Source organism: Rhizobium sp. TBD182 (genome assembly GCF_001950375.1).
GTDB classification, from domain to species: Bacteria; Pseudomonadota; Alphaproteobacteria; order Rhizobiales; family Rhizobiaceae; genus Agrobacterium; species Agrobacterium tumefaciens.
Genome location: NZ_BDLN01000001.1, coordinates 1 through 40,922, shown reverse-complemented (window position 1 = coordinate 40,922; position 40,922 = coordinate 1). Strand labels below are relative to the sequence as shown.

Here is a 40,922-nt window from a genome sequence, read left to right as displayed (position 1 = left end):
GCCTGAATCAATCTCTTAGCAACAACAGCCAGACGATTGAAGAGACTCAGCTTTCGCCCGGTTCAACTCGCTTTCGGACGCCAGACGATATCGGTAACCTTGAGTTTCTTCGGCACGATTTTCAGATCGTAGAACTCGTCGGCCAGCGCCTGCTGATAGCTGATGGCCTCATCTGAAACCAGCGAGACACGCCCCAGATCAGCCCCCGGACGCGTCAGCGACACCTTGGTTACATCCTGCGGGACGCCGGTTATCGCCGCCAGCAATTTTGCAGTCTCATCGATATTGGCCTGAGCCTTTGCGCCGACGCTTGCGAGTTCCTTGAGGATCAGCGGCACGAGGTCGGGATTGCTTTCCACGAAGTCGCCATTGGCAAGGAAATAGCTCCAGGGATCGACAATACCTTCGGCAGTCGTGAGAACCCGTGTCGTCGGCTCCTTTTCCGCCACGGCAAAATAAGGATCCCAGATCGACCAGGCATCGATGCTGCCGCTGCGGAAAGCGGCCGCCGCATCCGGCGGGGCAAGGTCGATGGATGTTATGTCGTTCAGCGTCAGACCGGCCTTTCGCAATGCTTTGACAGTAACGTTATGGGCGCTGGAGCCGCGCTTGAAAGCCACCTTCTTGCCCTTGAGGTCGGCCAGCGTCTTGAGCGGCGAATCCTTCTGCACAAGGATTGCCGATCCGCCGGCGGCGCCCTTGTAAGTTCCCACATAGCGCAGATTGCCACCGGCAGCCTGCGCGAAAAGCGGTGGCACATCGCCCGTCGGTCCGATATCCAGCGCACCTGCGCCCAGCGCTTCAAGAAGCGGCGGCCCGGAGGAAAACTCCGACCATTTGACCTCGATGCCGCGATCCTTCAACAGCGCTTCAAGCGCGCCCTGGCTCTTTGCCAACGCGATCACGCCATTCTTCTGCCAGCCTATCCGTAATGTGGTTGTCGCGGCTCCAGCCCGTCGGATATGCGGCAGGAACGCCGCCCCCGTTGCACCCGCAATCAGTCCCAATGTTCCGCGTCGTGTGAGCATGTGGATATCCTTCGCTGTTGCCATCATCAGATATACAAAGCGTAGATATTCGAGTGATTTTATCAAAATCCCACTTTGCGCGGCACGAGTGCAAAGAGAATTGAATGTGCGAATTTGCCGTCGCAGGTGGAATAAGATTGCCTGGCCGCCTCGGCACGCCAGTAGTGTGCATTCCCCGGACAACCGCCGGATAGCCGACTTGAGTACTTGCGGAAAAGCAAACTGCGCAACGAAAAATGCCCTCCCCGGCAGCCGGAAAGGGCATTGTTCAAAAAGCCTGATCAGCTGGAATCATTCCTCGCCGGATTTGGGATTATCCAGCAGCATGTAATCGAGCGGCAGTTCCGTCGTATATTTGATCTGTTCCATCGCAAAGGCAGACGACACGTCACGAATTTCGATCTTGGCGATCATGCGCTTGTAGAAAGCGTCATAAGCCGCGATGTCAGGCACTACAACGCGCAGCAGATAATCGACATCGCCGCTCATGCGGTAAAACTCGACGACTTCGGGGAACTCGGACACCACCTCGGAAAACCGCTTCAGCCATTCGATGGAATGGGAGGCAGTGCGGATGGAGACGAAAACGGTGACCTTGGTGTTGACCTTGACCGGATCCAGCAGCGCCACGCGCCGGCGGATGACACCGTCCTCTTCCATCTTCTGGATACGCCGCCAACAGGGCGTCGTGGAAAGGCCGACCTTTTTCGCCAGATCAGCGACAGCCAGCGTGGAATCCTCTTGCAGAATGCGCAAAATCTTACGGTCTAGGCGATCCAATGCGTCTACCCTCCTGAATTAATTTCCTTTCAATACACTAATTTTTAGAGAAAAACAGAAAATTGTTTCACTAAAGTCGCATTTCCACATGTTGTCGCAGAACAGGAAGCAGCTCCTCGGTAAACCACGGATTCTTCTTCAGCCAGCCGGTGTTGCGCCAGCTAGGATGCGGCAGCGGCAAAATGGCCGGTCCCGAATTTGAATGAAAATAGCTGCGCCAGTCGTGCACGGTCTCGGTCATGGTTTTCCGCCGTCTTTCCCCGAGATGAAAGGCCTGGGCATATTGACCGATGGCAAGGACCAGCTCCACCTGCGGCATCGCCGCCAGCACCTTCTCCCGCCACTGCGGCGCACATTCGCGTCGAGGCGGCAGGTCACTGCCCTTGTCGTCATAGCCGGGGAAACAGAACCCCATGGGCACAATAGCGAAGCGGTCCGGATCGTAGAATGTCTCACGATCAACATTCAGCCATTGGCGCAGCCTGTCGCCGGAGGCATCGTTGAAAGGCACACCCGTTTCATGCACGCGAAGCCCGGGCGCCTGCCCTGCAATCAGGATACGCGCCCTGGTCGACATCACCACGACCGGTCGCGGTTCGTGCGGCAGGCGTCCGTAGGTTGGGGTGTCGCGACAGATGCGACAGAGGGCAATCGCGCCCCGCAGCCCGTCCAACCCATCGTCATTCATCGGCAGGGCTCGATCCGCCTCAGCCATGATTCCATCCCAGAAGATGACGGATGATGGTGAGGAAACCCGCGGCGGGCGTTTGCAAATCCGCTGCGCGATGTTCGCGCCGCCACTCCGCCGGTTTTTCGAATTCTCCGGCCCATATGCCGCGAGCTTCTTTGCGCGCCAGTGCCTGTTCGCCGGAGAACTGGAAATAACCTGAAGCGATGGCAAAACCCGACGCCACCATTTCCGAGGACACATCCCGGTCTCCCGCCGAGCAATAGACTAGCAGACGTCCGTAACGGTCCCTGGAACTGCCGGAACAGGAAAATGTCGGGCCTTCGATCATCTGTTGCAGAACGCGGCGCGCCTCCGCGCCGCATGGCCAGGTTTCGCTGCCGCGTCGGCACGTCTGCGAAAGCTCCGGCGCATCGATGCCGAGCAGCCTGAACCGGTCCTCGCCCTTTGAAAGCGTATCGCCATCGATCACAAAGAAACGGCCGGTATGGGTCTCGCTATTGATCTGATCGAGCTTGGCGGCAATCAGAATGCCGAGAAAAACGGTGGCAAGGAAAAGCCCGCCGTCGCGAAAAATCGAGAAAAAGCCGCGCCTGCCTCCATTTCGTCTCATGTCACAACAAACCCTTGTCAGAAATGGCAAACAAATCCTTTCACGGCAGCATCTTCTTAAGATTTTGTGCGTAGCCTGCAAAGGGTTCATGTCACCTGCGTTGTAACAATGAGTAAAAGCGTCAGCACGTCCACCGATAAGATCATCGTCGACCGTTCACGAAAGCACCGTAACAAGGCTGTTTTCGACACGGTGAAGACGACGCGTGAACGCTTGCAGCAAGGCGCTGGCGGCAGCGAAGCCTATGAACGTGAAATGCTGACGATGCACATCGCAGAAGCCCTTCAGGGCGCGATGATCATGCCGCTTTTCATCGTACTCGCCTCTATCATCGGTTTGTATATCACGGGTGACATAGGGCTGATCATCTGGTCGCTCATTGCGCTGAGTTTCCATGCCATGTCTCTGGTGCTGGCCAAAAGAGCCGCCAAACAGGGGATCACGGCCGAAAATCTGCCGAAGTGGCGCAATCTCTTCCTTGCCATGCAGATCCTCATCGGTTGCGCCTGGGCAATGTTCGCCTTGGCCGAACCGGTGCGCAACAACCCGGCACTCGTTCTTTTCTTCAAGGGCGCGACGCTGCTGATCGCGCTTTCGCTTACCGCCATGGCCAATTTCATGCTGCGGCGGGCCACCTTCATGACCTTCCTGCCGGTGCTGGCGGCGCTGTGCGTCACCTCCGTCGTCTCCCGCGATCCCTTCGATGTTGGCCTCGCCCTGATGTTCGGCATGGCGATTCTTTTCTGTCATCGCATCACCAGCAGGCTTTACCAGACCAGCATCAAGCTGCTGTCGTCGCAGACTGAAAAAGATGATCTGATCGCCGAACTCGAAGTCGCCAACTCGATGTCGGATGAGGCGCGGCGGCGTGCGGAAGAGGCCAATCTGGCGAAATCGCGCTTTCTCGCCTCCATGTCGCACGAGCTGCGAACCCCGCTCAACGCCATTCTCGGCTTCTCCGAAGTCATGTCCGCAGAGGTGCTCGGTCCGCTCAACAATCCGCTCTACAAGGAATATTCCGGCGACATCCACCGTTCCGGCCAGCATCTGCTCGACCTCATCAACGAAATCCTCGACCTGTCGCGTATCGAGGCCGGCCGCTACGACCTCAATGAGGAAGCGGTCTCGATGCTTGAGATCGCCGAAGATTGCATCGGCATGATCCAGCTTCGCGCCCGCGCCAAGACCATCAGGATTTCGCAGCAGTTTGAAAGCAGCCTGCCGCAGGTCTGGGCGGATGAAAAATCGATCCGCCAGGTCATCCTCAACCTGCTCTCCAATGCCGTCAAATTCACCCCGCAGGGCGGTGAAATCCTCGTGAAGGCAGGCTGGACGGCGGGTGGCGGGCAATATGTGTCGATCAAGGACAACGGTCCCGGCATTCCAGAGGAAGAAATCCCCGTGGTGTTGTCGGCCTTCGGTCAGGGATCGATCGCGATCAAGAGCGCCGAACAGGGAACCGGGCTCGGCCTGCCCATCGTTCAGGCCATCCTTGCCAAGCATGACGGCCAGTTCATCCTGAAATCGAAATTGCGTGAAGGCACCGAAGGCATCGCCATCCTGCCGGCAAAACGCGTGCTGCAAAGCCTGCCAGCCGTGGAGGAAACCCACGCCATCCAGCCACGCCGCCGGTCCTTCGCCTAAGCGTCAAATCTGCCGTTCAGAAGAACAGCGTCGTCACCAGCGAATAAAGCACGAAAAATCCGTTTGCCGTCAAAAGGCAGAAGACGGCGAAGGAACCGAGATCCTTGGCGTGCCGCCCGACGGAAGAGATTTCCGGCGAGATGCGATCCACCAACTCCTCAATCGCGGTATTGAGCGCCTCGACCGCGAACAAAAGCAGCATCAGCACCGTAAAGACGAGAAGATGCGCAAACGGCGCGCCAGCGACCAGAAGCAGGGCAAGGCCGACGCCGAAGGCGAGAATCTCGTGCCGGAACGCCGCTTCCTGCCACAGCCGTCCAAGCCCCTGCAAGGAATAGCGGGCAGCAGCAAAAAGATGCCGCCATCCCTTTTCCTTGCGAAAGGCAGGTTCCGGTTGCTTCTTCTGCGGCGTTGCGTCCATCTTCGGCCTCAATGCTCAGTGTGGGAATGGGTACCAGTATCGACACCGGCAGCTTCGAAAGTCGCCATGCCGGAATGGCAGGCGGCGGCAGCCTTGACGATGCCAGCGGCCAAAGCGGCACCCGTGCCCTCGCCAAGCCGCATGCCCAGCGCCAGAAGCGGCGTCTTGCCAAGTTTCTCGACGGCAGCCAGATGGCCCGGTTCACCGGAGACATGGCCGATCAGGCAATGGTCAAGCGCCGAAGGATTGGCAGCCTTCAGAAGTGCTGCAGCGGCAGTCGCCACATAACCGTCGATCAGCACGGGAATGCGCTGCACGCGGGCGGCAAGGATCGCGCCGGCAATCGCCGCAATCTCACGGCCACCAAGTCGGCGCATGATTTCGAGCGGATCGGACAGATGGTCCTTGTGGAACTCGACGGCAGCCTTCACCGCCGCGATCTTGCGGGCCATGACCTCGCCTTCGGAGCCGGTACCGGGACCGGTCCATTCTTCCGCCGTACCGCCATAGAGCGCCAGATTGATCGCCGCTGCAATGGTGGTGTTGCCAATGCCCATTTCGCCAACGCAGAGAAGGTCGGTACCGCCAGCAATCGCCTCCATGCCGAAGGCCATGGTGGCGGCGCAATCGCGCTCGGAAAGGGCAGGCTCGCAGGTGATGTCGCCGGTCGGGTAATCAAGTGCCAGATCGAAAATCTTCAGACCGAGATCATTGGTGACGCAAATCTGGTTGATCGCCGCACCGCCTGCCGCAAAATTCTCCACCATCTGCTGCGTCACGGATGTCGGATAGGGCGTGATGCCGTGCCGGGTGACGCCATGATTACCGGCAAAAATCGCCACCAGCGGACGGGTGACGGCGGGCGAGCGGCCCGACCATGCGGCAAGCCACATGGCGATTTCTTCCAGCCGACCGAGCGAACCGGCCGGTTTCGTCAGTTGCGCATTGCGCTCCTTGGCCGCGACCAGCGCATGCGTATCCGGGCCGGGAAGCTCGCGCAGCAGCGCGCGGAAATCGTCGAAGGGCAATCCGCTCATGCTCATGGTATCTGTCTTTCTCGTCGTCGGGTTGGCGGAAACTTGTGTTTTGCGGCAAATCGGTCTTTGTTGCGCCTCTCATAATCGCGGACGCGCCGCGGAACAACCGGAAATGCAAGCACAGCAGCGGAGAGAGCATGAAGGCCGGGGATTTTATAACAGATGTCATGCATTCCGTTGCCTTTCTCAGCCGCCTGCCGGTCCCATCGCGCTTCTTCGGTGAAGGTGACGGTCCATCGATGCGCCGGACAGCTCGCGCTTTTCCCGCCGCAGGCCTCCTGATCGCCCTGCCCGCTGCTGTGCTCGTGGTGGCATTAGCGAAGTTCGACGCCTCACCGCAGCTCACCGGCTGGCTTGCCATCGCCGTCACCGCGCTCATAACCGGTGCGTTGCACGAAGACGGCTTGGCGGATATGGCCGATGGCTTCGGCAGCGGCAAGGACAAGCCGAAAACGCTTGAGATCATGAAGGACAGTCGCATCGGCAGCTATGGCACGATCGCCATGGTCCTGTCCTTTGCACTGCGCGCCACGGCACTCGCATCGCTTATAGAAACCCTGCCTGCCAAGACCGCCGCCGCCTGCCTGATTGCCGCGCTGGTGGTGAGCCGCGCCCTGATGGTGTGGCACTGGCAGTCACTGCCCGCCGCCAAAACCTCCGGCATCGCCGCCGGCGCCGGCCAACCCGGGGAACGCGAGCGCAACATCGCGCTCGCAACAGGGTTGCTGCTGCTCGTGCTTTTCACGCTGCATGCCCTGCCCTTTGTGTCGATCGTAGTCGTTCTGGCGGCTGCCTGCCTCGCGACGGTGCTGTTCGGCAGGCTCTGTGTCAGCAAGATCGGCGGCCACACCGGCGACACAATCGGCGCCAGCCAGCAGATCACGGAGATCGTTACTCTCGTCGCTCTTGCCCTTGCGACGTGACAGACTGATATAGATCCCCATGGAAACACCCTGCATTCATATCTGCTCCCTCGACGCCACGAACAGCCTCTGTATCGGTTGCGGACGCACGCTGGACGAGATCGGCGGCTGGGCAACCTATAGCGACGAAAAGCGCCGCATGATCATGCAGGCGCTTCCCGAAAGACTGGCAAAAACAGGCAAGGACACCTCCAGGGAGACGCACACCGCATGAACAGGCTGACTTTTGTTCTCCTCTTGCTGGCCGTGGGTCTCGGCCTGCTTCTCGTCAATCACGACAGCGGCCGCACCTTCGGCATCGACAACGAAAAATTCGGACAGATCGTCTATCTCCTGCCGATTGCGGGATTGCTATCCGTCGGCATTCTGGCGGGAAGCCGCGGCAGCTTCGCAAGCGTTGTCCGGCAACTCGCCATCTGGCTCGTGATCATCCTCGGCCTCGTATCCGTCTATCTCTATCGCTACGACCTGCAATCCTTCGCCGACCGGCTGCTGGGTGGCCTGATGCCCGGCCGCGCGGTGGTGGTTACGACCGCTGGCGGCGAACAGGAGATCATACTGCACAAATCGATGAGCGGCCATTTCGAGGCGAATGTCAGCATTGAAGGCAAAACGATCCACATGCTGGTCGATACCGGCGCGAGCTCCGTGGTGCTGGCCAATGCCGATGCCGCCGCCATCGGCATCGACACCACGAAACTGCGCTACACCGTGCCGGTGATGACCGCGAACGGCCGCACGGCGGCAGCGCCCGTCACCCTGTCCGAGATCGGCATCGGCCCGATCGCGCGGAGCAACATCCCCGCCCTCGTCGCGCAGGATGGCCAACTGGGCCAGAGCCTGCTCGGCATGAGCTTCCTGTCGACGCTTGGTTCGATGCAGATGCAGACCGATGAGTTGAGATTGCGAGACAGGTAAAACCTGCCGGGCAGACAGTTCCTGCTCGAGATCAAAAAATAACGTCTCGCTATCCGAATACGAAAACGCCCGGTGCAAACCGGGCGTATCATATTCACGGCAAACCTCTTTCCGGTCAGTTGCGCAGCCGGTAACCGGTCTTGAACATCCAGCCGACGACGCCGAGGCAGAGCGCAAGGAACAGCGTGATCATCGCCAGGCTGATGACGGGATTAACGTCGGCGATCTCGTAGAAGCTCCAGCGGAAACCGCTGATGAGGTAGAGCACCGGGTTGAAATGACTGACCGTCTGCCAGAAGGGCGGCAGCATGTCGATGGAGTAGAAGCTGCCGCCAAGGAATGTCAGAGGCGGCACCACCAGCATCGGGATGAGGTTCAGCTGCTCGAAATTCGTGGCCCAGATGCCGATGATGAAGCCGAACAGGCTGAAGCTCACCGCCGTCAGCACAAAGAACAGGATCATCATGAACGGATGGGCGATGGTGATATCCACGAAGAAGGAGGCCGTTATAAGGATGATCGTGCCGATCATCAGCCCCTTGGTCGCCGCCGCCCCGACATAACCGGCAACAATTTCCGTCATCGCCACTGGCGCAGACAATATCTCGTAGACCGTGCCGGTGAATTTCGGAAAATAGATGCCGAAAGAGCCGTTGCTGATGCATTGCGTCAAAAGCGTCAGCATGATCAGGCCGGGCGTTATGAACGCGCCATAGGAAACCCCGCCAACCTCCTGAATCCTTGAACCGATCGCCGTTCCGAAAACGATGAAATAGAGAGAGGTGGAAATGACCGGCGACACGACACTCTGCAACAGGGTCCGGCGGGTGCGCGCCATTTCGAACAGGTAGATGGACTTGACGGCTTCGAAATTCATTTCTGGTCTCCTACCAGCGAGACGAAAATATCCTCAAGAGAGCTTTGACGTGTCGAAATATCCTTGAAATGGATGTTGGCACCGGAAAGCGCAGTCAGCAGATCGGCAATGCGCCCCTGCTCGCCGTTGTCCTCGATCTCGTAGGTGATGGTGTTGCGGTCATCCGAGAGCGAAAGGCCGAAGGATGAGAGACTGTCCGGCAACGCCTCCACCGGCTGCGAAAGTTCAAGGAAAAGCTGCTTGCGGCCGAGCTTCTTCATCAGCGCGGTCTTTTCTTCCACCAGCAACAATTGGCCGCCATTGATAACGCCCACTCGATCGGCGATCTCTTCCGCCTCCTCGATGTAATGCGTGGTCAAAATGATTGTGACGCCCTTGGAGCGCAGCTCGGAAACGACATTCCACATGTCGCGGCGCAAGGTAACATCCACACCCGCCGTCGGCTCGTCGAGGAAGAGGACCTTCGGTTCGTGCGCAAGCGCCTTGGCGATCAGCACGCGTCGCTTCATGCCGCCGGAAAGCTCCCGCAGCATATTGTCCTTCTTGTCCCAGAGCGACAGCGATTTCAGGACGCGCTCGATCAGTTCCGGGTTCTTCTTCTGCCCATGCAGACCGCGCGAGAAGCTGACGGTGTTCCACACGGTCTCGAACTGGTCTGTCGTCAGTTCCTGCGGCACAAGGCCGATCAGGGCACGCGTCTGGCGAAAATCCTTCACCACATCATATCCGCCAACGAGAACCGAGCCTTCACCCGGATTGACAAGCCCGCAGATGATAGAGATCAGCGTCGTCTTGCCGGCTCCGTTGGGCCCGAGAAGAGCAAGGATTTCCCCCTCTCTGATATCGAGGCTGACACCTTTGAGCGCCTGAAAGCCATTTGAGTAGGATTTGGTCAGATTCCGTATCGAAACAATGGCATTCATCGCGAATCTTTCGAAAAAACGAGTAAGATGCACGCCATATAGGCCGTACAACCCGCAATTGCCAGCCCAACGGCCTGAACACTGCATTCGGCGGAGAGGGAAAATCAGCTGTAGACGCTGTAGAAAAACTGGGCCGCGACGAAGACCAGAAACACCCCGAAGGCCCGCTCCAGCTGCTTCTTGCTGAGTGCATGCGCCAGCCGCGCGCCATAGGGCGCGACGACAAGCGTGATGGGGATCAGCAGCGCGACGGCGATCCAGTTGATGAAGCCGGTGGAAAAAGGCGGCAGACCTGCATCACCCCAGCCGGCCCAGATATAGCCGAGGAGACCCGGCAGCGAAATAAGCACTCCGACACCGGAGGATGTGGCAACCGCCTGATGGATGGTGCGTCCGTAAAGCGTCATGAAAGTGTTGTTCATCACCCCGCCGCCCACACCCATCAGGCCAGACAGAAGGCCGATGCCGGTGCCGACCAGAAAGCGGACCGGATTTTTCGGCAGGTCTGAACCGAGATGCCAGCTCGCCCGGTTGAAGATCATCCGGAAGGCGAGCGCAAGCGCAATGAAAGCGAAGATCAGCCGCAGGGCGACGCTCGAGGCATGCGCAGCCACCACAGATGCGAGGATGGTGCCGAGCGGCACGGCGACGATCCAGCCCTTCAGGAGATCGATATCAACGGCACCTTTCTGGCGATGCGTCAGAAAGGAACGAATGGAGGTCGGCACGATGATGGCAAGCGAAGTGCCAAGCGACAGATGCATGCGCACCGCCTCCGGCACATCCAGAAGCCCGAACACATGGTAGAACACCGGCACCAGCACAGCACCGCCGCCAATGCCGAACAGCCCCGCCAGAAGTCCAGCAACCACGCCCGCGGCCGCAAGCGCCGAAGCAAAGATCAGTATCTCTGAAACAGGGGGCATGAAAGCAGGCTCCCGGGGGCCGTTGTCACAAACATGTGACGCTCATAGCGTATCAGAAAAGGGCGGCAAGCCATGTTGGCCGCAGGTCAGTACGGCGCGATGTCTTTTGCCGGATATCCGCACCGGATGGACCGTTTTATGGGATTTCTTCCCATTACATGCCCTTGCAAAGACGCCGATATCCCCCGATTTAGGCAGTCTTCTTCAACCGGCCTTAGGGCCGGTCTTTTTTTAGGCGGCTAGCACCAAACCCAACAGGCCCAAATTGTAAAGTGGCCACATCCCCCACTCCGTCATTCCGGGTAGCACCGGGACGGACGGGAAGTTACGGGTCGACGTGACGCACCACAACTAATGCCTCACGCCTATCGTCATGCACCACCGTGTCGTCTCGTCGCCCCCTAGTCGCAATGCCTGTAACCGGACTTGCGGGTGCGCAGGTCGAAGTGGAAATGGTTCCAGTGGTTGGGATCGCTGCCTGGCCCGAGAACCGTGGAGAAATATTTGCAGCTATCGGACCTCACTGCCTTCAGCAGCGCCTTTTCCCGGAAGGCGAAGAAGTTCTTGCTGCGAACGTCGATCTCCTTGCCGTTGTTCAGCGTTATGGTGCCGATATCGATGGCGTTGCCACGCGCATGTTCGGACCACGGATTGCTGGAGCGCGAATTCATCTTGCGGCAGGAATAACCGCCCATGGGCGTGATGCGTCCGACGCCTGAGAGGTAACGGAATCGGGAGGACGGCACGAGTTCGAACTTTACCCATTTGGCGAAGGCAAGCGTGACCTGGCAATTGAGCTTCACTGCCGGGCGGATGGCAACGCCGCTGGCAAGCCCGCTGAGTTCGATCGGATAGTCGATACCGCAGGTCGGTCCATCTGCAATGCGCGCAACATCGCGGAAGGCGACGCCGAGACGGCGCAGCTCGGAGCGACAGGCCACTTCCGAGGATGGCATGACGCCGGGCGGCATGGCCGAGCGGTTGCTTTGCAGTCCGTCGCGGGACATCGGATCATTAGGCATCACCATGGCGACCTCCTCCACCGGCTGGCGGCGGGAAGAAGACCCCGGCGGCGGTGGCGGTATCAACCGCGACTGACCCGCACTTTGTTGCCGGCGGGCGGGAGAAACGGCAACCGGATTGTCGGTGCCGATGCCGTCCACCACCGGCTGGGCGGAAGCGCCTTCGGCAATATCGGCGTCCTGCTCTTCCGCAAGTCCGCGAACCGGCTCCACGCCCAGCATGGAATCCATGTTCACCCCGCCCTCGCCTTCGGCGATCTGATTTGCGGCGCCCTGCTGGTTAGGCATGGCTGGGGAGGCCATGCTTTTGCCGTTCGCGGCCATCCGCGCCTGATGCTGGCCATCCAGCGTGGAATAGCCCTGGCCGCCCTGTGGCGATTGCAGCAGGGGATCCTGCGAGGCATAAGGCTCCGGCATCGGTTGCGACACGGCTGCGGGATAATTGGTGGCCTGCCCGGTCCGCTCGGCCTGATAGACCGCACCCGGCGGCGCGCTGTAGCCTTGCTGTCGCGACGACCGGATGGCGCCGACACGTGTCGTGCCGTCAACCTCGGCCGGCGGCACCAGGCCCTCCGCCGAACACGACACCATGACCGTGGAAATCATCAACAACGTCACAAGACGACGCGGAAGGGAAACATACGCCATACGAGAACCTGTACCTTCAGCGGCCGCTACCCGCGGCAATACAGGCAAATTTTAAAGAAACGGGGTAAACGAATCCTTATTGGTTGGGAGAAATAACGAACCGGGCTGTTCCGTGAAGCGGGAAATGCGGGAGCCTCGACCGAAATCATACCAAAGGTGTCAGCAAAGCTCCGCCAACCAACGCCTCTCACGACGCAGACACACCACGGATCCGGCACGACGGAGGAAATGTTGTCTCACTTCCTCGAAACAGAAAGGGCGCAGCCAAAGCCGCGCCCTGTAAACTATCTCAAGCGGATAAAAATCAAGCCGCCCGCGAAACCTCGCGCCCTGCCCCATGCCCGAGTTCGAAACGGGACAGCAGCGCGCGGAGCTGCCGGCTTTCTTCGGCCAGCGTCTGGCTGGCCGCCGTCGTCTCTTCCACCATGGCGGCGTTCTGCTGGGTCATCTGGTCCATGTGGTTGACGGAGGTGTTGATCTCCTGCAGGCCGGTGGCCTGTTCGCGTGCCGCCGTGGCGATGGAATTGACGTGGCCGTCGACCCGGTTGACCAGCGTCACGATCTCATCCAGCGCATCGCCCGTGGAGCGAACGAGTGCGACACCGCCGCCGACCTCTTCCGCGGAACGATTGATAAGGGTCTTGATCTCCTTGGCGGCATTGGCAGAGCGTTGCGCGAGTTCGCGAACCTCCTGTGCCACCACGGCAAAACCGCGTCCCGCTTCGCCTGCCCTTGCGGCCTCGACACCGGCATTCAGCGCCAGAAGGTTGGTCTGGAACGCGATTTCGTCGATGACGGAAATGATCTGCCCGATGCGCCGCGAAGATTCCTCAATACGGCCCATCGCATCGACGGCATTGCGCACGATCTCGCCCGAGCGGCCTGCGCTCGTTTTTGTATCCTGCACCATTTGCCGGGCCTCGTTCGCCCGTTCGGAAGCGGTGCGCACCGTCGCGGTGATTTCGTCAAGAGCCGCCGCCGTCTCCTCCAGCGCCGCTGCCTGCTGCTCTGTCCGGCGCGAAAGATTGCCGGTCGCACCGCTGATGTCAGATGCGCTATCGTTGACGACATGGCCGGTTCTGGCGATCGCCTCGATCGCCCCATGCAGCGCGCCGACGGCGCGGTTGAAATCCATGCGCAGCTTTTCATATTCGCCGCCGATATCGGCAAGATCGACGGTCAGATCGCCATTGGCGAGTGCTTCCAGCGAACTGCCGAGCTCGTTCATGGCATGAGCCTGACGCTCGGATGCGGAGCGCAACGCCATCTCGTTGCCATGCCGCGCCTCCTCCAGCGCCCGCTGCTGCCCCGCCTCGCGGGCCTGCAAGGCGCTGCGCTCATTGACGCTGTCACGCAGCACCAGCAACGTCTTGGCAATGGCGCCGATTTCGTTGCGACGGTCGGCGAATTCAATTTCCGCCTCGCCGTCACCATCAGCGATCCGCTTCATACTCTGCCGGATGCGATCGATAGGCCGTGTCACGCTGCGCACGACGGCTGCAGCCACGCCGATCACCAGAAGGCCGGACAGAACACACACTGCGATGTTGAAATAGGCGTTGCTCCAGAAAACCGCCTCAAGATCGTCGACATAAACGCCAGTGCCGACAATCCATCCCCAGGGCGCGAAACCGGCGACATGGGAAAATTTCTCGACTGGGTCCGGCGCGCCGGGCTTGGGCCAATAATAATCGACAAAGCCCTGGCCGCCCGCCTTCACCGTATTGACGAATTCGACGAACAGCGCCTTGCCGTTCGGATCCTTGTTGGCAGTGAGATCGCTGCCGTTCATCTCGGGCTTGATCGGATGCATCACCATCTTGGGATGCATGTCGTTGATCCAAAAATAGCCGCTACCGTTGCCATAGCGCATCGCCGCAATCGTGGTCTTGGCTTGTTGCTGGGCAGCCTCACGCGTCAGGGTACCACCCTGCTCCAGCCGGTAATATTGCTCAAGAATGGCGACAGCCGTTTCGTTCATGGATGCGAGCCCCGCTTTACGCTCGCGTTCCATCTCATGAAAGGTCTCGAACAGGCTGAATGTAAGTGCCGCAGTCAATATTGCCAGAAACAATGCAACGAGCGCATAAAGGCGCATAGATATCGTGACGTTTTTCATATTCCCCCCAACGCCGCTGACGGCACTTCGACCAGCGTATGTTAGAGTTAAAAAATTTATTATAACTGAATACGCTTATTATACGTTAGTATTATTCCAGACCTCCTCCAACCAACCCGCCAATACTCTCCACGGCCCTTCAAAGCCGGCGCAGCGACCCGAAATTCTACAGGGTGCTGCCGTTTTAAAGAGCTCGTTAACCCTGACGTCCTATCCTCTTTTGCCAAAATACAGGTACAGGGAGACGCGCAATGTCACGGCCGAATTTCCGCTTTACACACTATGACCTGAAGGAATTGCGGGCTGGGACGACCATTGAGGTGTCCCTTTCGGCCGTCAACAATGTACGGCTGATGACAGGCGCAAATTTCCAGCGTTTCACAGAATTGCTCGATTTCAAATATCTCGGCGGCGTCGCGAAAAAATCGCCGATCCGCATCAGCATTCCCGAGACCTTGCACTGGCATCTGGTGATCGATGCCGAAGGGCATAGCGGTCTGGCGGAATCCTCGGTCAAGATGCTGCCTGCGCCGTCGCAGGTCATGCAACACCGGAAGGCATCCTGATTTCCCTTTGGAAACAGTTGGATGGCGCGTTTTTACGACTCACTTTGGCAAGCGCCTGATTCTCTTTGTGAAGAAAGCTTTTTAACGCGAATCGCGCTCGCGGCGCAGCTTCGCCCACCAGTCGAGACGCTTGCGGATGTCCCGCTCGAACCCCCTGTCGGGCGGATCGTAAAACGTCTTGCGACCCATTTTTTCCGGAAAATAGTCCTGTCCCGAAAAGGCATCCGGCTCGTCATGGTCGTAACGGTAACCGTCACCATAACCCTCGCCCTTCATCAGCTTTGTGGGCGCGTTCAGAATATGTTTTGGCGGCACCAGCGAGCCGTTTTCCTTGGCAGCCCGCATCGCCGATTTGAAGGCTGTATAAACGGCATTCGATTTCGGCGCGGTGGCGAGATAGACGCAGGCCTGCGCCAGTGCCAGTTCGCCTTCCGGTGACCCCAGATAATCATAGGCGTCCTTGGCGGCATTGCAGACGGCAAGCGCCTGCGGATCGGCAAGGCCGATATCCTCCACCGCCATGCGCACCAGCCGCCTCCCGATAAAGAGCGGGTCTTCGCCGGCATCGAACATGCGGCAGAGATAATAAAGCGCCGCATCCGGGTCCGAACCGCGCACCGATTTATGCAGCGCGGAAATCAGATTGTAGTGGCCGTCCTGTCCCTTATCGTAAACCGGCGCGCGCCGCTGCACGATGCGCGTCAGCCCTTCGGTATCGAAAGTCTCTTCCTTGCGCGCCGCGCGCCAGACCTCTTCGGCAAGCGTCAGCACGGCGCGGCCATCGCCATCGGCCATCCGGATCAGGCTGACACGCGCCTCCTCGGTCAGCGGCAGAGGCTTGCCCTCCGCCTCTTCGGCGCGCTTCAAAAGCTCGCCCAGGCTCTCTTCGTCATGCGAACCGAACGTGAGGACACGCGCCCGCGACAAAAGAGCGGCATTCAGTTCAAAGGACGGGTTTTCGGTGGTTGCACCCACAAGAATGATGGTGCCGTCTTCCATGACCGGCAGGAAGCTGTCCTGCTGGGCACGGTTGAAACGATGGATCTCGTCAACAAAAAGCAGCGTCTGCCGGCCGTTCATCCGGCGTGTGCGTGCTGCCTCGAAAACCTTCTTGAGATCGGCAACACCGGAAAAGATCGCCGAAATCTGTTCGAAAGCCAGCCCGGCCTCGCCCGAAAGCAGACGCGCGACCGTCGTCTTGCCGGTGCCGGGCGGTCCCCAGAAGATCATCGATCCGAGTGAGCCGCTATCGATCATACGGCGCAGCACGCCCTCTTCACCCGTCAGATGCGGCTGCCCGGTCACCTCCGCCAGTGTCTTCGGACGCAGGCGGTCGGCAAGAGGCCGCCGGTTGGCGACCTCGACAGGCACCTGTGGGGCAAAGAGGTCATCGCTCATCGCAGGAACTGCCGGATGCGTTGACCGTCACGCAGGATTTCCACCCGCCAGAAGCCGGGATTGTCATCCAGCGCCTTTTCAACCGCAGCCGTGGAGCCGATATCCGAGCCGTTCAGCGACAGGATGACATCCTTCGGCTGGAAACCGACCCGATAGGCCGGCGAACCGCGCTTCACATCGGTGACGACGACGCCGGTCACCTGCGAAGGCATGCGCAGCTCATCCGCAAGCTTCGGCGAGAGATTGGCGACCGTCGCGCCCGCCAAGGGATTGCGTCCCTCCAGCAGCCGTTCGTCACGCGGCGCGGTTTCCGGCGCCGTGTCGAGCGCAATGGTCACCTTCTTCTCTTTACCCTTCTCCACCAGCGTCAATTCGGCAGACTTGCCGATGCCAGCAGTCGTGAGGCGATAACCGAGTGCATCGGGATGCTCCACCTCCAAACCGTTGACCGCCGTTACGACCTGCCCCGGCTCGATGCCGGCCTTCTCCGCCGGGCCGCCCTTGACGACGCTGACGACGAGCGCACCGCGCGCGCGGTGCAGGCCAAGCGCCTCGGCGACATCGGAGGTGACGGGATCGAAGGTTGCGCCGATATAGGGCCGCTGGAAGTTCGCGTCGCCACGCTCGGCGGCGGCAACGAAAACACGGACCAGATTGGCGGGAATGGCAAAACCGATGCCGTTCGACCCGCCGCCCTTGGAGAAGATGGCAGTATTGATGCCGATCAACTCACCCGCCATGTTCATCAGCGCACCGCCGGAATTGCCGGGGTTGATGGAGGCGTCGGTCTGGATGAAGAAGCCGAAATCGCCCTGCGTCACCTGGTTGCGCGCCAGCCCCGAGACGATGCCACTCGTTACCGTCTGGCCGACACCGAAGGGGTTGCCGATGGCAAGCACGAGATCGCCGACTTCAATGGCATCCGAATTGCCAAGCGAAAGCACCGGAAACTGTTCCTTCGCGTCGATCTGCAGAATGGCAAGATCGACCCGGTCGTCCTTCAGCAGCACCTTGGAGGAGAATTCACGCCCATCCGCCAGCGCCACCTTGATGTCGTCGGCGCCATCGATGACGTGATTATTGGTCACCACGAGGCCGCCGGCCGTCACGATCACACCCGATCCGAGCGAGGACTGTTTCTCCGTGCGGTTCGGCATCTGCTGGCCGAAGAACTGTTCGAAGAACGGGTCGCCGGCAAAGGGCGACGAGCGCCGCTGCACGATGCGTTCGGCATAGACATTCACCACAGCGCCCGCAGTACGCTTGACCAGCGGCGCGAAGGAAAGCTGCATTTCCGTGTGGCTTGCGGGCACGGTCTTGTTGTCCTGCGCCTGCGCTCCGACCGGAACGAGAAGCAGCGCCGCAAGAAAGCCGGTGGACAGATACTTCAGCACGCTCTGCATGTGATTCCTCATCCTCATCAGTATGATGGAGTTATAACGCGAAAGCCTATAAAGCAAAGCGCGGCAAGATGATGGCCGATCTTTTTCATGCAATGACCGGCTTGTGCAGGTGGAACCAACAGCACCCCATTTCGGTTTCACCCACACGAGCCTGTCCTCAAAATGAGACGACCCATGCACATGAAACAGACAATCCTTGCCTCCGGCATCCTCCTCGCCTGCGCTTCACTGGGTTCGCCCGCCAACGCCGCCAGCTTCGATTGCACGAAGCCGGATCTGGCCGCGGATGAAAAGGCGATCTGCGACAACCGCGCCCTCAACGATCAGGACGTGAAGATGGTCACCACCTTCGACATCCTGACACAACTGATGGCGATGGGCGCACGCGACACCTTGCGCGAAGAACAGAGCCAATGGTTGAAAAAGCGCCAGGAATGCAACGCGGATGTCGCCTGCATCACAAATGCCTATGAGGAGCGCATGAAACGGCTCGGGGAAGCTTTCCAGAGCATAAACAGACCGCTTTGATTTTCACGCAACGCGAATGATATTCTCCATCAGCCCATGCAATTGGTCGCGATAACCGGTTCTCGCCGAAGGCGCATCCTCGCGGGACGTCATAACCACAGAAAGCCGTTTGGCGGGGACGATATAGAGCATCTGCCCGCCGTAGCCCCAGGCATAATAAACCGTCTCGCCCGCCATCTCCTTGATGAACCAGCAATAGCCGTAACCATCGCCGTTGAAGACGGAATTGGTGCGTTGTTGCCAGGATTGATCGATCCAGCTCTGCGAAATCAAACGCTCGCCGCCTGGCGTTACCCCGCCCAGCCGGTAAAGCTCACCGAAAGCCGGCAGCGACCGCGCCGTCATCGCCATCTGGTTGCCGCCGAGATAGATGCCCTGCGGGTCGCGCTCCCAGCCGCCGATTGAGAAGCCCTCCAGCGGCCGGAACCAGTCGCGCGCCAGCGACAGCGTCGAACGGCCGGATGCCTTGGTCAAAATCGCCGAAAGCAGATGCGTGGAACCGGTGGAGTAAAGCATGCCACCGCCCGGCTCTCCGGCAAAACCCGACCCCAGCGCCATTCGCACCCAGTTGCGGCTGGCGACCCAGCGGCCGTAGTTCGGGCCGGACATTCGTTCCAGACCGGATTGCATGGAAAGCAGGTTGCCGATGGTTACCCTTTCCAGACGCGCATCGGGGTTCGGCGGAAAATCGCTGCGCAGGATCGTGGCAATCGGCTGATCCGCCCCGGCCAATATCTTGCGGTCGATCGCCATGCCGACCAGCGCGGAAATCACAGATTTCGAGGCCGACTTGATGTTGGTGGAACCCATAAGGCTGGCGCCGTGATAGGCACGGCTGGCCACCTCCTGGCCGTCAATACTGACGATGGCGGCTTTAAGGCTCGAAAGCCCATCCGCCTCGTTGAGCAATGGACTGAAGCGGGCGCCATTGCCTGCCGTTTGCCCGTGGGCAAGGCGGGCGAAAGGCAGGGATGCGATAAGGCCGAGTGCGGTTCGTCTTTTCATGGTGCTGAAGTTAGGCATCGCGGCGCGTTGGAAAAGGGCAAGTGACGGAACATCACTCCAATGTGACTGATGGCATGGAGGGTGGACGGCCGGATGGTTTAGAATTTGCGTTTCAGAAACAACGTGTTGCGCGAGCTTGGAGAATCAAGCTCTGAGGCAATTGAATCTGTTTCTTAACGACGCGCGTAATCTGGGTCAGAACAAGAAAAAGCCGCTCAGAAGAGCGGCTCAGGCTGCCTGCAATGTAGGACCCTGCCCGCCAGATTACTCCGGCAAAATCCGAACAGCACCCTTGTCGGCACTGGACGCAAAAGCCGCATAGGCCTTCAGCGCTGTCGTGACGTTGCGCTTGCGGAACTCCGCAGGCTTCCAGCCGAGCTGATCCTGCTCGGCGCGGCGGGCTGCCAGTTCCGCATCCGTAACTTTGAGGTTGATCGTGCGGTTGGGAATATCGATCTCGATCAAGTCGCCCTGACGCACGAGGCCGATAGCGCCGCCCTGCGCCGCTTCCGGCGAGGCATGGCCGATGGACAGGCCGGATGTGCCGCCCGAAAAACGTCCGTCGGTGATCAGCGCGCAGGCTTTGCCGAGGCCCTTGGACTTGAGGTAGCTAGTCGGATAGAGCATTTCCTGCATTCCGGGGCCGCCCTTCGGTCCTTCGTAACGAATGACGACGACATCACCTGCCTTGACCTCGTTGGAAAGAATACCCTTCACCGCCGCGTCCTGGCTTTCGTAAACAACCGCCGGACCGCTGAATTTCAGGATGGATTCGTCGACACCCGCCGTCTTCACGATGCAGCCATCAAGAGCGATGTTGCCATAAAGCACGGCCAGACCGCCATCCTTGGAGAAAGGCTTTTCAACCGAGCGGATAACGCCGTTTTCACCGTCCGTATCCAGATCGTCCCAGCGCGACGACTGGCTGAAGGCCACCTGCGTCGGCACGCCGCCGGGGGCAGCCTTGAAGAACTGCCGCACGGTTTCGCTGTTGGTGCGGGTGATGTCCCAACGGTCGATGGCGTCGCCCAGCGTCGCCTCGTGCACCGTGTAGGTATCGCGATTGAGGAGACCGCCACGATCCAGCTCACCGAGAATGCGCATGATGCCGCCGGCGCGGTGAACGTCTTCCATGTGCACGTCCTGCTTGGCAGGCGCGACCTTGGAAAGGCAGGGAACCTTGCGGGAAAGACGGTCGATGTCTTCCATGCCGAAATCGACACCGCCCTCATGCGCTGCCGCCAGAATATGCAGCACCGTGTTGGTGGAACCGCCCATGGCGATATCCAGCGACATGGCGTTTTCAAACGCAGCCTTGTTGGCAATGGTGCGCGGCAGAACGGTCTCGTCGTCCTGCTCGTAATAACGGCGCGCCAGATCGACGATCAGGTGACCGGCCTCGACGAACAGGCGTTTGCGGTCCGAATGGGTGGCAAGCGTCGAGCCATTGCCGGGCAATGACAGGCCTAGCGCCTCGGTCAGACAGTTCATGGAATTGGCAGTGAACATGCCGGAACAGGAACCGCAGGTCGGGCAAGCGGAACGCTCGATGATCTTGACGTCCTCATCGGAAATCTTGTCATCGGCAGCTGCGACCATGGCGTCAACCAGATCGAGCGCGACCGTCTTGCCATGCAGAACGACCTTGCCCGCTTCCATCGGACCACCGGAAACGAATACGGCGGGAATGTTGAGGCGCATCGCCGCATTCAGCATGCCGGGGGTGATCTTGTCGCAGTTGGAGATGCAAACCATCGCGTCGGCGCAATGGGCATTGACCATGTATTCGACCGAGTCAGCGATGATTTCGCGCGACGGCAGCGAATAAAGCATGCCGTCATGTCCCATGGCGATGCCGTCATCGACAGCGATGGTGTTGAATTCCTTGGCAACGCCACCGGCCGCTTCGATTTCACGCGCAACGAGCTGGCCGAGATCCTTCAGATGCACATGGCCCGGCACAAACTGCGTGAAGGAATTGACCACCGCGATGATGGGCTTGCCGAAATCGCTGTCCTTCATGCCGGTGGCGCGCCATAGGCCGCGCGCGCCCGCCATGTTGCGGCCGTGGGTTGTCGTTCTGGAGCGATAGACTGGCATGGTGTTTTCCTCGATCTCTTGGGCAGAAGAGCGCATTCCCGCACCGCGGTCAAAATGCCCTCGCCCTATTTTGCGGTTTTTCTAGCGCAAACCGTAAGCCCTGTCACTGTCACCTTCGGGCAAAACAGTACGGTTCGGTACGGTACGCCCGGTTTGAATGTTGCAATTCGCGCGGCCTGTCATCACAAATGCGCGATTTTCGCCGCCCGGCCGCTGTTTTTGCGCAGAGTGCTGAAACATATCTGTGCAGCGGCCGTATAGCCTATCATAATCGATTTATCGCCGATGCACCCGGCTTTTGTGGAGGTTGAAATGCCCGCCTATCGTCCGCCCCTCATCCCGGCACGAGAAATCACGCCGAAGAATATCTACCTCTCGAGACGTGGCTTCCTGGGCACGGCGGCGGGGCTTGCGGCAATCGGTCTTTCCGGCCGCGAGGCTGTCGCTGCTCCGCTTGCTGCCAAAGCAGGCGCCTACAAGCTGGATGAGAAGCTCACCCCGCTCGATGCCGTCACCAGCTACAATAATTTCTATGAGTTCGGAGTGGGCAAATCCGACCCGAAGGAAAATTCCGGCAAGTTCAAGCCCAACCCCTGGACGGTGAAGGTGGATGGCCTTGTCTCCAAACCGCAGGAATTCGGCATCGAAGAGCTGATGAAATATCAGCTAGAGGAGCGCACCTATCGCATGCGCTGCGTCGAGGGCTGGTCGATGGTCATTCCGTGGATCGGTTTCCCTCTCGCCGCACTTCTCGACAAGGTGGAGCCACTCGGCAGCGCGAAATACGTGTCCTTCGAAACCGTGGTGCGGCCGGAGGAAATGCCGGGCCAGAGCGGCCTGTTCCAGCCTCTGTCCTGGCCCTATTTCGAGGGTCTGCGCCTAGATGAGGCCCGCCATCCTCTGACCATTCTTGCCGTCGGACTATACGGCGAAACCCTGCCGAACCAGAATGGCGCGCCCATTCGCCTCGTCGTTCCCTGGAAATACGGCTTCAAGGGCATCAAATCCATCGTCCGTATTTCGCTTGTCGAGAAACAGCCGGAAACGACGTGGAAAAACTCCAACGCCCGCGAATACGGCTTCTATTCCAACGTCAATCCGCATGTGGACCATCCGCGCTGGAGCCAGGCAACGGAACAGCGCATCGGCGAAGGCGGCTTTTTCGGCACCCAGAACCGCCCTACCCTGATGTTCAACGGCTATGACGAGGTGGCAAGCCTCTATACCGGCCTCGATCTAAAGGCGAATTACTGATCATGGCCCTCGCCTTTTCGCTTCCCTCACTGCCGAAGCGTTACCAGCCGGCAGCCATCTGGTCGCTTTATGTCATCGGCCTCTGTCCCGGCCTCTGGTATTTTTACCTCGCCGCAACCGGCGGCCTCGGCTTCAACCCAGTCAAGGATTTCGAGCACCTGCTCGGCATCTGGGCGCTGCGCTTTCTATGCCTCGGCTTGCTGGTGACGCCGCTGCGCGATCTCTTCAACATAAACCTCATCGCCTATCGCCGGGCGTTGGGACTGATCGCCTTCTATTACGTGCTGGCACATTTCAGCGTCTATCTGGTTCTGGACCGCGGCCTGGTCTTCAGCTCCATCGCCGCTGATATTCTCAAGCGGCCCTATATCATGTTCGGCATGGCGGGGCTCGTCATGCTGCTGCCGCTCGCGCTCACCTCCAACCGCTGGTCGATCCGCAAGCTCGGCAGCCGCTGGAACACGCTGCACAAGCTCGTCTATCTCGTGCTCATCGTTGGCGTACTGCATTTCGTGCTGGCGCGAAAATCGATCACGCTCGAGCCGGTGTTTTATATCAGTACGATGGTGGTGTTGCTCGGGTATCGGCTGGTGCGGCCCTCGATCATGGCGGCGAAGAAGGCAAGGCGCGCAAGCCCCGTCCGGACGTAAAGGACGCCACCGCGATCCCGCCGATATAACAGACGATATTCCACACCGAGAAAACGCGGCCGAGCAGCAAAGCTCCGGCCGCCGTTGCGCGAAACGCGTCCAGCGCCGGGAAATGAACGAGCCGGATCAATTCCACGACGATGACGGCGATGACGGCGATGTAAACCTCGTAACCGTACCAGCGGGACGGAAGGATGGCCGCCAGCAGCAGATAGACCATCGCCCCCCAGAGCACGGATCCGCCATATTTTACCGCCACGAACGGCAATCCCACCTCGTAGCCGAACGCCCGCAAGCAAAGACCGCCAATGATCACAATCATGGCCGCCGCCAAAAGCCGGATGCGGGCAAAATAAGGCGGGGAAAGGCGTGACGGACCCATGCGAGTTCCTTCCGGTTTTCGTATGAAAATTTAACGGATACAAATCGAGGCGCGAACATGAGCACAGCAACAGGCCCAGCCGCAACCCGCCTCTCGGTTTTGGACAATCTTCTGTGCGATACCTATCCTTGGGGCGAACTCAAGGGCATCAGGCGCTTTGTCATCGAATTTCTCTATTTCGGCATCAAGGAAGCCCGTGCCTGCCTGTTTGCGGGATTGTTCTTCATTTCCATCTTCGTGGTGCCGCATGGTGGGGTATTTGGCATTCCGCGTTATGACGTGCTGCTGATCGTCGCGCTCGGCATCCAGTTCTTCATGATCTGGAGCAGGCTGGAAACGCTTGACGAGGCCAAGGCCATATTGCTGTTCCATATCGTGGGCTTCGCGCTTGAGGTGTTCAAGACGTCAAGCGCTATCCAGTCCTGGTCCTACCCCGACTTCGCCTATAGCAAGGTCCTCGGCGTGCCGCTCTTTTCCGGCTTCATGTACGCCGCCGTCGGCAGCTACATCATCCAGGCGTGGCGCCTGCTGGATGTGCGCATTCGCAATTATCCCACCTATTGGATGGCAACGCTGATCGGCATCGCCATCTACGCCAACTTCTTCACCCACCACTTTATCGGTGACTACCGCTGGTACATCGCCGCCTGCGCCATCGGCCTCTATTCCCGCGCAACAGTGGTCTACCGTCCCTATGATCGGGATCGAAAGATGCCGCTGCTTCTCTCCTTCGTCCTGATAGGGTTTTTCGTCTGGCTGGCGGAAAACATCTCCACATTCTTCGGTATCTGGAAATATCCCGATCAGATCGGCGCATGGTCCGTCGTCCATATCGGCAAGTGGAGTTCGTGGTCGCTGCTGGTCATCATGACGTTTACGATTGTCGCGCAACTCAAGCACATCAAGGCCCGCATCCACGTTCCGGAGTGAAGCGAGCGCTTTCCAAGCATCGTTAAAAACGACGATTGCAGGACATCGAGCCGATAGAGAGCAATAACTTAGATATCATTAAGTAAATCCTGCCAAAAAATCTATCGGGCGATATACAAGACAGGCGAAAATTACGAAGTTGGCGTATTTATTGTTCACGACGCCAGCCGCCCTAATGGCTTCTATGTTGATACAGCTTACCCTCGGAACGCCGATATTGTGAAAAAGACCATTACACCCGCACCCGTATTCCTGAAATTTACAGGCTATATGATCCAAGACTTCGAAATGTTCGAAAGCTTGGATGGCGTCTTACTTCTAGGTTTGTATCACTTAACTAAAAAGGAGCGAAATGAGCTCAGTACATTCCTTGCATCCCTGTTGCGCTCTGATGTTTCAGATAGCTTGATTGGAGATCTTTGGAACACATCCAATGCTGAATTTGGTGCCGAAGGTAAGGGAATTAGATGGCTTCTCAATCGGACCGTCGAGTTGATCGAAGGTGACGACGGCACTGACGGTTACTATCTGCGTCGTTCATGACTATTCTTTTGGAAAATAAAAAAGCCGGGTGATCTCTCACCCGGCTTTTTAATTCACGACGCCTGAACGGCGTCAGACCTTACGCAGCTTCGGCAGCAGCAGCTTCCGCAGCAACGCGAGCCTTGTCGGCTGCGCCCTTGGCGTCAACGTCACGCTCGACGAATTCAACAACGGCCAGAGCCGCGTTGTCGCCCTGGCGGAAGCCAGCCTTCATGATGCGCAGGTAGCCGCCGTTGCGGGTTGCGTAACGCGAAGCGATTGCGTCGAACAGCTTGCGAACAGCGTCCTGATCCTTGATCTGCGAGATCGCCTGACGACGAGCGTGCAGGTCGCCGCGCTTGCCAAGCGTCACGAGACGCTCGACGATCGGACGGATTTCCTTCGCCTTAGGAAGGGTGGTGACGATCTGCTCATGGGTGATGAGCGAAGCAGCCATGTTGGCAAACATTGCCTTGCGGTGGCTGGCGGTTCTATTGAGCTTGCGGCCTGAATTACCGTGGCGCATTGCTATTCTCCTTCTACGCAGATGCCTTCTCTAAGGCCTGCCGTTTCCTGGCACATGCAGATGACTTATCTGCTGTTTGACGGGGAAAGGCAGTCTTTAAGGTCTGCCTTCTTGTTTGTTAGTATTGGTCTTCGTAACGCTTGGCGAGATCTTCGATGTTCTCAGGCGGCCATGCCGGTACTTCCATACCGAGGTGCAGACCCATGGAAGCGAGAACTTCCTTGATTTCGTTCAGCGACTTGCGACCAAAGTTCGGCGTGCGAAGCATTTCGGCTTCGGTCTTCTGGATCAGGTCGCCGATATAGACGATGTTGTCGTTCTTCAGGCAGTTTGCCGAACGAACGGACAGTTCCAGCTCGTCGACCTTCTTGAGAAGCGCCGGGTTGAACGCGAGTTCGGTAACCGATTCTTCTTCTGCTTCCTTCTGCGGCTCGTCGAAGTTGACGAAGACGCCGAGCTGGTCCTGAAGAATGCGAGCGGCGAAGGCAACGGCGTCTTCGCCGGAAACCGAACCGTTGGTCTCGATCGTCATGATCAGCTTGTCATAGTCGAGAACCTGACCTTCACGGGTGTTTTCCACCTTGTAGGACACTTTCTTGACCGGAGAATACAGGCTGTCCACCGGAATGAGGCCAATCGGGGCATCTTCCGCGCGGTTGCGCTCAGCCGGTACGTAACCCTTGCCGTTGTTGACGGTGAATTCCATGCGGATTTCAGCGCCTTCGTCCAGCGTGCAGATCACGTGGTCGGGGTTCAGGATCTCGATGTCGCCAACCGTCTGGATGTCACCAGCGGTTACCGAACCCGGACCCTGCTTGCGCACGACCATGCGCTTGGAATCGTCACCATCCATCTTGATGGCGATTTCCTTGATGTTGAGCACGATATCCGTCACATCTTCCCGAACGCCGGGGATGGAGGAGAATTCGTGCAGGACACCGTCGATCTGCACGGCCGTAACAGCGGCACCACGCAGAGAAGACAACAGAACGCGACGAAGCGCGTTGCCGAGAGTAAGACCGAAACCACGCTCCAGCGGCTCGGCAACGAGCGTTGCCTTGGTGCGGCTGGACGAGGTGAACTCGACCTTGTTCGGCTTGATAAGTTCCTGCCAGTTCTTCTGAATCATCTTTAAACCTTCCGTTCGCCGCCACCATCCAATCGTGACGGACCGAGCATGAAAACACTGAGAGGAACCTAATTCCGCGGTTCATCAGTGGGTTCTTGAGCGCAAGTCCGTCGATCGAAATCGACGCGCACACGCCAGATACACGAAAATTCCGCCAGACCGAAGGAAAGGCGGAATTTCCGAACCACGGTCGCGTCAGACGCGGCGCTTCTTGCGCGGACGGCAACCGTTGTGCGGGATCGGCGTCACGTCGCGAATGGAAGTGATCATGAAACCGGCAGCCTGCAGGGCGCGAAGTGCCGATTCACGGCCGGAACCCGGACCACAAACTTCAACTTCAAGCGACTTCATGCCGTGTTCCTGAGCCTTCTTCGCGCAATCTTCAGCAGCGATCTGGGCAGCAAACGGGGTCGACTTGCGCGAACCCTTGAAGCCCTTGGCACCAGCGGACGACCAGGCAATAGCATTGCCCTGTGCGTCGGTGATGGTGATCATGGTGTTGTTGAAGGTCGAGTTGACATGCGCGACGCCCGACGTGATATTTTTACGTTCGCGACGGCGAACGCGTGCGGCTTCCTTGGCCATTTTATACCTTTCATTGATCTCTTCACCGCCGTAACACCAGCGGCTACACCGGCGATCGACCCGTTTCCGAGCTTCACGCCAAACTCAGAAAGGCTGGCGCAGACCGCACCAGCCTCTCCTTTCCGGAGAACCGGAAAATTACTTCTTCTTACCAGCGATAGCCTTCGCCGGACCCTTACGGGTGCGGGCGTTGGTGTGCGTGCGCTGACCGCGGACCGGAAGGCCACGACGGTGACGCAGGCCGCGGTAGCAGCCGAGGTCCATCAGACGCTTGATGTTCATCGAGGTCTCGCGACGAAGATCGCCTTCGACCTGATAGTCGCGGTCGATTGCTTCGCGGATCTGAAGAACTTCAGCATCCGTAAGCTGATGAACGCGCTTGTCAGCCGGAAGACCGACCTTGTCCATGATTTCCTGCGCGAATTTCGGACCAATCCCGTGAATATACGTCAGCGCAATAACAACGCGCTTTGCAGTCGGGATGTTGACGCCAGCGATACGTGCCACGTCTTTTCTCCTTGGTTCCAGTTGCCATCCGGCAAGTGGTGATTCCATTCGAGCGGCCGACACGACCGCCAGTTCAAAATTGATGTCCGTGACAAGTCAAAACGACCGAACCCGGATTTCCCTCCCTTAAGGGAAATCCGCGCCAGTCGCTTGGGATGTCGCGAGTTGGCGCGGTGTTTAACGGAATCAGCGCTAAAAAGCAACCGGCTCCGCCAAGATTCTTTTGCGATCCAAAGGATACGCCGTATCAGGAGCACAGGATTTGCCGGGAAAACCGCCTGCGGTTTTCACCATCCCGCTCCAACCATCAGGCCGAGGCCTTTTCCAGAACCCGTTCGATGGCCGCGGTGACGGCATCGACATCAGCCATGCCATCCAGTGTCACAAGTTCGCCCTGCTCGCTGTAATATTGCGACAGCGGCGCAGTCTTCTCGCGATACTCCGTCAACCGCTTGCGGAAGGCTTCCGGATTGTCGTCGGAACGAACCGTGCCACCGGCAGCGATGGTCTCTGCAACGCGATTTTCGATTCGGCGAATCAGCGCCTCCTCGTCCACCTTCAGTTCGATGACGGCATCGAGGGCGACGTTCTTCTTGTGCATGTTCTCGGCAAGCGCCTTCGCCTGCGGAACGGTGCGCGGATAGCCATCGAGAATAAAACCCTTGGCACAGTCCGGAGCTTCGATGCGTTCGGAAACGATCTGATTGACGATATCGTCGGAAACCAGCCCGCCGGCGTCCATGACGGCCTTGGCGCGCTTGCCTATTTCCGTGCCCGCGCTAACCGCAGCGCGAAGCATGTCACCGGTGGAAAGCTGCGGGATCCCGTACTTGTCAGTCAGGCGTTTGGCCTGGGTTCCCTTGCCCGCACCCGGCGGACCTAAAAATATCAGTCTCATCGTCCCCTCTTTCCTCCACGCAACTTCGACTTCTTGATCAGTCCTTCATACTGCTGCGCGATCAGGTGTCCCTGAATTTGCGCAACCGTGTCCAGAGTTACACTGACAACGATCAAAAGCGAAGTACCACCAAGGGCTAATGGAATGCCCGTACGTGCGATAAGTGTCTCAGGAAGGATACACACGAAGACAAGATAAACAGCGCCGACAACCGTAATACGGGTCAGAACGTAATCGATGTACTCCGCGGTGCGCTCGCCCGGACGAATGCCCGGAATGAAGCCGCCGTGCTTCTTGAGGTTATCGGCCGTGTCCTTCGGATTGAAGACGATAGCCGTGTAGAAAAATGCAAAGAACGCGATGAGCAGGCCGTAGAGCGCCATGAACAGCGGCTGTCCATGCTGCAACGACGCGATGATCGAGGTTGCCCAGCCCGGCAGGTTGGTGTTTCCGGCAAAACCGGCAGCCGTCGCAGGCAGAAGCAGCAGCGAGGATGCGAAGATCGCGGGAATAACGCCAGCCGTGTTGAGCTTCAGCGGCAGATGCGAGGTATCGCCCTGGAACATCCGGTTGCCGACCTGGCGTTTCGGATATTGTATCAGCAGACGGCGCTGGGCGCGCTCCACGAAAACGATCAGCGCGATGACGCCGATTGCCACGATAACGACCATGAGGATGAGCGTCGTCGACAGCGCACCGGTGCGGCCGAGTTCCAGCGTGCCGGCAAGCGCCTTGGGTAGACCTGCGGCAATACCGGCAAAGATGATGAGCGAAATACCGTTGCCGATGCCGCGCGAGGTAATCTGTTCGCCAAGCCACATCAGGAACATCGTGCCGCCGAGCAGCGTGATGACGGTGGAAATACGGAAGAACAGGCCAGGATCGACCACGAGGCCGTTGCCGCTCTCAAGGCCGACAGCGATGCCGTAGGCCTGCAGGGTGCCGAGCAGTACCGTGCCGTAGCGCGTGTACTGGTTGATGATCTTGCGTCCGGCTTCGCCTTCCTTCTTCAACGCTTCGAGCGAAGGCACGACCGAGGTCATGAGCTGCACGATGATCGAAGCGGAGATGTAAGGCATGATGCCGAGGGCGAAGATCGCCATACGCTCGACTGCGCCACCCGCAAACATGTTGAAAAGACCGAGAATACCGTTGGCCTGGCCACGGAAGGCCTGCGCATAGGCTTCGGGGTTCAGACCCGGAAGCGGAATGTGGGTACCAAGACGGTAGACGAGAAGTGCGGCAAGAGTAAACCAGAGACGCTTTTTCAGATCCTCCGCTTTAGCGAAGGTCGAAAAATTCAGGTTCGAAGCCAGTTGTTCCGCTGCTGAAGCCATAAATTTCTCCGAATGACCCTTGCCGGCCAGCGAAACCGGCCAATGCGGAAAGGTCTAAAAATACCGGTTCAAAAACGGGCTTCGGACGAACACGGCGTTGCGCCGCCATCATGCCTCACCCTGTTTTTTTATGTCCTATCCCCTCCCTCAAGGAAGTTCAAGAACTGTGAGGCTCTCCCTGCGGCACTTTATGCCGCATGTGGCGCGCATAACAGCTGCACCGCGAAGAGTTTGCCGTGATGCCACAATAAATCGATTTAAATCGAGAGCACCATAAGCCAGGGAGCGCAAACGCCCGGAGCGACTATGCCCCGGGCGTCTGAAGTCTATATATTACTCGGAGGCTTCAGCTGCAACTGCGAGAAGCTTGATAGAGCTGCCAGCCTTCTCAATCTTTTCGAGTGCAGGCTTGGAAGCGCCGGCAACTTCAAAAGCAACCTTGCTCGTCAGTTCGCCGTCAGCGAGAATGCGAACGCCGTCCTTGGTGCGACGGATAACGCCAGCAGCCTTGAGAGCAGCAGCATCGATCGTTGCGGAAGCGTCGAGCTTCTTGGCGTCGATGGCGGTCTGAATGCGGCCGAGCGATACAACAGCAAATTCGGAAGCGAAAATGTTGTTGAAACCGCGCTTCGGAAGACGACGGTAGATTGGCATCTGACCGCCTTCAAAACCGTTGATGGCGACGCCCGAACGAGCCTTCTGACCCTTCACACCGCGACCACCGGTCTTGCCCTTGCCGGAACCGATACCGCGACCTACGCGGATACGGTCCTTGGTGGAGCCTTCGTTGTCTCTGATTTCATTGAGTTTCATGATAGGTTACTCCGTCTCACTTCTCGTCAACGACGCGAACGAGATGCTGGACCGCACGGATCATGCCGCGAACCGCAGGAGTATCTTCCAGGGTGCGCTGACGGTGCATCTTGTTGAGACCCAGACCGACCAGCGTCTGACGCTGGATTGCCGGGCGGCGGATAGGGCTGCCGATCTGTTCGACCGTAACAGTCTTTTTGGCTTCAGTAGTCTTCTTGGCCATGATCCAGCTCCTTATTCTTCAGAAGCGTTGCCGGAAGCGGCACGACGAGACTGAAGGGTCGCATACTTAAGACCACGCTGTGCAGCGATGTCCTTAGGATGAACCTGATGCTTCAGAGCGTCGAACGTTGCGCGAACCATGTTGTACGGGTTCGAAGAACCGGTCGACTTGGCAACAACGTCATGAACGCCCAGCGTTTCGAAAACAGCGCGCATCGGACCACCGGCGATGATACCGGTACCGGCCTTGGCCGAACGCAGCAGAACCTTGCCTGCGCCGTGACGGCCATTGACGTCGTGATGCAGCGTGCGGCCATCGCGCAGCGGAACGAAGATCAGATCGCGCTTTGCGCTCTCGGTTGCCTTACGGATGGCTTCCGGAACTTCGCGAGCCTTGCCGTGACCGAAGCCAACGCGGCCCTTCTGGTCGCCGACAACGACGAGAGCGGCGAAGCCAAAGCGACGGCCACCCTTAACAACCTTTGCAACGCGGTTGATCGCGACCAGCTTGTCGACGAATTCGCTATCGCGTTCTTCACGGTTCTGGCGGTCGTCGCGAGAACCTCTTTTTTCCTGTGCCATTGTCCTTGTCCTTTTTCTTTTACGGGTGGAACGGCAAACGAAAAGACCACCGGCCTCGATGAAGAGACCCGCATGGTCCGGTGAAATTCCGCCCGGATCGTTGTCAGGGCGGAAACTGCAGCGCCGCGTGTCGAAACCGACACGCAAAGGACGCTGCAGGATCTTGAGTGGTGCGTGATCCTTTCTTTCGATTGCGAACAATCGAAAGGGTCAAGCACTCAGAAGTTCAGACCGCCTTCGCGGGCAGCTTCTGCCACAGCCTTGATACGGCCGTGATAGATGAATGCGCCACGGTCGAATACGACATCCTTGACGCCAGCCTTGACGCCACGCTCTGCAACCAGCTTGCCTACGACAGCTGCTGCTGCAACGTCGGCGCCGGTCTTGAGCGAGCCGCGCAGATCGGCTTCGAGCGTGGAGGCAGACGCAAGCGTCTTGCCAGCAACGTCATCGATGATCTGAGCGTAGATGTTCTTCGACGAGCGATGAACCGACAGGCGCGGGCGGCCATTGGCAACCGCCTTGATCTGGCGGCGCACACGGCTCGCGCGACGTGCAAGTGCTTCTTTCCTGCTAGCCATTTCGCGTGATCCTTACTTCTTCTTGCCTTCTTTGCGGACGATACGCTCTTCAGCGTACTTCACGCCCTTGCCCTTGTAGGGCTCGGGACCACGGTATTCGCGGATTTCCGCGGCAACCTGGCCAACCTGCTGCTTGTTGATGCCGGAAACGATGATTTCCGTCGGCTTCGGAACGGCAATGGTGATGCCGACCGGAGGCTCGTAAACAACATCGTGGCTGAAACCGAGAGCCAGCTGCAGGTTCTTGCCCTGCAGGGCGGCACGGTAACCGACGCCGTTGATTTCGAGCTTGCGTTCGTAGCCGTCCTTAACACCCTTGAAGATGTTCTCGATCATCGTGCGGGACATGCCCCACTTGGAACGAGCTTCCTTGGTGTTGTTGGCCGGCGTTACGGAAACGCCATTATCTTCGAGTTTCAGCTGGATGTCGTCATTAGCGACGAAAAACAGTTCACCCTTCGGGCCCTTAGCAGTGACCTTCTGGCCGTCGACATTGGCCGTAACACCTGCTGGAACCTGAACGGGCTTTTTACCGATACGAGACATTGTTCAATCCTGTCTGTTCGTTATGGAGATCCGTGCTCGGGTCTTAGAAGACCGAGCAAAGAACCTCGCCACCAACGTTCTGTTCGCGAGCTTGGTGATCGGCCATCACGCCCTTCGGGGTCGAAAGGATGGTGATGCCGAGGCCGTTCGCGACCTGCGGAATGGACTTAACCGAGACATAAACTCGGCGGCCCGGCTTGGAAACGCGGCCGATCTCACGGATCACGGACGCGCCTTCGTAGTACTTCAGTTCGATCGTGAATTCGGCCTTGCCGTTTTCGAAATCGACCTTGGAATAACCGCGAATGTAGCCTTCAGCCTGCAGCACGTCGAGAACGCGTGCGCGGAGGCTGGAAGCAGGCGTGCTTACCGAAGACTTACGGCGAGCAGCACCATTGCGGATGCGGGTGAGCATATCACCCAAAGGATCAGTCATGGTCATGTGCCCGTCTCCTTACCAGCTCGACTTGACAATGCCCGGCACCTTGCCGGAATTGCCCAGCTCACGAAGCGCGATACGCGACATCTTGAGTTTGCGATAGAACGCGCGCGGACGGCCCGTTACTTCGCAGCGGTTGCGGATACGCGTCTTCGAGCCGTCACGCGGCAGCGAAGCGAGCTTCAGAGTGGCCTTGAACCGGTCTTCGATCGGAAGGGACTGGTTCATCACGATCGCCTTCAGTGCAGCCCGCTTGGTGGCCTGCTGGGCGACCGACTTGCGGCGGCGCTTGTTCTTTTCAACTGCGCTTGTTTTCGCCATATCGGAGTTCCTTTTCTACGCTCGTCGTTACGGTTAGTGACGGAACGGGAAGTTGAACTCTGTAAGCAGAGCCCGCGCTTCGTCGTCCGACGTCGCCGTCGTGCAAACGATGATGTCCATGCCCCACATCTGATCAACCTTATCGTAGTTGATCTCAGGGAACACAATGTGTTCCTTGATGCCCATGGCGAAGTTGCCACGGCCGTCAAAGCTCTTCGGGTTCAGACCCCGGAAGTCGCGAACGCGCGGCAGCGCGATGTTGACCAGGCGATCAAGGAATTCATACATGCGGGCGCCACGAAGGGTAACCTTCGCACCGATCGGCATGCCTTCGCGAACCTTGAAACCAGCGATCGAGTTGCGAGCGCGGGTAACAACCGGCTTCTGGCCGGCAATCGCAGCCAGGTCACCGGCAGCAATGGTTGGCTTCTTGGAGTCGGCAGTTGCCTCGCCAACACCCATGTTGATCACGATCTTTTCAAGCTTCGGGATCATCATCACGTTGGCGTAGGAGAACTTCTCCTGCATGGCGCCACGGATACGGGAAACGTACTCCGTCTTGAGACGCGGCTCGTACTTATCAGCCATCGATCACTTCTCCCGAACGCTTGGCCACGCGGACCTTCTTGCCGTCTACAACAGTAAAGCCAACGCGGGTCGGCTTGCCATCCTTATCGACGATGGCAATGTTGGAGATGTGCAAGGACGCTTCCTTGTTGATGATGCCAGCTTCCTGAGCCTGGGTCTGGCGCTGGTGACGCTTCACCATGTTAACGCCACGCACAACGGCCCGATCTTCCTTCGGCAAAACCTGGATTACTTCGCCGGTACGGCCCTTGTCCTTACCGGTCAATACGACAACGTTGTCGCCTTTACGAATTTTCTGCATCGCATACGCTCCTTACAGTACTTCCGGAGCCAGCGAGATGATCTTCATGTGGTTCTTGGCGCGAAGTTCGCGCGGAACCGGTCCGAAGATACGGGTGCCGATGGGCTCTTTCTTGTTGTCGATAAGAACGGCTGCGTTATTATCGAAACGGATGACGCTGCCGTCAGCGCGACGGATGTCCTTGGCGGTGCGAACGACAACCGCCTTCATCACATCGCCCTTCTTGACGCGGCCGCGCGGAATAGCTTCCTTGATGGAAACGACAATAATGTCGCCAACAGAAGCATATTTGCGCTTCGAGCCGCCCAGCACCTTGATGCACATGACACGACGTGCGCCGGAATTATCCGCCACGTCGAGGTTTGTTTGCATCTGAATCATGTCAGGTCGCCTTCTTGTTGTTACCGGAACGGTTGGGCAAACTCTCCCGAGTGAGCCCCCTGCCCCAGCTTATGAATGTCTCTTTTTTTGCGCGGAAATGTCGTGACAGGGTGGTTTCCCGAAGGACCTTCCGTGCGCATCAAAGCAAAAGACGCTCGATTCACGAGCGTCCTTGCGGTGCTTCATACAGTATTTCGCGCCAAGTACAAGAGACCTGGCGCGATTCTGATGAAATTAAGCCTGGGCGGAAACGACCGTCCAGCGCTTGTCCTTGGAGATCGGTGCGCATTCCTCGATGGAAACGACATCGCCGACCTTATACTGATTGTTTTCGTCGTGTGCCTTGTACTTCTTCGAACGGCGAACGGTCTTCTGGAGCAGCGGGTGAGCGAATCGGCGCTCAACCCGGACTACAACAGTCTTCTCGTTCTTGTCGGACACTACGACGCCCTGCAGAATGCGTTTCGGCATATTATTTTTCCTTAGGCCTTGGCTTCTGCCGCCTTCTGGCGGGCAATGGTTTTAACGCGGGCGATGTCCTTGCGGACTTCGTTGATGCGCGAGGACTTCTCCAGCTGGCCAGTCGCCTTCTGGAAGCGCAGGTTGAACTGCTCCTTCTTCAGATCGGCGAGCTTGTCCTTGAGCTGGTCGGCGCTGAGGCCGCGAACTTCATCGGCTTTCATGTGCCTTGCTCCTTACTCTGCGATGCGCTGTACGAAGCGCGTCTTGACCGAGAGCTTGGCAGCGCCGAGACGAAGCGCCTCGCGGGCGATCTCCTCGGACACACCGTCGATCTCGAACATCATACGACCGGGCTTGACCTTGCATGCCCAGTATTCGACCGAACCCTTGCCCTTACCCATACGAACTTCGGTCGGCTTTGCCGTTACCGGAACGTCTGGGAATACGCGGATCCACACACGACCTGCGCGCTTCATGTAACGCGTGATCGCGCGGCGGGCCGCTTCGATCTCGCGTGCGTTCACGCGGTTCGGTTCCTGCGACTTCAAGCCGAATTCACCGAATGCCAGGTCAAAGCCGCCCTTGGCGACGCCCTTGATGCGTCCCTTGAACTGCTTGCGGTACTTAGTACGCTTTGGCTGCAACATTTTCTTACTTCTCCGAGCTTATCTTTCGCCAGCGTCAATCAAGCGTTTTCGCGACGACGATCGGGACGATCGCCACGCTCACGGCTTGCAGGGCCCTGAGCATCGCCTTCGAGACCACGACGCTCAGAAGCCATCGGATCGTGCTCAAGGATTTCGCCCTTGAAGATCCAGACCTTGATGCCGCAGATGCCGAACGCGGTTTCCGCTTCAGCTGTGCCGTAGTCGATGTCCGCACGCAGCGTGTGCAGCGGAACGCGTCCTTCGCGGTACCATTCGGTACGAGCGATTTCGGCGCCACCGAGACGGCCACCGCAGGTGATCTTGATGCCTTCGGCGCCAAGACGCATTGCGGACTGAACCGAACGCTTCATCGCACGGCGGAAAGCCACGCGGCGCTCGAGCTGCTGGGCGATCGACTGAGCGACGAGAGTCGCGTCGATTTCCGGCTTGCGCACTTCAACGATGTTGAGGTGCGTTTCGGAGTTGGTCATCTCGGAAAGCTTCTTACGAAGCTTCTCGATGTCCGCGCCCTTCTTGCCGATGATGAGACCCGGACGAGCCGAATGGATCGTAACGCGGCACTTCTTGTGCGGACGCTCGATGACCACCTTGGCGATACCGGCCTGCTTGAGTTCCTTGATCAGGTAAGCCCGGATCTTCAGGTCTTCATGCAGCAGCTTGCCGTATTCAGCGGTGTCAGCGTACCAGCGGCTATCCCAGGTACGGTTGATGCCGAGGCGGAAGCCGATCGGATTGATTTTCTGACCCATTATGCGGCCTCCCCTTTTTCCTCAACTTCACGAACAACGATCGTGAGGTGAGAGAACGGCTTTTCAATGCGGGATGCACGACCACGGCCACGAGCGTGGAAACGCTTCATGGTGATGGACTTGCCAACATAGGCCTCGGCGACGACGAGAGCGTCGACGTCGAGGTCATGGTTGTTTTCCGCATTGGCAATCGCAGATTCGAGCGTCTTCTTGACGGTCCCTGCGATGCGCTTGCGGGAGAATTCGAGCTCGGCGAGAGCGCGATCAACCTTCTTGCCACGGATAAGAGCGGCAACCAGGTTCAGTTTCTGGGGGCTGACGCGGAGCGTACGGGCAATGGCCTGAGCCTCATTGTCCTTCAGCCGGCGTTCGGTCTTAGCCTTCGCCATGATTACTTCCTCTTTGCCTTCTTGTCCGCGCCGTGACCGTAATAGGTACGGGTCGGAGAGAATTCACCGAACTTGTGTCCGACCATGTCTTCATTGACAGAGACGGGCACATGCTTGCTGCCGTTGTAGACGCCAAACGTCAATCCGACGAACTGCGGCAGGATCGTGGAGCGACGGCTCCAGATCTTGATTACTTCATTGCGTCCGCTTTCGCGCACCTTCTCAGCCTTAGTGAGAAGATAGCCGTCAACAAACGGACCTTTCCAAACTGAACGAGCCACTTGAGACTTCTCCTCTTACTTCTTGCGCTGATGGCGCGAACGCATGATGAACTTGTCGGTCGACTTGTTCGAACGGGTGCGCTTGCCCTTCGTGGGTTTACCCCACGGAGTAACCGGGTGACGACCACCCGACGTGCGACCTTCACCACCACCGTGCGGGTGGTCGACCGGGTTCATGACGACGCCGCGAACGTGCGGACGCTTGCCACGCCAACGCGAACGACCAGCCTTGCCGTCGTTGGTGTTGCCGTGATCGGAGTTCGAAACTGCGCCGATCGATGCGAGGCAGGAGCCGTGCACCAGACGCTGTTCGCCCGAGTTGAGACGCAGGATAGCCATACCGGCATCGCGGCCGACGAGCTGGACGTACGTACCGGCGGAGCGGGCAATCTGACCGCCTTTACCTGGCTTCATCTCGACGTTGTGGATGATCGAACCGACCGGAATGTACTGAAGCGGCATGGTGTTGCCGGGCTTCACGTCCACTGCCTTGTCGGAGGCGATCACCTTGTCACCGGCAGCGAGACGCTGTGGCGCGAGAATGTAAGCCTGTTCGCCGTCGGTATACGTAACCAGCGCGATGAACGCGGTGCGGTTGGGGTCGTATTCCAAACGTTCAACGGTGCCTTCAACGTCGAACTTGCGACGCTTGAAGTCCACCAGACGGTAGGTCCGCTTGTGACCACCACCCTGGAACCGGACGGTGATCCGGCCCTGGTTGTTGCGGCCACCCTTGGAGCTGAGGCCCTGGGTGAGAGCCTTTACCGGCTTGCCCTTGTAGAGCGAAGCGCGGTCCACGATAACCAGCTGACGCTGGCTTGGCGTGGTCGGATTGAAACTTTTCAATGCCATATTCTTGTTCCCTTTTGGGTCTTTGCCCGCTTGGGCCTAACCTTTAGAGTCCGGTGGACACGTCGATGGATTGACCTTCGGCGAGCGTAACGACGGCTTTCTTGACGTCTTTCAGCTTACCGGCGAACCCACGGAAACGACGGGTCTTACCCTTGCGGATAAGCGTGTTCACAGCCGTGACTTTGACGCCGAAGAGAGCTTCCACGGCAGCCTTGATTTCAGGCTTGGAAGCGCTTTTGGCGACGTTGAATACGACCTGGTTCTGTTCGGATACCAGCGTCGACTTTTCCGTGATCGAAGGAGATACGATCACATCGTAGTGGCGAAGATCCGTCATTTGAACCGCTCCTCCAGAGCCTCTACAGCAGCCTTGGAAAGCACGAGCTTACCACGACGCAGGATGTCGTAAACATTGATGCCCTGAACCGGCAGAACGTCCACATTCGGGATGTTCTGAGCTGCGAGCTTGAAGTTGCCATCAAGTTCTGCGCCACCGATAACGAGAGCGTTGGTCAGGCCAAGCGAAGCGAAGCTGCCCAGCAGAGCCTTGGTCTTTGCTTCGGACGCGACGAGCTGATCGACGATGATCAGATCTTCAGCCTTCAGCTTTGCAGACAGGGCGTGACGCAGAGCAAGCGCGCGAACCTTCTTGGGAAGGTCGTGTGCGTGGCTGCGAACGACCGGGCCGTGGGCCTTGCCGCCGCCGCGGAACTGCGGTGCGCGAGCCGAATGGTGACGAGCGCGGCCCGTACCCTTCTGCTTGTACATCTTCGCACCAGTACGGGAAACTTCCGCACGGGTCTTGGTCTTGTGCGTTCCCTGCTGCTTCTTTGCAAGCTGCCAGCGAACCATACGGGCCAGGATATCCTGACGGGGATCGAGGCCGAAAATCTCGTCCGACAGAGAAACCTTGCCGGCGTCTTTTCCCTCGAGGGTCTTGACGTTCAATTCCATGATAAGGCTCCCTTACTTCGCGGCCGACTTGACGGCGTCGCGGACGATGATCCAGGCGCCCTTGGAACCGGGAACTGCACCCTTAACGAGGATCAGGCCACGGTCTTCATCGGTCGAAACGACTTCGAGGTTCTGGGTCGTAACGCGCGTCTGGCCCATATGACCAGCCATGCGCTTGCCCTTCCACACGCGGCCCGGATCCTGGTTGTTACCAGTCGAACCGTGCGCACGGTGCGATACGGAGTTACCGTGCGAAGCGCGACCACCACCGAAGTTGTGACGCTTCATAGCACCGGCAAAACCCTTACCGATCGTGGTTCCCGTTACGTCGACCAGCTGGCCGGCCTGAAAATGAGTTGCGGTCAGTGTTGCACCGATATCGATCAAGTTCTCGGGGGAAACCCGGAACTCGACGAGCTTTGCTTTCGGTTCGACATTGGCAGCGGCAAAATGACCGCGAAGCGCCTTCGTCGTGTTTTTGACCTTGGACTGGCCGGCACCGAGCTGAACTGCGGTGTAGCCATTCTTGTCTTCCGTGCGCTGGGAAACGACTTGTACGTTATCCATCCGCAATACTGTTACTGGAATATGTTCACCAGCGTCGTTGTAGACGCGGGTCATACCCACTTTCTGTGCAATCACACCTGAACGCATTGGTTCATCCTCTTGCGAGCCTTGAAGGGAAAACCCTTTTTGGCCTTTGTTAAGGAGTGCCCTTCGACATCTCACGATGTTTCCGGTCTCCGGATTGGAAGCCGTTGGATTTCTCCACGTACCTTCCTTGTTATATGGCCCTCACTTGGATGAGGTCAGGCCAGTCTTAGAGCTTGATTTCCACGTCAACGCCGGCAGCCAGGTCGAGCTTCATAAGAGCATCGACGGTCTGCGGGGTGGGGTCAACGATATCGAGAAGACGCTTGTGCGTCCGCATTTCGAACTGTTCACGGCTCTTCTTATCAACGTGAGGAGAGCGGTTGACGGTAAACTTTTCGATGCGGGTGGGGAGCGGAACCGGGCCGCGAACGCTGGCGCCGGTGCGCTTTGCGGTCGACACGATTTCACGGGTAGAGGCATCGAGGATCCGGTGATCGAACGCCTTGAGGCGGATACGGATATTCTGGCCGTTCATTCGTCTTGTCCTTGTTCTTTGTTATTCGTTTCCGCACGCGGAAACACATGAACTTCTATTGATCGTGGCGCCGCAGATTTTCAAAAATCGAGAGGGATGCGCGTCGCACCCCAATCATTTCAGTAGTCTGTATTGCTAAAACACCGCGCTCCGCAATTGCTTGCGAATCCAGCGGGTGAGTGTGAATGCGCGTTTACGCGCTTTCACCGAATTTTTCAAGCACTAAAAATGCAACGCCGCCAGGCTTTTTTACTAAAAGCCCGGCGGCGGTGTGGGTAACACCGCCGCCGGTCTGAATTTCAACGTCGTGAAATTACTCGACGATAGAAGCGACGATGCCGGCGCCGACGGTACGGCCGCCTTCGCGGATAGCGAAG

Annotated in this window: 53 protein-coding genes and 1 pseudogene; 10 read left to right on the top strand and 44 right to left on the bottom strand. The window is 58.4% G+C overall.

Annotated elements, in window-relative coordinates; all coding sequences use genetic code 11:
* Window positions 1-62 precede the first annotated feature (62 nt).
* The 4 genes from T18_RS00265 to T18_RS00250 all read right to left on the bottom strand — a co-directional run bounded on the left by T18_RS00265 (window position 63) and on the right by T18_RS00250 (window position 3,109).
* A complete protein-coding gene (locus T18_RS00265) occupies window positions 63-1,028 on the bottom strand; it encodes an aliphatic sulfonate ABC transporter substrate-binding protein (protein ID WP_038492867.1) in 966 nt (321 codons plus the stop codon).
* 291 nt (window positions 1,029-1,319) lie between these two features.
* On the bottom strand, window positions 1,320-1,808 hold the full coding sequence (locus T18_RS00260; protein ID WP_003507846.1) for an Lrp/AsnC family transcriptional regulator: 489 nt from the start codon (window positions 1,806-1,808) through the stop codon (window positions 1,320-1,322).
* Between the two features lie 70 nt (window positions 1,809-1,878).
* The gene (locus T18_RS00255; RefSeq protein WP_162163073.1) at window positions 1,879-2,523 is read right to left on the bottom strand and encodes a uracil-DNA glycosylase family protein; all 645 of its coding nucleotides are present in this window, start codon (window positions 2,521-2,523) and stop codon (window positions 1,879-1,881) included.
* A complete protein-coding gene (locus T18_RS00250) occupies window positions 2,516-3,109 on the bottom strand; it encodes a thermonuclease family protein (RefSeq protein ID WP_013636418.1) in 594 nt (197 codons plus the stop codon). Before T18_RS00250 ends, T18_RS00255 begins: the two co-directional genes overlap by 8 nt.
* A gap of 108 nt (window positions 3,110-3,217) precedes the next feature.
* Here T18_RS00250 and pdhS2 point away from each other — a divergent pair, with 108 nt between their 5' ends.
* Window positions 3,218-4,753, top strand: coding sequence for a two-component system sensor histidine kinase PdhS2 (pdhS2, locus tag T18_RS00245; protein ID WP_013636419.1), 1,536 nt, complete (start codon window positions 3,218-3,220; stop codon window positions 4,751-4,753).
* Window positions 4,754-4,769: 16 nt separating this feature from the next.
* Here the strand turns inward: pdhS2 and T18_RS00240 are convergent, their stop codons facing one another.
* Together T18_RS00240 and cobT are read right to left on the bottom strand one after the other, a co-directional pair.
* Entirely contained in the window at window positions 4,770-5,174 is a 405-nt protein-coding gene (locus T18_RS00240) for a diacylglycerol kinase (protein ID WP_038491416.1), read from the bottom strand.
* Between the two features lie 8 nt (window positions 5,175-5,182).
* Window positions 5,183-6,217 (bottom strand): nicotinate-nucleotide--dimethylbenzimidazole phosphoribosyltransferase, encoded by a 1,035-nt coding sequence (cobT, locus tag T18_RS00235; protein WP_003516086.1) that lies wholly within the window; start codon window positions 6,215-6,217, stop codon window positions 5,183-5,185.
* 131 nt (window positions 6,218-6,348) lie between these two features.
* Between cobT and T18_RS00230 the strand changes: the two genes are divergently transcribed.
* Genes T18_RS00230 through T18_RS00220 form a run of 3 tightly spaced genes read left to right on the top strand, consistent with a single transcriptional unit; the run spans window position 6,349 to window position 8,052 of the window.
* Window positions 6,349-7,134, top strand: coding sequence for an adenosylcobinamide-GDP ribazoletransferase (locus T18_RS00230; RefSeq protein ID WP_075807465.1), 786 nt, complete (start codon window positions 6,349-6,351; stop codon window positions 7,132-7,134).
* Between the two features lie 19 nt (window positions 7,135-7,153).
* Window positions 7,154-7,348: a DUF1289 domain-containing protein gene (locus T18_RS00225; RefSeq protein WP_038491422.1), complete on the top strand. Its 195-nt coding sequence runs from the start codon at window positions 7,154-7,156 to the stop codon at window positions 7,346-7,348.
* Window positions 7,345-8,052 carry a TIGR02281 family clan AA aspartic protease gene (locus tag T18_RS00220; protein WP_003516092.1) on the top strand — a complete coding sequence of 236 codons (708 nt, stop codon included), beginning with the start codon at window positions 7,345-7,347 and terminating at the stop codon, window positions 8,050-8,052. The genes T18_RS00225 and T18_RS00220 overlap by 4 nt, the downstream gene beginning before the upstream one ends.
* Before the next feature lie 115 nt (window positions 8,053-8,167).
* On the opposite strand, the gene T18_RS00215 is transcribed toward T18_RS00220, so the two are convergent.
* The 5 genes from T18_RS00215 to T18_RS00195 all read right to left on the bottom strand — a co-directional run bounded on the left by T18_RS00215 (window position 8,168) and on the right by T18_RS00195 (window position 14,567).
* The gene (locus T18_RS00215) at window positions 8,168-8,929 is read right to left on the bottom strand and encodes an ABC transporter permease (protein WP_003516094.1); all 762 of its coding nucleotides are present in this window, start codon (window positions 8,927-8,929) and stop codon (window positions 8,168-8,170) included.
* The gene (locus tag T18_RS00210; protein WP_019567066.1) at window positions 8,926-9,852 is read right to left on the bottom strand and encodes an ABC transporter ATP-binding protein; all 927 of its coding nucleotides are present in this window, start codon (window positions 9,850-9,852) and stop codon (window positions 8,926-8,928) included. Before T18_RS00210 ends, T18_RS00215 begins: the two co-directional genes overlap by 4 nt.
* A gap of 104 nt (window positions 9,853-9,956) precedes the next feature.
* Window positions 9,957-10,778: a sulfite exporter TauE/SafE family protein gene (locus T18_RS00205; RefSeq protein WP_013636424.1), complete on the bottom strand. Its 822-nt coding sequence runs from the start codon at window positions 10,776-10,778 to the stop codon at window positions 9,957-9,959.
* A gap of 401 nt (window positions 10,779-11,179) precedes the next feature.
* Window positions 11,180-12,448, bottom strand: coding sequence for an extensin family protein (locus T18_RS00200; RefSeq protein ID WP_038491425.1), 1,269 nt, complete (start codon window positions 12,446-12,448; stop codon window positions 11,180-11,182).
* Window positions 12,449-12,752: 304 nt separating this feature from the next.
* Window positions 12,753-14,567 carry a methyl-accepting chemotaxis protein gene (locus T18_RS00195; RefSeq protein WP_038491428.1) on the bottom strand — a complete coding sequence of 605 codons (1,815 nt, stop codon included), beginning with the start codon at window positions 14,565-14,567 and terminating at the stop codon, window positions 12,753-12,755.
* A gap of 251 nt (window positions 14,568-14,818) precedes the next feature.
* Between T18_RS00195 and T18_RS00190 the strand changes: the two genes are divergently transcribed.
* Window positions 14,819-15,133, top strand: a complete 315-nt coding sequence (locus T18_RS00190) for a DUF1883 domain-containing protein (protein ID WP_003516101.1) — start codon at window positions 14,819-14,821, stop codon at window positions 15,131-15,133.
* 81 nt (window positions 15,134-15,214) lie between these two features.
* On the opposite strand, the gene T18_RS00185 is transcribed toward T18_RS00190, so the two are convergent.
* The gene (locus T18_RS00185) at window positions 15,215-16,531 is read right to left on the bottom strand and encodes a replication-associated recombination protein A (RefSeq protein ID WP_038491430.1); all 1,317 of its coding nucleotides are present in this window, start codon (window positions 16,529-16,531) and stop codon (window positions 15,215-15,217) included.
* The gene (locus T18_RS00180) at window positions 16,528-17,934 is read right to left on the bottom strand and encodes a DegQ family serine endoprotease (protein WP_003516104.1); all 1,407 of its coding nucleotides are present in this window, start codon (window positions 17,932-17,934) and stop codon (window positions 16,528-16,530) included. Before T18_RS00180 ends, T18_RS00185 begins: the two co-directional genes overlap by 4 nt.
* 174 nt (window positions 17,935-18,108) lie before the next feature.
* Between T18_RS00180 and T18_RS00175 the strand changes: the two genes are divergently transcribed.
* Window positions 18,109-18,462, top strand: coding sequence for a lysozyme inhibitor LprI family protein (locus T18_RS00175; protein WP_038491433.1), 354 nt, complete (start codon window positions 18,109-18,111; stop codon window positions 18,460-18,462).
* A 3-nt stretch (window positions 18,463-18,465) separates the two neighbouring features.
* Here T18_RS00175 and T18_RS00170 read toward each other — a convergent pair whose 3' ends face one another.
* Together T18_RS00170 and ilvD are read right to left on the bottom strand one after the other, a co-directional pair.
* A complete protein-coding gene (locus T18_RS00170) occupies window positions 18,466-19,467 on the bottom strand; it encodes a serine hydrolase domain-containing protein (protein ID WP_038491436.1) in 1,002 nt (333 codons plus the stop codon).
* Window positions 19,468-19,731: 264 nt separating this feature from the next.
* On the bottom strand, window positions 19,732-21,567 hold the full coding sequence (gene ilvD / locus T18_RS00165; RefSeq protein WP_013636431.1) for a dihydroxy-acid dehydratase: 1,836 nt from the start codon (window positions 21,565-21,567) through the stop codon (window positions 19,732-19,734).
* Window positions 21,568-21,879: 312 nt separating this feature from the next.
* Here ilvD and msrP point away from each other — a divergent pair, with 312 nt between their 5' ends.
* Together msrP and msrQ are read left to right on the top strand one after the other, a co-directional pair.
* Window positions 21,880-22,821 (top strand): protein-methionine-sulfoxide reductase catalytic subunit MsrP, encoded by a 942-nt coding sequence (msrP, locus tag T18_RS00160; RefSeq protein ID WP_038491439.1) that lies wholly within the window; start codon window positions 21,880-21,882, stop codon window positions 22,819-22,821.
* Between the two features lie 2 nt (window positions 22,822-22,823).
* A complete protein-coding gene (gene msrQ, locus T18_RS00155) occupies window positions 22,824-23,471 on the top strand; it encodes a protein-methionine-sulfoxide reductase heme-binding subunit MsrQ (protein WP_038491442.1) in 648 nt (215 codons plus the stop codon).
* On the opposite strand, the gene T18_RS00150 is transcribed toward msrQ, so the two are convergent.
* On the bottom strand, window positions 23,425-23,853 hold the full coding sequence (locus tag T18_RS00150; protein WP_038491445.1) for a DUF2809 domain-containing protein: 429 nt from the start codon (window positions 23,851-23,853) through the stop codon (window positions 23,425-23,427). The two genes, msrQ and T18_RS00150, sit on opposite strands and share 47 nt — an antisense overlap.
* 57 nt (window positions 23,854-23,910) lie before the next feature.
* On the opposite strand from T18_RS00150, the gene T18_RS00145 reads away from it, so the two are divergent.
* Both T18_RS00145 and T18_RS00140 read left to right on the top strand, forming a co-directional pair.
* On the top strand, window positions 23,911-24,783 hold the full coding sequence (locus T18_RS00145; protein ID WP_025593944.1) for a DUF817 domain-containing protein: 873 nt from the start codon (window positions 23,911-23,913) through the stop codon (window positions 24,781-24,783).
* A gap of 219 nt (window positions 24,784-25,002) precedes the next feature.
* Window positions 25,003-25,326, top strand: a complete 324-nt coding sequence (locus tag T18_RS00140) for a hypothetical protein (RefSeq protein WP_038491447.1) — start codon at window positions 25,003-25,005, stop codon at window positions 25,324-25,326.
* 79 nt (window positions 25,327-25,405) lie between these two features.
* Here T18_RS00140 and rplQ read toward each other — a convergent pair whose 3' ends face one another.
* The 28 genes and pseudogenes from rplQ to T18_RS27230 form a co-directional block, all read right to left on the bottom strand.
* Complete coding sequence (gene rplQ, locus T18_RS00135) at window positions 25,406-25,831, bottom strand: 50S ribosomal protein L17 (RefSeq protein ID WP_003495230.1); 426 nt, start codon at window positions 25,829-25,831, stop codon at window positions 25,406-25,408.
* Window positions 25,832-25,949: 118 nt separating this feature from the next.
* Window positions 25,950-26,960, bottom strand: coding sequence for a DNA-directed RNA polymerase subunit alpha (locus tag T18_RS00130; RefSeq protein ID WP_003516121.1), 1,011 nt, complete (start codon window positions 26,958-26,960; stop codon window positions 25,950-25,952).
* A 195-nt stretch (window positions 26,961-27,155) separates the two neighbouring features.
* On the bottom strand, window positions 27,156-27,545 hold the full coding sequence (gene rpsK / locus T18_RS00125) for a 30S ribosomal protein S11 (protein WP_003495225.1): 390 nt from the start codon (window positions 27,543-27,545) through the stop codon (window positions 27,156-27,158).
* A gap of 138 nt (window positions 27,546-27,683) precedes the next feature.
* Window positions 27,684-28,052 (bottom strand): 30S ribosomal protein S13, encoded by a 369-nt coding sequence (rpsM, locus tag T18_RS00120; protein ID WP_003516122.1) that lies wholly within the window; start codon window positions 28,050-28,052, stop codon window positions 27,684-27,686.
* Between the two features lie 307 nt (window positions 28,053-28,359).
* The gene (locus T18_RS00115; RefSeq protein WP_003516123.1) at window positions 28,360-28,950 is read right to left on the bottom strand and encodes an adenylate kinase; all 591 of its coding nucleotides are present in this window, start codon (window positions 28,948-28,950) and stop codon (window positions 28,360-28,362) included.
* Window positions 28,947-30,287, bottom strand: coding sequence for a preprotein translocase subunit SecY (secY, locus tag T18_RS00110; protein WP_003516124.1), 1,341 nt, complete (start codon window positions 30,285-30,287; stop codon window positions 28,947-28,949). Before secY ends, T18_RS00115 begins: the two co-directional genes overlap by 4 nt.
* 333 nt (window positions 30,288-30,620) lie before the next feature.
* Window positions 30,621-31,100 carry a 50S ribosomal protein L15 gene (gene rplO, locus T18_RS00105; RefSeq protein ID WP_003516125.1) on the bottom strand — a complete coding sequence of 160 codons (480 nt, stop codon included), beginning with the start codon at window positions 31,098-31,100 and terminating at the stop codon, window positions 30,621-30,623.
* 16 nt (window positions 31,101-31,116) lie between these two features.
* A complete protein-coding gene (gene rpmD, locus T18_RS00100; RefSeq protein WP_003495212.1) occupies window positions 31,117-31,323 on the bottom strand; it encodes a 50S ribosomal protein L30 in 207 nt (68 codons plus the stop codon).
* Between the two features lie 11 nt (window positions 31,324-31,334).
* Complete coding sequence (gene rpsE, locus T18_RS00095; RefSeq protein WP_003516126.1) at window positions 31,335-31,904, bottom strand: 30S ribosomal protein S5; 570 nt, start codon at window positions 31,902-31,904, stop codon at window positions 31,335-31,337.
* A gap of 218 nt (window positions 31,905-32,122) precedes the next feature.
* Window positions 32,123-32,485, bottom strand: a complete 363-nt coding sequence (gene rplR / locus T18_RS00090) for a 50S ribosomal protein L18 (protein WP_003516127.1) — start codon at window positions 32,483-32,485, stop codon at window positions 32,123-32,125.
* A 12-nt stretch (window positions 32,486-32,497) separates the two neighbouring features.
* Window positions 32,498-33,031 carry a 50S ribosomal protein L6 gene (gene rplF / locus T18_RS00085; RefSeq protein WP_003516129.1) on the bottom strand — a complete coding sequence of 178 codons (534 nt, stop codon included), beginning with the start codon at window positions 33,029-33,031 and terminating at the stop codon, window positions 32,498-32,500.
* 43 nt (window positions 33,032-33,074) lie between these two features.
* Complete coding sequence (gene rpsH, locus T18_RS00080) at window positions 33,075-33,473, bottom strand: 30S ribosomal protein S8 (protein ID WP_003516131.1); 399 nt, start codon at window positions 33,471-33,473, stop codon at window positions 33,075-33,077.
* A 12-nt stretch (window positions 33,474-33,485) separates the two neighbouring features.
* The gene (gene rpsN, locus T18_RS00075) at window positions 33,486-33,791 is read right to left on the bottom strand and encodes a 30S ribosomal protein S14 (RefSeq protein ID WP_003495202.1); all 306 of its coding nucleotides are present in this window, start codon (window positions 33,789-33,791) and stop codon (window positions 33,486-33,488) included.
* A gap of 33 nt (window positions 33,792-33,824) precedes the next feature.
* Window positions 33,825-34,379, bottom strand: coding sequence for a 50S ribosomal protein L5 (rplE, locus tag T18_RS00070; RefSeq protein ID WP_003495201.1), 555 nt, complete (start codon window positions 34,377-34,379; stop codon window positions 33,825-33,827).
* A complete protein-coding gene (gene rplX, locus T18_RS00065; RefSeq protein WP_003516133.1) occupies window positions 34,372-34,680 on the bottom strand; it encodes a 50S ribosomal protein L24 in 309 nt (102 codons plus the stop codon). The genes rplE and rplX overlap by 8 nt, the downstream gene beginning before the upstream one ends.
* A 12-nt stretch (window positions 34,681-34,692) precedes the next feature.
* A complete protein-coding gene (gene rplN, locus T18_RS00060; protein WP_003495199.1) occupies window positions 34,693-35,061 on the bottom strand; it encodes a 50S ribosomal protein L14 in 369 nt (122 codons plus the stop codon).
* Between the two features lie 234 nt (window positions 35,062-35,295).
* Complete coding sequence (gene rpsQ, locus T18_RS00055; RefSeq protein ID WP_003495195.1) at window positions 35,296-35,532, bottom strand: 30S ribosomal protein S17; 237 nt, start codon at window positions 35,530-35,532, stop codon at window positions 35,296-35,298.
* Window positions 35,533-35,543: 11 nt separating this feature from the next.
* On the bottom strand, window positions 35,544-35,744 hold the full coding sequence (gene rpmC, locus T18_RS00050) for a 50S ribosomal protein L29 (RefSeq protein ID WP_003495193.1): 201 nt from the start codon (window positions 35,742-35,744) through the stop codon (window positions 35,544-35,546).
* 12 nt (window positions 35,745-35,756) lie between these two features.
* On the bottom strand, window positions 35,757-36,170 hold the full coding sequence (gene rplP / locus T18_RS00045) for a 50S ribosomal protein L16 (protein ID WP_003516136.1): 414 nt from the start codon (window positions 36,168-36,170) through the stop codon (window positions 35,757-35,759).
* Window positions 36,171-36,208: 38 nt separating this feature from the next.
* Window positions 36,209-36,940: a 30S ribosomal protein S3 gene (gene rpsC, locus T18_RS00040; RefSeq protein WP_003516138.1), complete on the bottom strand. Its 732-nt coding sequence runs from the start codon at window positions 36,938-36,940 to the stop codon at window positions 36,209-36,211.
* Window positions 36,940-37,329: a 50S ribosomal protein L22 gene (gene rplV / locus T18_RS00035; RefSeq protein ID WP_003495184.1), complete on the bottom strand. Its 390-nt coding sequence runs from the start codon at window positions 37,327-37,329 to the stop codon at window positions 36,940-36,942. The genes rpsC and rplV overlap by 1 nt, the downstream gene beginning before the upstream one ends.
* A 2-nt stretch (window positions 37,330-37,331) precedes the next feature.
* Entirely contained in the window at window positions 37,332-37,610 is a 279-nt protein-coding gene (gene rpsS, locus T18_RS00030; RefSeq protein ID WP_003507772.1) for a 30S ribosomal protein S19, read from the bottom strand.
* Window positions 37,611-37,625: 15 nt separating this feature from the next.
* Entirely contained in the window at window positions 37,626-38,462 is an 837-nt protein-coding gene (gene rplB, locus T18_RS00025; RefSeq protein ID WP_003516146.1) for a 50S ribosomal protein L2, read from the bottom strand.
* Between the two features lie 43 nt (window positions 38,463-38,505).
* Window positions 38,506-38,799 (bottom strand): 50S ribosomal protein L23, encoded by a 294-nt coding sequence (locus T18_RS00020; RefSeq protein WP_003495178.1) that lies wholly within the window; start codon window positions 38,797-38,799, stop codon window positions 38,506-38,508.
* The gene (rplD, locus tag T18_RS00015) at window positions 38,796-39,416 is read right to left on the bottom strand and encodes a 50S ribosomal protein L4 (protein ID WP_003516147.1); all 621 of its coding nucleotides are present in this window, start codon (window positions 39,414-39,416) and stop codon (window positions 38,796-38,798) included. Before rplD ends, T18_RS00020 begins: the two co-directional genes overlap by 4 nt.
* Window positions 39,417-39,428: 12 nt before the next feature.
* Complete coding sequence (rplC, locus tag T18_RS00010; RefSeq protein WP_003516149.1) at window positions 39,429-40,070, bottom strand: 50S ribosomal protein L3; 642 nt, start codon at window positions 40,068-40,070, stop codon at window positions 39,429-39,431.
* Between the two features lie 166 nt (window positions 40,071-40,236).
* Complete coding sequence (gene rpsJ / locus T18_RS00005; protein WP_003507767.1) at window positions 40,237-40,545, bottom strand: 30S ribosomal protein S10; 309 nt, start codon at window positions 40,543-40,545, stop codon at window positions 40,237-40,239.
* A 313-nt stretch (window positions 40,546-40,858) separates the two neighbouring features.
* Window positions 40,859-40,922 (bottom strand): annotated as a pseudogene (locus T18_RS27230) (elongation factor Tu); the annotation flags it as partial.

What these genes read in the sequence shown, in the direction of transcription:
- T18_RS00265 (WP_038492867.1), bottom strand. Translation starts at nt 1,028, where the DNA reads ATGCTCACACGACGCGGAACATTGGGACTGATTGCGGGTGCAACGGGG.
- T18_RS00255 (WP_162163073.1), bottom strand. Translation starts at nt 2,523, where the DNA reads ATGGCTGAGGCGGATCGAGCCCTGCCGATGAATGACGATGGGTTGGAC.
- T18_RS00250 (WP_013636418.1), bottom strand. Translation starts at nt 3,109, where the DNA reads ATGAGACGAAATGGAGGCAGGCGCGGCTTTTTCTCGATTTTTCGCGAC.
- pdhS2 (WP_013636419.1), top strand. Translation starts at nt 3,218, where the DNA reads ATGAGTAAAAGCGTCAGCACGTCCACCGATAAGATCATCGTCGACCGT.
- T18_RS00240 (WP_038491416.1), bottom strand. Translation starts at nt 5,174, where the DNA reads ATGGACGCAACGCCGCAGAAGAAGCAACCGGAACCTGCCTTTCGCAAG.
- cobT (WP_003516086.1), bottom strand. Translation starts at nt 6,217, where the DNA reads ATGAGCATGAGCGGATTGCCCTTCGACGATTTCCGCGCGCTGCTGCGC.
- T18_RS00230 (WP_075807465.1), top strand. Translation starts at nt 6,349, where the DNA reads ATGAAGGCCGGGGATTTTATAACAGATGTCATGCATTCCGTTGCCTTT.
- T18_RS00225 (WP_038491422.1), top strand. Translation starts at nt 7,154, where the DNA reads ATGGAAACACCCTGCATTCATATCTGCTCCCTCGACGCCACGAACAGC.
- T18_RS00220 (WP_003516092.1), top strand. Translation starts at nt 7,345, where the DNA reads ATGAACAGGCTGACTTTTGTTCTCCTCTTGCTGGCCGTGGGTCTCGGC.
- T18_RS00215 (WP_003516094.1), bottom strand. Translation starts at nt 8,929, where the DNA reads ATGAATTTCGAAGCCGTCAAGTCCATCTACCTGTTCGAAATGGCGCGC.
- T18_RS00210 (WP_019567066.1), bottom strand. Translation starts at nt 9,852, where the DNA reads ATGAATGCCATTGTTTCGATACGGAATCTGACCAAATCCTACTCAAAT.
- T18_RS00205 (WP_013636424.1), bottom strand. Translation starts at nt 10,778, where the DNA reads ATGCCCCCTGTTTCAGAGATACTGATCTTTGCTTCGGCGCTTGCGGCC.
- T18_RS00200 (WP_038491425.1), bottom strand. Translation starts at nt 12,448, where the DNA reads ATGGCGTATGTTTCCCTTCCGCGTCGTCTTGTGACGTTGTTGATGATT.
- T18_RS00195 (WP_038491428.1), bottom strand. Translation starts at nt 14,567, where the DNA reads ATGAAAAACGTCACGATATCTATGCGCCTTTATGCGCTCGTTGCATTG.
- T18_RS00190 (WP_003516101.1), top strand. Translation starts at nt 14,819, where the DNA reads ATGTCACGGCCGAATTTCCGCTTTACACACTATGACCTGAAGGAATTG.
- T18_RS00185 (WP_038491430.1), bottom strand. Translation starts at nt 16,531, where the DNA reads ATGAGCGATGACCTCTTTGCCCCACAGGTGCCTGTCGAGGTCGCCAAC.
- T18_RS00180 (WP_003516104.1), bottom strand. Translation starts at nt 17,934, where the DNA reads ATGCAGAGCGTGCTGAAGTATCTGTCCACCGGCTTTCTTGCGGCGCTG.
- T18_RS00175 (WP_038491433.1), top strand. Translation starts at nt 18,109, where the DNA reads ATGCACATGAAACAGACAATCCTTGCCTCCGGCATCCTCCTCGCCTGC.
- T18_RS00170 (WP_038491436.1), bottom strand. Translation starts at nt 19,467, where the DNA reads ATGAAAAGACGAACCGCACTCGGCCTTATCGCATCCCTGCCTTTCGCC.
- ilvD (WP_013636431.1), bottom strand. Translation starts at nt 21,567, where the DNA reads ATGCCAGTCTATCGCTCCAGAACGACAACCCACGGCCGCAACATGGCG.
- msrP (WP_038491439.1), top strand. Translation starts at nt 21,880, where the DNA reads ATGCCCGCCTATCGTCCGCCCCTCATCCCGGCACGAGAAATCACGCCG.
- msrQ (WP_038491442.1), top strand. Translation starts at nt 22,824, where the DNA reads ATGGCCCTCGCCTTTTCGCTTCCCTCACTGCCGAAGCGTTACCAGCCG.
- T18_RS00150 (WP_038491445.1), bottom strand. Translation starts at nt 23,853, where the DNA reads ATGGGTCCGTCACGCCTTTCCCCGCCTTATTTTGCCCGCATCCGGCTT.
- T18_RS00145 (WP_025593944.1), top strand. Translation starts at nt 23,911, where the DNA reads ATGAGCACAGCAACAGGCCCAGCCGCAACCCGCCTCTCGGTTTTGGAC.
- rplQ (WP_003495230.1), bottom strand. Translation starts at nt 25,831, where the DNA reads ATGCGCCACGGTAATTCAGGCCGCAAGCTCAATAGAACCGCCAGCCAC.
- T18_RS00130 (WP_003516121.1), bottom strand. Translation starts at nt 26,960, where the DNA reads ATGATTCAGAAGAACTGGCAGGAACTTATCAAGCCGAACAAGGTCGAG.
- rpsK (WP_003495225.1), bottom strand. Translation starts at nt 27,545, where the DNA reads ATGGCCAAGGAAGCCGCACGCGTTCGCCGTCGCGAACGTAAAAATATC.
- T18_RS00115 (WP_003516123.1), bottom strand. Translation starts at nt 28,950, where the DNA reads ATGAGACTGATATTTTTAGGTCCGCCGGGTGCGGGCAAGGGAACCCAG.
- secY (WP_003516124.1), bottom strand. Translation starts at nt 30,287, where the DNA reads ATGGCTTCAGCAGCGGAACAACTGGCTTCGAACCTGAATTTTTCGACC.
- rplO (WP_003516125.1), bottom strand. Translation starts at nt 31,100, where the DNA reads ATGAAACTCAATGAAATCAGAGACAACGAAGGCTCCACCAAGGACCGT.
- rpmD (WP_003495212.1), bottom strand. Translation starts at nt 31,323, where the DNA reads ATGGCCAAGAAGACTACTGAAGCCAAAAAGACTGTTACGGTCGAACAG.
- rpsE (WP_003516126.1), bottom strand. Translation starts at nt 31,904, where the DNA reads ATGGCACAGGAAAAAAGAGGTTCTCGCGACGACCGCCAGAACCGTGAA.
- rplR (WP_003516127.1), bottom strand. Translation starts at nt 32,485, where the DNA reads ATGGCTAGCAGGAAAGAAGCACTTGCACGTCGCGCGAGCCGTGTGCGC.
- rplF (WP_003516129.1), bottom strand. Translation starts at nt 33,031, where the DNA reads ATGTCTCGTATCGGTAAAAAGCCCGTTCAGGTTCCAGCAGGTGTTACG.
- rpsH (WP_003516131.1), bottom strand. Translation starts at nt 33,473, where the DNA reads ATGACCATGACTGATCCTTTGGGTGATATGCTCACCCGCATCCGCAAT.
- rpsN (WP_003495202.1), bottom strand. Translation starts at nt 33,791, where the DNA reads ATGGCGAAAACAAGCGCAGTTGAAAAGAACAAGCGCCGCCGCAAGTCG.
- rplE (WP_003495201.1), bottom strand. Translation starts at nt 34,379, where the DNA reads ATGGCTGATAAGTACGAGCCGCGTCTCAAGACGGAGTACGTTTCCCGT.
- rplX (WP_003516133.1), bottom strand. Translation starts at nt 34,680, where the DNA reads ATGCAGAAAATTCGTAAAGGCGACAACGTTGTCGTATTGACCGGTAAG.
- rplN (WP_003495199.1), bottom strand. Translation starts at nt 35,061, where the DNA reads ATGATTCAGATGCAAACAAACCTCGACGTGGCGGATAATTCCGGCGCA.
- rpsQ (WP_003495195.1), bottom strand. Translation starts at nt 35,532, where the DNA reads ATGCCGAAACGCATTCTGCAGGGCGTCGTAGTGTCCGACAAGAACGAG.
- rpmC (WP_003495193.1), bottom strand. Translation starts at nt 35,744, where the DNA reads ATGAAAGCCGATGAAGTTCGCGGCCTCAGCGCCGACCAGCTCAAGGAC.
- rplP (WP_003516136.1), bottom strand. Translation starts at nt 36,170, where the DNA reads ATGTTGCAGCCAAAGCGTACTAAGTACCGCAAGCAGTTCAAGGGACGC.
- rpsC (WP_003516138.1), bottom strand. Translation starts at nt 36,940, where the DNA reads ATGGGTCAGAAAATCAATCCGATCGGCTTCCGCCTCGGCATCAACCGT.
- rplV (WP_003495184.1), bottom strand. Translation starts at nt 37,329, where the DNA reads ATGGCGAAGGCTAAGACCGAACGCCGGCTGAAGGACAATGAGGCTCAG.
- rplB (WP_003516146.1), bottom strand. Translation starts at nt 38,462, where the DNA reads ATGGCATTGAAAAGTTTCAATCCGACCACGCCAAGCCAGCGTCAGCTG.
- T18_RS00020 (WP_003495178.1), bottom strand. Translation starts at nt 38,799, where the DNA reads ATGACGGATCTTCGCCACTACGATGTGATCGTATCTCCTTCGATCACG.
- rplD (WP_003516147.1), bottom strand. Translation starts at nt 39,416, where the DNA reads ATGGAATTGAACGTCAAGACCCTCGAGGGAAAAGACGCCGGCAAGGTT.
- rplC (WP_003516149.1), bottom strand. Translation starts at nt 40,070, where the DNA reads ATGCGTTCAGGTGTGATTGCACAGAAAGTGGGTATGACCCGCGTCTAC.
- rpsJ (WP_003507767.1), bottom strand. Translation starts at nt 40,545, where the DNA reads ATGAACGGCCAGAATATCCGTATCCGCCTCAAGGCGTTCGATCACCGG.